45 protein-coding genes, 1 tRNA gene and 1 pseudogene (1 of these 47 running past the window's edge) are annotated in these 57671 nt (G+C 70.7%); 19 read left to right on the top strand and 28 right to left on the bottom strand.

What is annotated here, in order from left to right:
- From ABZ664_RS16150 to mfd, 6 genes are all read right to left on the bottom strand, one after another.
- Positions 1 to 471, bottom strand: partial view of a DUF501 domain-containing protein gene (locus ABZ664_RS16150; protein ID WP_362509405.1) — the 5' portion only. Its footprint begins 78 nt before the window's first position; the window shows 471 of its 549 coding nt (coding positions 1-471); its start codon is at positions 469 to 471; the stop codon falls past the left edge of the window.
- Positions 472 to 513: 42 nt separating this feature from the next.
- The gene (locus ABZ664_RS16145; protein WP_362509402.1) at positions 514 to 924 is read right to left on the bottom strand and encodes a septum formation initiator family protein; all 411 of its coding nucleotides are present in this window, start codon (positions 922 to 924) and stop codon (positions 514 to 516) included.
- An 87-nt stretch (positions 925 to 1011) separates the two neighbouring features.
- The gene (eno, locus tag ABZ664_RS16140) at positions 1012 to 2289 is read right to left on the bottom strand and encodes a phosphopyruvate hydratase (RefSeq protein WP_350950000.1); all 1278 of its coding nucleotides are present in this window, start codon (positions 2287 to 2289) and stop codon (positions 1012 to 1014) included.
- Between the two features lie 388 nt (positions 2290 to 2677).
- The gene (locus tag ABZ664_RS16135; RefSeq protein ID WP_362509398.1) at positions 2678 to 3616 is read right to left on the bottom strand and encodes a MazG family protein; all 939 of its coding nucleotides are present in this window, start codon (positions 3614 to 3616) and stop codon (positions 2678 to 2680) included.
- An 8-nt stretch (positions 3617 to 3624) separates the two neighbouring features.
- Positions 3625 to 4269 carry a SurA N-terminal domain-containing protein gene (locus ABZ664_RS16130; RefSeq protein WP_362509395.1) on the bottom strand — a complete coding sequence of 215 codons (645 nt, stop codon included), beginning with the start codon at positions 4267 to 4269 and terminating at the stop codon, positions 3625 to 3627.
- 27 nt (positions 4270 to 4296) lie between these two features.
- Positions 4297 to 7848, bottom strand: coding sequence for a transcription-repair coupling factor (mfd, locus tag ABZ664_RS16125; RefSeq protein ID WP_362509392.1), 3552 nt, complete (start codon positions 7846 to 7848; stop codon positions 4297 to 4299).
- Positions 7849 to 8312: 464 nt separating this feature from the next.
- Between mfd and ABZ664_RS16120 the strand changes: the two genes are divergently transcribed.
- The gene (locus ABZ664_RS16120) at positions 8313 to 9041 is read left to right on the top strand and encodes a methyltransferase domain-containing protein (protein WP_362509389.1); all 729 of its coding nucleotides are present in this window, start codon (positions 8313 to 8315) and stop codon (positions 9039 to 9041) included.
- A 121-nt stretch (positions 9042 to 9162) separates the two neighbouring features.
- A complete protein-coding gene (gene cysC, locus ABZ664_RS16115) occupies positions 9163 to 10392 on the top strand; it encodes an adenylyl-sulfate kinase (RefSeq protein WP_362509386.1) in 1230 nt (409 codons plus the stop codon).
- 22 nt (positions 10393 to 10414) lie between these two features.
- Here cysC and ABZ664_RS16110 read toward each other — a convergent pair whose 3' ends face one another.
- Entirely contained in the window at positions 10415 to 11551 is a 1137-nt protein-coding gene (locus ABZ664_RS16110; RefSeq protein ID WP_362509383.1) for a hypothetical protein, read from the bottom strand.
- A gap of 321 nt (positions 11552 to 11872) precedes the next feature.
- Between ABZ664_RS16110 and ABZ664_RS16105 the strand changes: the two genes are divergently transcribed.
- Genes ABZ664_RS16105 through ABZ664_RS16080 form a run of 6 tightly spaced genes read left to right on the top strand, consistent with a single transcriptional unit; the run spans position 11873 to position 18853 of the window.
- The gene (locus ABZ664_RS16105) at positions 11873 to 13324 is read left to right on the top strand and encodes a Wzz/FepE/Etk N-terminal domain-containing protein (protein WP_362509380.1); all 1452 of its coding nucleotides are present in this window, start codon (positions 11873 to 11875) and stop codon (positions 13322 to 13324) included.
- A 41-nt stretch (positions 13325 to 13365) separates the two neighbouring features.
- The gene (locus ABZ664_RS16100) at positions 13366 to 14613 is read left to right on the top strand and encodes a hypothetical protein (RefSeq protein ID WP_362509377.1); all 1248 of its coding nucleotides are present in this window, start codon (positions 13366 to 13368) and stop codon (positions 14611 to 14613) included.
- Positions 14610 to 15731, top strand: a complete 1122-nt coding sequence (locus ABZ664_RS16095) for a hypothetical protein (protein WP_362509374.1) — start codon at positions 14610 to 14612, stop codon at positions 15729 to 15731. The genes ABZ664_RS16100 and ABZ664_RS16095 overlap by 4 nt, the downstream gene beginning before the upstream one ends.
- Complete coding sequence (locus tag ABZ664_RS16090) at positions 15728 to 16603, top strand: sulfotransferase (RefSeq protein ID WP_362509371.1); 876 nt, start codon at positions 15728 to 15730, stop codon at positions 16601 to 16603. Before ABZ664_RS16095 ends, ABZ664_RS16090 begins: the two co-directional genes overlap by 4 nt.
- On the top strand, positions 16591 to 17889 hold the full coding sequence (locus tag ABZ664_RS16085) for a lipopolysaccharide biosynthesis protein (protein ID WP_362509368.1): 1299 nt from the start codon (positions 16591 to 16593) through the stop codon (positions 17887 to 17889). Before ABZ664_RS16090 ends, ABZ664_RS16085 begins: the two co-directional genes overlap by 13 nt.
- A 52-nt stretch (positions 17890 to 17941) precedes the next feature.
- Positions 17942 to 18853: a sulfotransferase gene (locus ABZ664_RS16080; protein ID WP_362509365.1), complete on the top strand. Its 912-nt coding sequence runs from the start codon at positions 17942 to 17944 to the stop codon at positions 18851 to 18853.
- A 49-nt stretch (positions 18854 to 18902) separates the two neighbouring features.
- Here the strand turns inward: ABZ664_RS16080 and ABZ664_RS16075 are convergent, their stop codons facing one another.
- The 7 genes from ABZ664_RS16075 to ABZ664_RS16045 form a co-directional block, all read right to left on the bottom strand.
- Positions 18903 to 19976, bottom strand: a complete 1074-nt coding sequence (locus ABZ664_RS16075; protein WP_362509362.1) for a WecB/TagA/CpsF family glycosyltransferase — start codon at positions 19974 to 19976, stop codon at positions 18903 to 18905.
- Positions 19976 to 20917, bottom strand: a complete 942-nt coding sequence (locus tag ABZ664_RS16070; RefSeq protein ID WP_362509359.1) for a glycosyltransferase — start codon at positions 20915 to 20917, stop codon at positions 19976 to 19978. Before ABZ664_RS16070 ends, ABZ664_RS16075 begins: the two co-directional genes overlap by 1 nt.
- The gene (locus tag ABZ664_RS16065) at positions 20914 to 21873 is read right to left on the bottom strand and encodes a sulfotransferase (RefSeq protein ID WP_362509356.1); all 960 of its coding nucleotides are present in this window, start codon (positions 21871 to 21873) and stop codon (positions 20914 to 20916) included. Before ABZ664_RS16065 ends, ABZ664_RS16070 begins: the two co-directional genes overlap by 4 nt.
- A 324-nt stretch (positions 21874 to 22197) precedes the next feature.
- On the bottom strand, positions 22198 to 23460 hold the full coding sequence (gene cysN, locus ABZ664_RS16060) for a sulfate adenylyltransferase subunit CysN (RefSeq protein WP_362509353.1): 1263 nt from the start codon (positions 23458 to 23460) through the stop codon (positions 22198 to 22200).
- A gap of 112 nt (positions 23461 to 23572) precedes the next feature.
- The gene (gene cysD / locus ABZ664_RS16055) at positions 23573 to 24487 is read right to left on the bottom strand and encodes a sulfate adenylyltransferase subunit CysD (RefSeq protein WP_362509350.1); all 915 of its coding nucleotides are present in this window, start codon (positions 24485 to 24487) and stop codon (positions 23573 to 23575) included.
- 19 nt (positions 24488 to 24506) lie between these two features.
- The gene (locus tag ABZ664_RS16050) at positions 24507 to 25274 is read right to left on the bottom strand and encodes a 3'(2'),5'-bisphosphate nucleotidase CysQ (RefSeq protein ID WP_362509347.1); all 768 of its coding nucleotides are present in this window, start codon (positions 25272 to 25274) and stop codon (positions 24507 to 24509) included.
- Positions 25274 to 26938: a sugar transferase gene (locus tag ABZ664_RS16045; RefSeq protein WP_362509344.1), complete on the bottom strand. Its 1665-nt coding sequence runs from the start codon at positions 26936 to 26938 to the stop codon at positions 25274 to 25276. The genes ABZ664_RS16050 and ABZ664_RS16045 overlap by 1 nt, the downstream gene beginning before the upstream one ends.
- A 156-nt stretch (positions 26939 to 27094) precedes the next feature.
- Here ABZ664_RS16045 and ABZ664_RS16040 point away from each other — a divergent pair, with 156 nt between their 5' ends.
- Positions 27095 to 27595 carry an exonuclease gene (locus ABZ664_RS16040; protein WP_362509341.1) on the top strand — a complete coding sequence of 167 codons (501 nt, stop codon included), beginning with the start codon at positions 27095 to 27097 and terminating at the stop codon, positions 27593 to 27595.
- A 167-nt stretch (positions 27596 to 27762) separates the two neighbouring features.
- On the opposite strand, the gene pth is transcribed toward ABZ664_RS16040, so the two are convergent.
- The 5 genes from pth to ABZ664_RS16015 all read right to left on the bottom strand — a co-directional run bounded on the left by pth (position 27763) and on the right by ABZ664_RS16015 (position 32053).
- Complete coding sequence (pth, locus tag ABZ664_RS16035) at positions 27763 to 28368, bottom strand: aminoacyl-tRNA hydrolase (RefSeq protein ID WP_362509339.1); 606 nt, start codon at positions 28366 to 28368, stop codon at positions 27763 to 27765.
- Positions 28369 to 28431: 63 nt separating this feature from the next.
- Positions 28432 to 29043, bottom strand: coding sequence for a 50S ribosomal protein L25/general stress protein Ctc (locus tag ABZ664_RS16030; RefSeq protein ID WP_362509336.1), 612 nt, complete (start codon positions 29041 to 29043; stop codon positions 28432 to 28434).
- Between the two features lie 243 nt (positions 29044 to 29286).
- Entirely contained in the window at positions 29287 to 30264 is a 978-nt protein-coding gene (locus ABZ664_RS16025; protein ID WP_362509333.1) for a ribose-phosphate diphosphokinase, read from the bottom strand.
- A gap of 100 nt (positions 30265 to 30364) precedes the next feature.
- On the bottom strand, positions 30365 to 31816 hold the full coding sequence (gene glmU / locus ABZ664_RS16020; protein ID WP_362509329.1) for a bifunctional UDP-N-acetylglucosamine diphosphorylase/glucosamine-1-phosphate N-acetyltransferase GlmU: 1452 nt from the start codon (positions 31814 to 31816) through the stop codon (positions 30365 to 30367).
- A 165-nt stretch (positions 31817 to 31981) separates the two neighbouring features.
- Positions 31982 to 32053: transfer RNA gene (locus ABZ664_RS16015), tRNA-Gln, on the bottom strand.
- A 402-nt stretch (positions 32054 to 32455) separates the two neighbouring features.
- Here ABZ664_RS16015 and ABZ664_RS16010 point away from each other — a divergent pair.
- From ABZ664_RS16010 to ABZ664_RS15995, 4 genes are all read left to right on the top strand, one after another.
- Positions 32456 to 33397 carry a fatty acid desaturase gene (locus ABZ664_RS16010; protein ID WP_362509326.1) on the top strand — a complete coding sequence of 314 codons (942 nt, stop codon included), beginning with the start codon at positions 32456 to 32458 and terminating at the stop codon, positions 33395 to 33397.
- Positions 33398 to 33447: 50 nt separating this feature from the next.
- Positions 33448 to 34572 carry a TetR family transcriptional regulator gene (locus ABZ664_RS16005; protein ID WP_362509323.1) on the top strand — a complete coding sequence of 375 codons (1125 nt, stop codon included), beginning with the start codon at positions 33448 to 33450 and terminating at the stop codon, positions 34570 to 34572.
- Positions 34573 to 34634: 62 nt separating this feature from the next.
- Positions 34635 to 36698: an RNA degradosome polyphosphate kinase gene (locus tag ABZ664_RS16000; protein ID WP_362509320.1), complete on the top strand. Its 2064-nt coding sequence runs from the start codon at positions 34635 to 34637 to the stop codon at positions 36696 to 36698.
- Positions 36691 to 37575 (top strand): NUDIX hydrolase, encoded by an 885-nt coding sequence (locus tag ABZ664_RS15995; RefSeq protein ID WP_362509317.1) that lies wholly within the window; start codon positions 36691 to 36693, stop codon positions 37573 to 37575. Before ABZ664_RS16000 ends, ABZ664_RS15995 begins: the two co-directional genes overlap by 8 nt.
- A gap of 118 nt (positions 37576 to 37693) precedes the next feature.
- Here the strand turns inward: ABZ664_RS15995 and ABZ664_RS15990 are convergent, their stop codons facing one another.
- Entirely contained in the window at positions 37694 to 39172 is a 1479-nt protein-coding gene (locus ABZ664_RS15990; RefSeq protein WP_362509314.1) for a CYTH and CHAD domain-containing protein, read from the bottom strand.
- A gap of 304 nt (positions 39173 to 39476) precedes the next feature.
- The gene (locus tag ABZ664_RS15985) at positions 39477 to 40241 is read right to left on the bottom strand and encodes a trans-aconitate 2-methyltransferase (protein WP_362509311.1); all 765 of its coding nucleotides are present in this window, start codon (positions 40239 to 40241) and stop codon (positions 39477 to 39479) included.
- Between the two features lie 317 nt (positions 40242 to 40558).
- Between ABZ664_RS15985 and ABZ664_RS15980 the strand changes: the two genes are divergently transcribed.
- From ABZ664_RS15980 to ABZ664_RS15970, 3 genes are all read left to right on the top strand, one after another.
- Positions 40559 to 41047, top strand: coding sequence for a MarR family transcriptional regulator (locus ABZ664_RS15980; RefSeq protein ID WP_362510038.1), 489 nt, complete (start codon positions 40559 to 40561; stop codon positions 41045 to 41047).
- Positions 41048 to 41147: 100 nt separating this feature from the next.
- A complete protein-coding gene (locus tag ABZ664_RS15975) occupies positions 41148 to 42032 on the top strand; it encodes a DUF2268 domain-containing putative Zn-dependent protease (RefSeq protein ID WP_362509308.1) in 885 nt (294 codons plus the stop codon).
- Positions 42033 to 42134: 102 nt separating this feature from the next.
- On the top strand, positions 42135 to 42893 hold the full coding sequence (locus ABZ664_RS15970) for a MerR family transcriptional regulator (protein WP_362509305.1): 759 nt from the start codon (positions 42135 to 42137) through the stop codon (positions 42891 to 42893).
- A gap of 71 nt (positions 42894 to 42964) precedes the next feature.
- Here the strand turns inward: ABZ664_RS15970 and ABZ664_RS15965 are convergent, their stop codons facing one another.
- The 3 genes from ABZ664_RS15965 to rsmA all read right to left on the bottom strand — a co-directional run bounded on the left by ABZ664_RS15965 (position 42965) and on the right by rsmA (position 46798).
- Entirely contained in the window at positions 42965 to 44776 is a 1812-nt protein-coding gene (locus tag ABZ664_RS15965) for an ABC-F family ATP-binding cassette domain-containing protein (protein ID WP_362509302.1), read from the bottom strand.
- A 156-nt stretch (positions 44777 to 44932) separates the two neighbouring features.
- Positions 44933 to 45835: a 4-(cytidine 5'-diphospho)-2-C-methyl-D-erythritol kinase gene (locus ABZ664_RS15960; RefSeq protein ID WP_362509298.1), complete on the bottom strand. Its 903-nt coding sequence runs from the start codon at positions 45833 to 45835 to the stop codon at positions 44933 to 44935.
- A gap of 90 nt (positions 45836 to 45925) precedes the next feature.
- Entirely contained in the window at positions 45926 to 46798 is an 873-nt protein-coding gene (gene rsmA, locus ABZ664_RS15955) for a 16S rRNA (adenine(1518)-N(6)/adenine(1519)-N(6))-dimethyltransferase RsmA (RefSeq protein ID WP_362509295.1), read from the bottom strand.
- A 225-nt stretch (positions 46799 to 47023) separates the two neighbouring features.
- Between rsmA and ABZ664_RS15950 the strand changes: the two genes are divergently transcribed.
- Both ABZ664_RS15950 and ABZ664_RS15945 read left to right on the top strand, forming a co-directional pair.
- Positions 47024 to 49072, top strand: coding sequence for a protein kinase (locus ABZ664_RS15950; protein ID WP_362509292.1), 2049 nt, complete (start codon positions 47024 to 47026; stop codon positions 49070 to 49072).
- Positions 49069 to 50487: an FG-GAP-like repeat-containing protein gene (locus ABZ664_RS15945; RefSeq protein WP_362509289.1), complete on the top strand. Its 1419-nt coding sequence runs from the start codon at positions 49069 to 49071 to the stop codon at positions 50485 to 50487. Before ABZ664_RS15950 ends, ABZ664_RS15945 begins: the two co-directional genes overlap by 4 nt.
- Before the next feature lie 197 nt (positions 50488 to 50684).
- Here the strand turns inward: ABZ664_RS15945 and ABZ664_RS15940 are convergent, their stop codons facing one another.
- The 3 genes from ABZ664_RS15940 to ABZ664_RS15930 all read right to left on the bottom strand — a co-directional run bounded on the left by ABZ664_RS15940 (position 50685) and on the right by ABZ664_RS15930 (position 55088).
- A complete protein-coding gene (locus ABZ664_RS15940) occupies positions 50685 to 51545 on the bottom strand; it encodes a TatD family hydrolase (RefSeq protein WP_362509286.1) in 861 nt (286 codons plus the stop codon).
- Positions 51546 to 51789: 244 nt separating this feature from the next.
- Positions 51790 to 53571: a methionine--tRNA ligase gene (metG, locus tag ABZ664_RS15935; RefSeq protein ID WP_362509283.1), complete on the bottom strand. Its 1782-nt coding sequence runs from the start codon at positions 53569 to 53571 to the stop codon at positions 51790 to 51792.
- A 248-nt stretch (positions 53572 to 53819) separates the two neighbouring features.
- Positions 53820 to 55088: a glycosyltransferase family 2 protein gene (locus ABZ664_RS15930; protein ID WP_362509280.1), complete on the bottom strand. Its 1269-nt coding sequence runs from the start codon at positions 55086 to 55088 to the stop codon at positions 53820 to 53822.
- Positions 55089 to 55189: 101 nt separating this feature from the next.
- Between ABZ664_RS15930 and ABZ664_RS15925 the strand changes: the two genes are divergently transcribed.
- Positions 55190 to 56794, top strand: a complete 1605-nt coding sequence (locus ABZ664_RS15925) for a hypothetical protein (RefSeq protein WP_362509277.1) — start codon at positions 55190 to 55192, stop codon at positions 56792 to 56794.
- Here ABZ664_RS15925 and ABZ664_RS15920 read toward each other — a convergent pair.
- Positions 56742 to 57671 (bottom strand): annotated as a pseudogene (locus ABZ664_RS15920) (phospholipid carrier-dependent glycosyltransferase); the annotation flags it as partial. The gene ABZ664_RS15925 and the pseudogene ABZ664_RS15920 sit on opposite strands and share 53 nt — an antisense overlap.

Below are 57671 nucleotides of genomic sequence, written 5' to 3'. Positions count from 1 at the left end.
CCACCAGTCGCCGAGCGCGTCGAGGGCCTCGCGGCCGAAGGGGTTGCCGCCCGGCACCGCGAGCTCGTGCCCGACCAGGGCGTGCAGGCACTTAACTCGGGTAGGCATGCCCCCGGTGCTCTGCATGTCACGGGGCAGCGGCTCCAGGCCATCCTCGGCGGCCGCCCTGTCGCGACGCGCCACATAGTCGTCGTGTGCCGCCCGGTACGCCTCGGCCAGCTCCGGATCCTCGGCGAGCCTGGCCTGCATGTCCCGCATCATCCCCGAGGTCTCCAGCCTGCCGATGGCCGAGGCGGCCCTGGGGCAGGTGAGGTAGAACAGGGTCGGGAAGGGCGATCCGTCGGGCAGCCTCGGGGCGGTCTCGACGACGTCGGGAAGCCCGCACGGGCAGCGGTGCGCCACCCTCCGCAGTCCTCGCGGCGTCCGGCCGAGCTGTCGCTCCACCGCCGCCACGTCGCGGTCGTCAACCATTCGTGGACACCCCCCTGAAAGACGACAACCAGGGTATCGGCGTCACCCGGCGGACTTGGCCGCCTTCTGCCCCCCGCCGCTGTCGGCGGCCTTGACCGAGTCCCACAGCGTCTCGTACCACGGCGGCCTGGCCACGGCCTTGCGCTCACCCGTCGTGCCCTTACCCGGCGAGGGTGAGCCCCCCATGACGACGTAGCACTTCTGCCCTGGATCGCAGTAGAAAAGACGCTCCCTGCCCTGCCGCTTGATGAAGCCGGGGTCGAGGAGCTGCTTGGAGCGGTCGTCAAGGGCCTTGATCGCGGCGATCTCCCTCGCCTTCTCCTGCTCCAGCTGGGCGATCTGGCGGCGCTGGGCGACGTACTCCCTGATGGGGTAGGCGAGGCTCATCGCGATCGCGCACACCACGATCGCGAGCACCGCGGCCCGTCCCGTCAACTGTGGTCGTGCCGCCATGCGTCCTCCTCCGTCTCCACGCTCCGTACCGACGCTCGTCCGCGGTGTGGCTCGCGCCCGGATCCGGGCGCGAGCCGCCAGAAGAAACTACCGCCGGAAGCGCGGGAACGCGGCGCGACCCGCGTAACGGGCCGCGTCGTCCAGAAGCTCCTCGATGCGGAGCAACTGGTTGTACTTGGCCACCCGGTCGGAGCGGGCCGGGGCGCCGGTCTTGATCTGGCCGCAGTTGGTGGCCACGGCGAGGTCGGCGATCGTGGTGTCCTCGGTCTCGCCCGAGCGGTGGCTCATCATGCAGCGGTAACCGCTGCGGTGGGCCAGGTCCACGGCGTCGAGGGTCTCGGTCAGGGTGCCGATCTGGTTCACCTTGACCAGCAGCGCGTTCGCGGTGCCCTCGGCGATGCCGCGGCCCAGACGCTCGGGGTTCGTCACGAACAGGTCGTCACCGACCAGCTGGACCTTGTCCCCCAGCGCGCGGGTGATGGCGTTCCAGCCCTCCCAGTCGCTCTCGTCCAGCGGGTCCTCGATGGAGACCAGCGGGTAGTTGGCGACCAGGTCCTCGTAGAAGGCGATCAGCTCGGTCGCCGACAGGCCCTTGCCGTCGATGGTGTAGACGCCGTCCGAGTGGAACTCGGAGGCGGCCACGTCCAGGGCGAGCCCGATGTCCTCGCCCGCGACGTATCCGGCCTTCTCGATGGCGACCAGGATCAGGTCGAGCGCGTCACGGTTGGAGGGCAGGCTCGGCGCGAAGCCGCCCTCGTCGCCGAGGCCGGTGGCGTACCCCTTCTCCTTGAGGACGGACTTGAGGGCGTGGTAGACCTCGGTGCCCATCCGCACGGCCTCGCGGAACGTCTCCGCCCCGATCGGGGCGATCATGAACTCCTGGATGTCGACGTTGCTGTCGGCGTGCGCGCCGCCGTTCAGGATGTTCATCATCGGCACCGGCAACACGTGCGCGTTCGGACCGCCGAGGTAGCGGAAGAGCGGCAGCTCGGCGCTCTCCGCGGCGGCCTTGGCCGCGGCGAGCGAGACACCCAGGATCGCGTTGGCGCCCAGACGGGCCTTGTTGGGCGTGCCGTCGAGGTCGATCATCACCTGGTCGATGCTGCGCTGCTCGGCGGCGTCGAACCCGAGGATCTCGTCGGCGATCTCGTCGGTCACACCGAGAACGGCCTTCTCGACACCCTTGCCGCCGTAGCGCTCGTCGCCGTCACGCAGCTCGACGGCCTCGAACTGGCCGGTGGACGCGCCGCTGGGAACCGCGGCACGCCCCTGGCTGCCGTCGTCCAGGAGGATGTCGACCTCAACCGTCGGGTTGCCCCGGGAGTCAAGGATCTCTCGGGCGGTAACGCCCTCGATGGAAGCCACGAAGCGCTCCTAAAGTCGCAGGACAGTTTGCCTCGGAAGCCTATCGAGATCCCCATACCGACACGGCGACCGGGCCACCGCCGAACAATGTTCGCGCAATTTCCATACAAACCTCCCACCATGCCCCACCGCCACCATGCCCCACCCCCATCAAGAACCGCCCCAAGAACATGCCTGCCTCAACCGGGGTAACCGCCACCAAATGGCTCACCGCCGCATCCCAACAAGCCCCGGGAACACCCCCCAAGGACCCCTGAGGACACGCCCAACCCGCCTTTCCTCGCGGGACTACCCCGTGAGGCCGCGCCGGCGACTGGACTGAGGAGAGGGAGGTCGTGAGGAACGAGCGACCTTCCTCGACGAGGGAAGGAGCCGGACAAGAGCGGCCTCACCGCGACGCGAAGCGTCGCTTATAGGCACGCGCGACGGCCCGCAGTTCGGCCTCCGGGTCGAGTCCCGCCGCCTGAGCCTGCCGTACGAGCTCGAAGAGCCTCGCGCCCACACCGTCGGCGGGGACCCCCTCGGGAAGGGCCACCGAGGCTCCGACGCCCTCGGTGCGGCGCAGGAGCTGCGCGACGAGGGAGAGCGCCGGCTGACCCATCGGGACGCCGTCGACGACCGAACCGGGGTCGCCACCGTTCTTGGCCGCGCGCTCGGCGGCCTTGATGGTCTCCCAGTTGGCGCTGACCTCCCCCGCGCCCTCGACCCGGGTGTCGGCGAAGACGTGCGGGTGGCGGCGGACGAGTTTGGCGACGATGCCCTCGGCCACGTCGTCGATGTCGAACCCTTCCGGCCCCTCCGCGGCGACCCGCGCGTGGAAGGCGACCTGCAGGAGCAGGTCGCCCAGCTCCTCGCGCAGCGCCGCGCGGTCGCCCTCCTCGATCGTCTCCAGGACCTCGTAGGCCTCCTCGATGAGGTACGGGGCGAGGGACTCGTGGGTCTGGCGGGCGTCCCACGGGCATTCGACCCGGAGCCGGTCCATCACCGAGACCAGGTCGAGCAGTCGCGCGCCCGGCAGGTCGTACGAGCCCGGCACGACCTCGATCACCGGCGGGTCGTCGAGCGCCACCGCGGCGTAGCCGATGGAGCGCATCAGCGCCTCGTCGGCCTCCAGCCACACGACGGTCCCCGAAACGGCCTCGCGGACCAGCGCGGCCGGGTCGCAGGCGACCACCTCGACCTCGACCCCCGCCTCCGCCAGGTACGGCAGGTGCGGGTGGTCGGCGGACCCGGTGCGCACCGGGCCCTCCTCAAGGACCTGCCACGCGCGGCGGCTGAGCAGTCCGGGAGCGACCCGGGGCGAGGTGGTGACGACGATCAGCGACATGCCGGAGGCTACTGCTGCGGCGGCGCGAGCGGCGCGTCGGCGGGGCCGGGAGCGCCGACGGTGCCGAAACGGCCGGCGTCGGCGAAGACGCCCGGCTGCTGCTCGCTCCGCTCCTCGTTCAGCTTGCCGTACCTGGGGTTCCAGGTGATCGGCGTCGCCTGGAGGTCCTTGATCGCCTGCTGCTGGCCTCGCTGGATGGCGGCCTCGTCCGTACCGCCGCCGTACTTGGCGACGAGCTTGCTGACCATCACCTGCGACTTCAGGAACTCACGTGCCTGCGAGGGCGCCACGGCCTGCTGGAGCATCTGCTGCTCGAACTTCTCCTGACCGCCCTGGCCCGCGATCACCTGGTCGACCTCGCCCTCGGTGACCGTGATGCCCTTGCTCGTCGCGACCTGCGCGTACTGCTTGGCGTTGGCCAGCTGGAAGAGCACGAGCTGCGGGACGCTGTCCTGGAACTGCAGCTGCGAGGAGGAGAGGCCGGCCTTGGCCAGCGCCGCCTCGTACTCCCGCACGTTCCTGTCCAGCTCGCCCGAGCTGATGCGTTCCCCGCCCACGATGGCCGCGGCACCGGCCTGGTTCGGAGAGCAGGCGGTCAGCGCGACACCGACGGCGGCGACCGCAAGGATGACGCGGATTCGAGTCGACTTCACATGCTTTCCTTTCACAACAAACGCCGCTTACTCTACCCGCACGGTTTCGAGGAACATCGCCTCGACAAGATCACCGCACCACTTGAGCAGATCCAGGTCGCGCAGCGGCTGGCCGCCGAGGGGCCTGGTCTTGGGCACCGGCACCAGCAACGTACCGGCCGCCTGCTTCAGCAGCGCCTTCGGGTAGAGCCTTTGCAGCCTGACCTGCTGGGAGTCCTTCAGGTCCACCGGCGCGAACCTGATGTTCTGCCCCTGCAGGGTGACGTCGGTGAGCCCGGCGCGGCGGGCACGGACGCGGAAGCGGGCGACCTCCAGCAGGTTCTCCACCTGCTGGGGCGGCCGTCCGTACCGGTCGACGAGCTCGTCGCGCACCGCGCCGATGTCGGAGTCCGAGCCGATCGCGGCGATCCGCTTGTACGCCTCCAGCCGCAGCCGCTCCGAGGTGACGTAGTCGTGCGGGATGTGGGCGTTGATCGGCAGCTCGACCTTGACGTCGGGCCGCTCCTCCTCCTGGTAGGTGCCCGCCAGCTTCGCCTTCTGCTCCTGCACCGCCTCGGCCATCATGCGCACGTACAGGTCGAAGCCGACGCCCGCGATGAAGCCCGACTGTTCGGCGCCCAGGATGTTGCCCGCGCCACGGATCTCCAGGTCCTTCATCGCCACGTACATGCCCGCGCCCATCTCGGTGTGCTGGGAGATCGTGGCGAGGCGTTCGTGGGCGGTCTCGGTGAGCGGCTTCTCCGGCGGGTAGAGGAAGTAGGCGTAGCCGCGCTCGCGGCCCCGGCCGACCCGGCCGCGCAGCTGGTGGAGCTGGGACAGGCCGTAGTTGTCGGCCCGGTCGACGATGAGGGTGTTGGCGTTGGGCACGTCCAGGCCCGACTCGACGATCGTGGTGCAGACGAGCACGTCGAAGTCACGCTCCCAGAAGCCCACCATGATCTTCTCCAGCTGGTGCTCCTGCATCTGGCCGTGCGCGACGGCGACCCTCGCCTCGGGTACGAGTTCGCGCAGCATGGCCGCGACCTTGTTGATGCTGGCCACGCGGTTGTGGACGAAGAAGACCTGGCCGTCGCGCATCAGCTCGCGCCGGATCGCGGCGCCGATCTGCTTCTCGTCGTACGGGCCGACGAAGGTGAGGATCGGGTGCCGTTCCTCGGGCGGGGTGAGGATCGTGGACATCTCCCTGATGCCGGTGAGGCCCATCTCCAGCGTGCGGGGGATCGGGGTGGCCGACATGGCCAGCACGTCGACCTGGGTGCGCAGGTGCTTCATCGCCTCCTTGTGCTCGACGCCGAACCGCTGCTCCTCGTCGATGATGATCAGGCCGAGCTGCTTGAACCTGACCTCGGGCGAGAACAACCGATGCGTGCCGATCACGACGTCGACCGAGCCCTCCCGCAGCCCCTCCATGGTCACGGAGACCTCGCCGTCGCTCTGGAACCGCGACAGCGGCCTGACGTTCAGCGGGAACCCGGAGAACCGCTCGGCGAAGGTCGACATGTGCTGCTGCACCAGCAGCGTGGTCGGCACCAGGACCGCCACCTGCTTGCCGTCCTGCACGGCCTTGAACGCCGCCCGCACCGCGATCTCCGTCTTGCCGTAGCCGACGTCGCCGCAGATCAGCCGGTCCATCGGGATCGGGCGCTCCATGTCGCGCTTGACCTCGTCGATCGCCTCCAGCTGGTCGCCCGTCTCGGCGTAGGGGAAGGCGTCCTCCATCTCCCGCTGCCAGGGGCTGTCGGGCGCGAAGGCGTGTCCCGGCGAGGCCATCCGGGCGGAGTACAGGCGGATCAGCTCTCCGGCGATCTCCTTGACCGCCTTCTTCGCCTTGGTCTTCGCCTTGGCCCAGTCGGCGCCGCCCATCCGGTTGAGCGTGGGCGACTCGCCGCCGACGTAGCGGGTGACCTCGTCGAGCTGGTCGGTCGGCACGTAGAGCCGGTCACCCTTGGCGTACTCGATCACCAGGTATTCGCGGGTGGCGCCCTGCACGGTCCGCTGCACCATCTCGATGTAGCGCCCCACGCCGTGCTGCTCGTGCACGACGTGGTCGCCGACCTTGAGCTGGAGCGGGTCGACCATGTTGCGGCGCCGGGAGGGCAGCCGCCGCATGTCCTTGGTCGACGCCTTCTGGCCCACCAGGTCCAGGTGGGTCAGCACAGCGAGCGTCGGGGTCACAAACCCGTGCTCGACCAGGCCCGTGGTGACGTGGACCACCTTCCTGTCCGGCACGGCGTCGAGGCCCGGCTCCAGGCGCGCGGGCAGGTCGACACCCTTGAGCAGCTCGACCATGCGCTCGGCGGGGCCGTGGCCCTCGCTCAGCAGGACGACGACCCGGTCGGAGTCGAGCCAGCCCTTGATGTCGGACAGCGCCCGCTGAGTGTCGCCACGGTAGGACTCGACCTCGTTCGCCCGCAGCGCCGTACCCCCGCCGGGTCCCTCGGCGGCGTCACCGTCGGCGTCGGCGCCGAACGGCGCGAGCGACCACCAGGGCCGGCCGAGCCGCCGCGCGTGGTCGCGGACCTCCTCCAGGTCGCGAAAGGCCGCCGCGCCCAGGTCGATCGGCGCCTCGCCGCCGGAGGCAGCGTTGATCCAGGACGCCTCCAGGAACTCCTGACTCGTCCGCACCAGCTCGTCGGCGCGCCCCCGGATCCGCTCCGGGTCGCACACGAAGATCGCCGACTGGCTCGGCAGGTGGTCGACGAGCAGGTCCATCTCCCCGGCGAGCACGGGCGCGAACGCCTCCATGCCCTCCACCGGCACACCCTCGGCCAGCTGCTCCAGGGTCTCCACCAGCGAGGGATGCGCCTCGGCGAGCTCCCTCGCCCTCTCCCTGACGTCGTCGGTCAGCAGCAACTCGCGGCAGGGGGCGGCGAACAGCCCGTCCTCGGCCACCTCCAGCGAGCGCTGGTCGGCGACCTTGAACCAGCGGATCTCCTCGACGGTGTCGCCCCAGAACTCCAGCCGGAGCGGGTGCTCCTCCGTGGGCGGGAAGACGTCGAGCAGGCCACCCCTCACCGCGACCTCGCCGCGCTTCTCCACCATGTCGACCCGGTGGTAGCCGTTCTCCACGAGACTGTGGACGACGCTGTCGAGGTCGGCGTCGTCCCCTGCGCGCAGCCGTACCGGCCGCAGGTCGCCCAGCCCTCGGACGATCGGCTGGAGCAGCGCCCTGATCGGCGCGACGACCACGTGCAGCGGCCCCGCCGAGTGGTCGCCCTCGACCGGATGGGCGAGCCTGCGCAGCACCGCCAGGCGCTGCCCCACGGTGTCGCTGCGCGGCGACAGGCGCTCGTGCGGAAGCGTCTCCCAGGCGGGGAAGACCGCGACGGTGCTCTCGTCCAGGAGGCTGGTGAGGGCCGAGGCGAGATCCTCGGCCTCGCGCCCGGTGGCGGTCACCGCCAGGACGGTCCTCGCCTCCCCCTTGGCGCCCTCCCTGGCCAGCGCCGCCACCGCGAAGGGGCGCAACGCCGGCGGCGCGACCAGCGATACGTCGGACGAGTCGCCCCCGCGCACGTCCTGAAGAAGGGAAGCCAGCTCAGGCTCCCCGGCGACAAGGTCCAGAAGTCCGGAAAGACTCATCAGATTCGCCCACAGCCCCACGACGGCAACACGACAACCCCGGGCCGAGAGAACACGGGGGGTACCCGCCCAAGGGTACCGAATCGTGGACCGGTGCTCCGGCCTTCGGATACGCGGGCCCGCCCACAGCCCCGGCGACCGGCCTGAGGAGCGACCTCACCTCGACGCGCCAACGTCTTCAACGTTAGGGACCACCCGTGAGGCCGCGCCGGCGACTGGACCGAGGAGCGACCTCACCTCGACGCGCCAACGTCTTCAACGTTAGGGACTACCCGTGAGGCCGCGCCGGCGACTGGACCGAGGAGAGGGAGGTCGCGAGGAACGAGCGATCTTCCTCGACGAGGGAAGGAGCCGGGTAAGAGCGGCCTCACCGCGACGCGTTAGCGTCGCCATGTAACAGCCGAACCGCGACGCGCAGCGTCGCCGTGTAGCCCAATCGTGCTGACTTGACTACTCTCGGTTACATGGCAGAGGTGAGGTCGGTCGTCGATCAGGACGACCTGTTGAGTCAGCGGGTCAGGGAGCAGTGGAGCAGCCAGCTGGGCCGGCGGCTCGACATCCTGATCGCCGGGTGCGGATGGCCTGAGCCGCTCGATCTCGCGCAGACGGAGTCCAGGGTCATCGGAATCGACGAGGACCTGCCCGTGTTGCGCACGAGCACGTCCGCGCGCAAGGACCTGGACTCCTGGGCGCTGGGCGACCTGCGCTCCGTGCCGGTGCCCCCGCGGGCGTTCGACGTCGTCTACGTACCGTTCCTGTTGGAGCGGATCGAGCACGCCGAGCTGGTGCTCGACCGGCTGCTCACCGGGTTGCGGCCCGGGGGGCTGCTGCTGGTGAGGATGCGCGACCGGGCTTCGGCGTACGGGGCGTGCGACCGGCTCACGCCGGCGGGACTGCGGCGCTGGCTGTGGCGCAGGTTCGTCCCCGCCGGGACCGTGGGCCCGCTGCCCGCCGTCTACGAGCAGATCGCCTCGCGCGAGGGGATGCACTCCTTCTGTCTCGTGCGTGGGCTGATGGTGACCGAGGACATCTCCACCGCCAGTGGTCCCGCGCTCCGCGGACCTCTCGGTAAGCTTGCCCGCGCCACCTGCTCGGTGGTGGAGGCCCTCTCCAGGGGGAGCCGGCCCGCGTCTCACGACGAGATAACTTTGGTGATCCGCAAGCCCCAGAGTCACTTCGCCCGGTTGATCTGAGATCCACCGGACCGAGGCACCTGGGATTCACCGGGCGGCCGGCTCCTGGATTCGCCGGACGGGGCCGTCCATCATGAGCGGGCGGAGCAGGAAAGTTCCGACGACCGCGATGGTGGAGCAGATGACGGCGCCTTTCGAGTGGACCCCAGACGCCCGTGAGCTGGCCGACCTTGAGCTGCTGCTCTCCGGCGCCTTCAGGCCGCTGGAGGGCTTCCTGAGCTCGGCCGACGCGCACGCCGTGGACGAGCACGGCACGCTCGCCGACGGCACCCGGTGGCCCGCGCCGGTCACCCTCACCCTTCCCGACGACCACCCGGCCGCCCCCGGCGACCGGATCACCCTGCGCGACCCCGAGGGCGCGGCGCTCGCCGTGCTCACCGTCACCGAGCGTGAGGACGGCTTCGTCGCCGGGCCTGTCGAGGCGCTGGACGCCCCCGAGCACGGGCCGTTCGCCCGGCTCCGCCTCACCCCGGCGCGGGTGCGCGAGCAGCTGAACGGGCAGGAGTCGGTCCTCGCCGTCACCATGCGCGGGCCGCTCGGCGACCTCGGCGAGATCACGGCGACCGCGCGGGAGCTGGAGGCGTCGATCCTGCTGCTCCCGCTCGCGTACGGCGAGGGCGGGCCGGCGGTGGTCCGCGCCGCGCTCAAGGCCCGCGATGGGCTGCCCGAGGGCACGCTCGTCGCGGTGGTCCCGCTCGCGCCCAGGGAGCCCGCCATCGACCTGGAGCTGCGCGAACGCGTGGCCGAGGCCTACGGCGCGACCGAGCACCTGGCGGGTCCCGAGCCTGTGACGCTTCCCGGCCCCCCGCATCGCCGGGGGCTGGTGGTCTTCTTCACCGGCCTGTCCGGTTCCGGCAAGTCGACCGTCGCCCGAGGGCTGCGTGACGCGCTGCTGGAGCGCGGCAGCCGCACGGTGACCTACCTCGACGGCGATGTGGTCCGTCACCTGCTCTCCGCGGGGCTCACCTTCTCCAAGGAGGATCGCGACCTCAACATCCGCCGCATCGGTTTCGTCGCCGCCGAGGCCGCCAGGCACGGCGGTCTGGCGATCTGCGCGCCCATCGCGCCGTATGCCGCCACCCGCGAGGAGGTACGGGAGATGGTCGAGGCCGTCGGCGCCGACTTCCTGCTCGTCCACGTCTCCACCCCCCTGGAGGAGTGCGAGCGCCGCGACCGCAAGGGCCTTTACGCCAAGGCCCGCGCGGGGATCATCCCCGAGTTCACCGGCGTCTCCGACCCGTACGAGGAGCCGGACGACGCCGACCTGGAGATCGACACCACCGGTATCAGCGTGGACCGGGCGGTGCACCAGGTGCTCGACCCGTTGATCCAGGGCGGCTGGATCCGCTGATCCCGACCTGGCTCCCAGGTCATCAGCGGGCGGGGACGACGGCGTCGAGGCGCGGGTCGCGGGCGAGCTCGCCGAAGGCCCTCCGGCCGCCGGGCGTGGTGTCGAAGCGGGTGTCGCCCCGGGGGGCGCGCGGCGAGTCGAAGTAGATCAGAGCCTTGATCCGCGGGTATTCGCCGATCTCCCCGCGTACCGAGTCGAAGAACGACTCCTTGAACCCCGGCCGGTCATGACGCTCGAAGACGCCCCACTCGGCGAGCATGACGGGCTTGTCGGGGAAGCGTTCCCCCATCCAGCGGTAGAACCCGGACCACCGGGGGAACTCGGGGCGGGTCTTGTTCACCAGCCCGTCGAAACTGTGGACCCTGTGGTCGACGTAGGGATCCATCGCCACCCAGTCGACCACGTCGTCACCGGGATAGAGCTTCTCGAACCAGGGTTTCGACGCCCAGTTGGGTGCTCCCATGTAGGTCATCACCGTGACCGCGTTGGTCACGCCCCCCTGCCGCAGGCGCTTCACCACGTGGCGGAACATCGCGGCGTAGTCGGCCGCCGTCATTCCTCTGCCGTGGGCCTCCCGCACGTCGTTCTCCGGCTCGTGGTGGACGGTGAGGAAGAACCGCTCGGGGAAGGTCCTCACGATGTGGGCGGCCAGCCGGTCGATCCGCTCGTCCAGCGCCCCACGGGCGATCTGCCCCCAGGTGTGGTCGAGGGACGGCTTCCAGTTGATCAGCAGGAGCCTGCGGCCGGCCGGGTCGCGGGCGATGGCGCGTTCCGCGGGGGTCGGGAAGAGCTCGTCGCCCCGGTGGTAGGCGTGCATGATGTCGGCCGGCCGGCCCATGCGCCTCTCGGCCCTCTCCATGGCCCGCTTCTGCGGCCGTCCCGTGAAGATCTCGGGTGCGATCCCCCACCAGGCGCCGCAGGAGGGCACGAGCTTGGCGCTGACCTCGCAGGCGGCCCGGGAGCCCCGGGAGCGCTGCCCCGCACGGGCTCCCGGGCCGCCGACGGCGCCCGCCGCGTCACGGGCCTCCCCCGTGTCGGCGGTACCCGGGGCGTCCGCGGCGTTCGAGGTCCTGCCGCCTCCGCTCAGCCCGGCGATTCCCAGTGCGAGGGTGCCCAGCCCCAGCGCCAGCACGAGGCCGGAACCGGCGATTCTTACCACTCGCGGAATTACGTCTATAGGAGCATTTGTCTGATGCACCGTTTCCTCACAGCCGTCGCGCGTACGCATTCGTGGGCCGTCCTCGACCGTCACGGGGGAACACCTTCCCATCGCCCGGACGTGCCTCGTCCCTGACTTTGCCGGTCCGTGCCACAGCTCCCTCGCGGACAATAGGAAATATCGGATAAACCGCTGTTATCTCCCTGTGATTGGCGCGGCCAACGCAAAGAAAATCTTGCGTATCGGTTCGGGGAAACGGAAAGCCGACCTATAGTTCCAAGGGTTCCCAGCGTCTGTTCGCCGGAGAGGCACCAGCGACACATGAGCCCGTCACCGGACGCCCCCGTCCGCCGCGGAGGCGAGGATCTGGCGGACTACGCGTCGCTTCTCCGCCGCCGGTGGCTGATCGTTCTCTCCCTGTTCCTCACCGGAGCCGGTGGCGGCATCGCCCTGATGTGGCTCACCCCGCCCTCCTACACCGCCTCCGGGCAGGTCCTGGTGACCGCGACCGGAGCGCAGGAACAGACCAACCAGGTCACCAGCCGCCAGCGCGAACCGCTCAACCTCGACACCGAGGCCCAGGTGGCCAGGTCCGCGGTGGTCGAGGCGAAGGCGAGGCGGCTGTTCGACGGCCTCTCCTGCCCCGCCGAGGTCTCGGTGCCGCCCAACACCTCGGTCCTGGAGATCTCCTGCAGCGCCGCCGACCCGGCGACCGCGGCCTCGGGAGCGAGCGCCTACGCCCTCGCCTACCTCGCCCAGCGCCGCGAGTCCTCCGCTCAGACGCTCGCGGCCCAGACCAAGGCCGTGCTGGTCAAGCTGAGGCAGACCAACGCGGGTCTCACCAGGGTCGCCACCGAGCTTCCCGGCCTCGGCAGGGGAACCACCGAGCGGACCCTCGCCCTCCAGCGGCAGAACGTCCTCGCCCGGCAGGTTCACAGCCTCACCTCCAAATACGACGCGCTCAAGACCGTCGCCGTCACCCCCGGTTCCGTGATCAGCCAGGCGACGGCACCGGCCGAACCCACCACCCCCCGCCCTCCCCTCTACCTGGGCAGCGGCCTCATGGCGGGGCTGATCTGCGGGGTCGGGGCCGCCTGGCTCCGCGACCGCCTCGACACCGCCCGGCGGACCCCCGCCGACGTCGGCCGCCTCACCGGTCTCGACACCCTCGACGGCGTCCAGGCGCACGGTCCGGCGGGCGCGGTGCTCGTGGTCGCGACATCCGGCACCTCCTCACGCGAGGTCAAGCACGCCGTACGGGCGCTGAACGATCGCGGGATCCCCGTGGTCGGCACGTTCGTCATCGGCGACGATCTCCCCTCGCTCCCCGCCGGGCGGGGCTCTCACGCGGCGCGCGATCCACAGGGGCCCTACGTGTCGCAGGGACCGACATCGCAGAGGGCGTACGTCCCGCAGGTCGCGTCCACACCGCGGGCCGGAGGAAAGCGGAGCCGCGAGGGCGCCCAGAGAAGAGCCGACCGGCCTCTGGCCGGCCTGGCGGGAGGTCCCGCGATCCCCGAACCGATCGGTGAGAGCCCGAAGGCACCCGCCGGGCAGGGAGCGTACGGAGGATCACCCCGCGTGCCGGAGGCACCGCTCGTCCCCTGGGCGAACGGAGACAGAGCACGCGCGGCGAACGCGGGAGCGGAGACACCGCCCAGAACGTACGGCGGGGCGGTCGGAAGACCTGAGGCGGTGCTCGCTCCCGAGGCCGACGGGAACGTTCCAAACGCCGGGCAGGCGGCCGGCGGCCGGAGGGGGCGCAGGCTGTGAGGGGTCCGCGTCCGGCCGTCTGGCCGATCGCCTCCCTTTTGGTGGGATATCCCATCTGGTGGGCGCTCGGTTTCGGAGGCCTGTCGGTGATCGTGGTGGCCCCGGCGATGGCGCTGATCCTGTGGCGGAGACGGCCGATCAGGGCGCCGCGCGGTTTCGGGCTCTGGCTGCTGCTCCTCGCGGGTTACCTGATCAGCGCGCTCATGCTCGCCGAGATGCCTCCGGGCACCTACGGCGAGTTCGGCGCCGGGCGGCTCATCGGCTATCTGATGCGCCTGTTCCTGTACGTCTCGCTGCTGGTCATGGTGCTCTATCTGGGCAACCTGACGGAGGAGGAGCTGCCGCAGCTCACCCTCGTGCGGATGCTCGGCGCGTTGTTCCTCACGACCGTCGCGGGCGGCCTGCTGGGCGTGTTCGCCCCGCGCGTGGAGTTCACCTCACCGGTCGAGATGGTCCTCCCCGACTGGATCAGCGGCAACCCCTTCGTCCACAACCTGATCCACCCCACCGCCGCCCAGATGCAGAGGGTCCTCGGCCACGCCTCGCCGCGCCCCGAGGCGCCGTTCGAGTGGGCCAACGCCTGGGGGGGCAACCTCTCGGTGCTGCTCGTCTGGTTCGTGGTCGGCTGGTGGGTGTACGGCGGGCCGCGCAGGCGCCTCGCCGTCGTCCCTCTCGTCGCGCTCGCCGCGATCCCCGTCGTCTACTCGCTCAACCGGGGGCTGTGGATCGGGCTCGGCGTCGCCGCCGCGTACGTCCTGCTGCGGCTGGGTACGCGGGCCCGCATCGCGACCTGCACGGCCCTGACCGCGGGGGCCCTGGTGTTCGCCCTCAGCCCCCTGCACGCGATGGTGGCTCAGCGGCTCGACAACCCGCACAGCAACGGCATCCGCGCCTTCACCGTCTCGGCGACCCTCGCCGCCGCGAGCACCGCGCCGCTCATCGGGTACGGCAACACCCGCAACGCCACGGGCAACCACCGGACGATCACCACCGGCAAGAGCGGCTGGTGCCCCACCTGCGGCCATCCGCCCCTGGGCGGGGACGGCCAGCTCTGGCACCTGATGATCACGCAGGGTTTCACCGGGGCCGCGCTCTACGTGGCGTTCTTCGCCGGGGCCGTCCGCCGCCACTGGCGTGACCGGAGCCCGATCGGCATGGCGGGGGTCCTCGTGATGATCCTCACCCTCCTCTACATGTTCGTCTACGACGGGCTGGTCACACCGCTCAGCCTGTACCTCGTCTCGTTCGCACTGCTCTGGAGAAACTCGATGGCGAGCACGGCCTCATGAACGACGCCCGCGCCCGTCTGCGCTACCTGGACCAGACCCTCGACCTGCTGTTCCCCGGCCCCGGCGACCCGAGCCCCTACACCCTGCTCCCCCACCGGCTGCTCCCCCGCAGGTTGGTCCCCCGCGCCTGGTGGCACCCCGGCGGGAGGGTCACGGTGGCCTCGGGCCGGGACGGCATCGAGAGCCACCTGAGCGAGGTGTTCGGCACCGCCGTCCGTGTCACGCTGCGGGTGCGCCCGGCCCGCCGGGCCAACCGCAAGCCGATCCTGGAGGCGCGCGCCGCCGACGGGCCGATCGCCTTCGTGAAGATCGGCGACACCGACCTGACCCGGGAGCTCGTCTCCCACGAGGCGCGGACTCTCGGCCTGCTCGCCGGCGTGCCGCTCAAGACCGTCGTCCCGCCCGCCGTGCTGCACCACGGATCCTGGCGCGGCCTGTCCGTGCTGGCGCTCACCCCGCTTCCCGTACGACGAGGGCGGATACCGGGTGACATCCTCATCGACGCGATCGACGAGATCGCCCGCATCCCCGGGGGCGACGTCCCAGATCGCGCCCCCGCCGCTTCAGGCCCGGCTTCGGGAGGTCCGCTTCCCGGGAAAACCGCCGGCGCGGCCCGGCCCTCCCTCGGCAACCCCGTCGCAGGAGCCCCGGCTTCGGGAGGCCCGCTTCCCGGAAAACCCGCCCGTGCCGGCCAAGCCCTCCTCGGCGCCCCTGCCGGAGGAAACCCGGCTCCTGAAAGCGGAGGGCTCGAAGAGCGGCCGTTCTGCTGGCACGGTGACCTGACGCCGTGGAACATCTCGCGCGGCCCCGACGGACGGTTGCTGGTCTGGGACTGGGAACGGTTCGGCACCGGGGTCCCGCTGGGCTTCGACGCCGTCCACCACTTCTTCCAGCGGGCCCTGCGCCGCGCCGATCCGGCCACCGCGGCGAGGGCCTGCGTGGCTCGGTCCCTGCGAATCCTGGCCCCGTTCGGGCTCTCGGCCGCCGAGTCCCGGCTCACCGCGCTCCGCTACCTGATCGCCCTCGCCGACCGCCACGCCGCCGACGGCCACGCGCCCCTCGGACCACCGGAGCTCTGGCTCACCCCCCTCGCCGACTCCCAGGAGACCCTGCTGTGAAGGCTGTAAAGGTTGTGAGACCCGCGCTGAAGCGTTCGGTCCACACGGCCTCGTGGGCGATAGGGCGCCTCACCTCCCGCAGCCGGATGCTGCCCTCCTTCCTCATCGTCGGGGCACAGCGCTGCGGCACCACCTCGCTATACCGCGTCCTGTCCCAGCACCCGCTCATCCTGAAGCCCGTCCTGCGCAAGGGCGTTCACTACTTCGACATGGCCTACGACCGGGACCTGTCCTGGTATCGGGCGCACTTCCCGCTGCGGGTGTCGGCCTCCCGGCCGGCCCGCAGGTACGGCTTCCCCGCCCAGGCCTTCGAGTCGTCGCCCTACTACCTGTTCCACCCGCTGGCCGGTCCCAGGATCGCCCGCGACCTGCCGGGTGCCAAGCTGATCGTGCTGGTCCGCGACCCCGTCGAGCGGGCCTTCTCCGCGCACGCCCACGAGCTGGCGAGGGGCTTCGAGACGGAGCGCTCCTTCGCCAGGGCCGTGAGGCTGGAGGAGGAGCGGCTCGCCGGGGCGGAGGAGCGGCTGCGCGCCTCGCCGTACTCGACGAACCTCGCCCACCGTCACCACGCCTATCTCGCGAGGGGCCGATACGCCGAGCAACTCGCCCGGCTGGAGCCACTGGTCGGCCGCGACCGGCTGCTCGTCATCGACAGCGGCCGGTTCTTCGCCGAACCCGATCTCGCCTACGACCGCGTGCTGGCGTTCCTCGGGCTGCCGCACCTCGGTGACCCGGTGTTCGAACGGCACAACGGCCGGGCCAGGCCAGGTCCCATGCCCCGCAAGCTCCGTCGCGAATTGAGGGCCCACTTCGAGGAGCAGGACACCCTGCTGACCTCGTGGCTGGGCGCGGAGCCCTCGTGGCGCCGCTGATCCCCACCCGCCTGGCGGGCCTGACCGGGGCCGCGCGGGGCGGGGTGGCGGGGCTCGCGGGAGCGGGGGCGGGGGCCGTCGCGCAGTTCCTCACGGTCGTGCTGGTCACCAGGGGGGTGGAGCAGGAGGCGGCCGGTCTCTTCTTCTCGGCGACCGCCCTGTGCCTCACGGTCGCCACGGTCCTGCGGCTGGACGCGGGGAACGGGCTGGTCTACTTCATCGCCAGGTCCCGGTCCTTCGACCACCGCCACACCTCCGGCTACGTCCGCGCGGCACTCGTCCCGGTCGCGGCGCTCTCGCTGGCGACCGGCGCGGCGGTCGTCCTCACCGTCTCCGACCCGGCGCTGCGGGTGCTCGCGGTCGCCCTGCCCGCGGTGACGTGCTCGGGCGTCGTGGTGAGCGCGACCCGCGGGTTCGGCTCGATGCGGCCGACCGTGCTGCTGGACGGGGTGCTGCAGCCGGTGTCCCAGTCGCTCCTGGTCGGGGCGGTGGTGCTCGCGGGCCACGACTCCGTGCCCTTGCTCGCCGCGGCCTGGGCGCTGCCGTACCTGCCGGTCCTGCTGCTCGCCTCGATCTGGCTGCGGCGGCGGCTGCCCGGGACGCCCCGGCTGCCGGGTGCCGCGCACGACCTGTGGCGTCACACCTGGCCACGGTCGCTGGCTGCCGGGATCCAGGCGGTGTTCCAGCGGCTGGACGTCGTGATCGTGGCGCTGCTCGCCGGGCCGTCCGAGGCCGCCGTCTACACCGCCGCCACCCGTTTCAGGATCGTGGGTCAGCTGGCCGGTCAGGGGCTCGCGCAGGCCACGCAGCCGAGGCTGGTTCGGGCCCTCGCCGAGGGCGACCTTCCGCGCGCCAGGGAGCTGTACCAGTCGGCCACCCTCTGGCTGGTCCTGCTCACCTGGCCGGTCTGGCTGGGGTACGCCGCGCTCGCGCCGTGGCTGCTCGGCGCCGTCTTCGGTGACGGCTACACCGGCGGCGCGCCGGTGGCGTTCGTGCTGGCCGCGACGATGATGCTCGCCACGGCGTGCGGTATGGCCGACGTGGTGCTGACCTCCGCCGGGCACACCGGCTCCAGCCTGGCCGACCTGGTCGCCGCCGTCGCGACGGTGGTGGCGCTGGACCTGTTGCTCATCCCGTCGCTGGGCTCGCTCGGTGCCGCCCTCGGCTGGGCGGGGGGCACGGTGGTCAAGAACCTGCTGCCGCTCTGGCACATCCACCGCCTGTACGGCCTGCGGCCCTTCGGTACCCACAGCCTGGCCGCCCTGACCACCCGGCGGACGGCATGACCCCCCTTCCTTCCCCGCCTCCCCCCACGGCCCCGAACGCGGGATGGACACCGTGACACCCGTGCTGGTCACCGGGCTGCCCAGGACCGGGACGAGCTGGACCGGCAGGATGCTCGCGGCGAGCGGGAAGCTGGTCTACGTCAACGAGCCGCTCAACCCCGAGCACCCGCCGGGCCACTCCCCCGGTGTCCTCGACGCCGTGGTCGGCCACCGCTTCCAGTACATCTGCCCGGACAACGAGCGGGCCTGGCTGCCCGCCTTCACCCGTACGGTCGCGCTGCGCTACGGGTTCCTCGCCGAACTGCGCCGCAACCGGTCACCGTACGACCTGGCGAGGATGGTCCGGTACGGCACCGCGTTCACGCTGGGGCGGCTGGGCGGGCGCCGGGCGCTGCTGGACGACCCGTTCGCGCTGTTCTCCGCCGGGTGGTTCGCCGAGCGGCTCGACTGCCGGGTGATCATTCTGCTGCGCGATCCGGTGGCGTTCGTCGGTAGCTGGCAGCGGCTCGGCTGGACGGTCTACTTTCACGAGTTGCTCGAACAGCCGCTGCTGATGCGCGACCAGCCCCACCTGGAGGCGTTGCGCCCGCTGGTCGGCTCCCAGGACCGTCTCGCCAAGGCCGTGGCCCTGTGGCGGGCGGCCGGGATCACCGCCGCCGACCTGGCAGAACGACACCCGGGGATCATGCTCGCCCGCTACGAGGACCTGGCCCGCGAGCCCCTGGCGGGCTTTCGCCGCCTGTACGAGTGGGCAGGTCTGACCTGGACGGCCCGCGCCGACGCCCGTGTCCGCCGCGCGTGCACGGGCGCGGCGGACACGGGCGTCGGTGGCTTCGCCTGGAGCGGCCTGTCCCGCACGGCCTACCGGCCGATGGACTCGCGCCGCGCACTCGCCGAGGCCGACGCCCGGCTGAGCCCGAAGGAGGCCCTCCGGGTCAGGAGACTGGTCTCGGCGGAACACTGAGGTCCGCGCGGGAAACACCGCGGCCCCACGGCTTCGAGGGAAGACGGCTTCAGGAGAAGAGGCCGCGTACGAGGGAGACCGTGAGAAGCCGAAGCGCGTACGGCAGGTCGTCGACCAGATAGCGGCGGGCGAGCCTGCCCGGCTCCCGCGTCAGCCGGAAGACCCACTCCAGGCCGACGCGGCGCATCCACGCCGGTGCCCGCCGCACGGTGCCCGCGGTGAAGGCGATCGCCGAGCCGCAGCCGACGAACCAGGTGCCCGGCAGGTCACGGCGGAGCGAGGCGATGAGGCGCTCCTGTCGGGGGAAGCCGAGCCCGACGAAGACCAGCCGGGGTGCGGCGGCGATCACGTCGTCGCGCACCCGGGCGTAGCTCTCCGGATCGTCCTCGAACCCGTAGGGCGGGGCGCCGACCCCGGCTATCACCAGCTCCGGATGGCGGCCCACCAGCTCGCGGGCCGCCTGCGCGGCCGTGCCCCGGGGACCGCCCAGGAGATACACGGGGTGGCGGTAGAAGGCGGCGGCCTCCGACAGGGACCAGATCAGGTCGGCGCCGGTGACCCGCCCGGGAAGAGGAGTGCCGAGCAGTCTCGCCGCCCACACCAGCGGCATGCCGTCCGCCACCGCGAGATCGGCGCGCTCGACGAGTCGGCGGGCCCGGGGATCACGGGCGACGGTCCGGCTGATGTCGACGTTCGGGGTGACGAGGTGGCCGCCCTCTCCGCGTTTCAGAGCCGCGATCACGTGCTCGACCACCTCGCCCTCGGTCATCGGGTCGATCGCGACCCCCGCCACGCGCACGCGCCTGCGCAGACGCCTGCGGGTGGCCTTGTCCGGTCGGGGCCTCCGGCGGGAGACGGCCGGGGAAGCCTCCCGCCCGGTGACCGGCGTCCCGGCCTGCCCTGCGACGGCGGGCAGGCCGGGCGCCGAGTCGTGACCGGTGGTCGCGGACCGGTGGTCGGTGCGGAGCGGGGAGGGAGACACCGTCGGGCGCTCGACGGTCTTCACCGTCAGGAACGGGGCGAACGGTGAGTCGCGGCGCTCGGCGGCCTGGCTCGTCGCGGGTGGAACGATCAGGGCTCCGTGGCGGAGGGCGACCCGCGGATGCCGGGTGATGGGCGCCATCAGATGCCGTGTCCCCGGTGGTGCAGGACGCTGAGCAGGGTCCGCGCGGGGATCAGGCCCGTCGCCACCGCGAGCGCGATGGGCGCCCGGGGCTCGCCGTGGCGGGCGGTGAAGGCCCGCCAGGCCCAGCGGCCCGCCTCCCTGCGCTGGCCGAGGGCCGCGTGGTGGAAGGCGAGCTGACCGTAGACCCGCGCCGCGCCGCGCGGATCCACGGCCAGATCAGGGTGCCGGGCGAGCATCCACTGCAGCCCGGCGATCCGGTCGGCCCAGCGGGCCACGTACGAGGAACCACCCCAGCGCACCCGGACCAGGGGCCGGTCGACGTGCACGATGGGGTGCTGGGCCGCGGCGCGCAGCGCCAGGTCCCAGTCCTCGTTCTGTCCCCTGGGGGCGCTCTCGTCCGCCCAGAGGCCGCCGCGCCGGAACAGGAATGTCGAGGAGTGCACCATCACCATCCGCGAGCGCACCAGGTGGCGGTAGGTGACGCGACTGGTCCCGGCCAGCCGGGCGATGCGGCGCGATCCGTACTCGACCTCGATGGCACAGCTGGAGAAACGCGCCTTCGGCTCCGCCTCCAGCGCGGCGACCTGGGCCTCGATCTTTCCGGGCAGCCACTGGTCGTCGTCGTCGCAGAAGGCGACCAGGTCGGTGCCGAGCGCCGCGATGCCGGTGTTGCGGGCGCCGGGCAGGCCGGGGGTGAGCCGGTTGGCCATCACCCGCACGCCGCGCGAGGACGGCCCGTGCCGGCCGGGTGTCACCGCCCGGCTGGCGAGGAGGTCGGCCACCTGGTCGGCGACCCAGGCGGGATCGCCACCGTCCACGACGACGACGACCTCGACGGGGCCGGGATGGTCCTGGCCGAGCACGGCGAGCGTGGCCGCGCGCAGCTGGTCGGGCCGGTGTCCCCGGGTGGGGATGACGACACCCACCGATGCGTTCACGCGATTCTCCCGTAATAGCCATATTTGATCATGAGGGGCCAGGTCAGCGCGGTGACCAGGCGCGACTGCCGGGACGACGCGACGTCACGCCAGCCGTCGTCCCTGGTCAGCTCCGTGCGGCCGACCGCGAAGCGCACCGGGTTGCCCGAGGCCGTGTGCGCCGTCGAGAGCTCCGCCCACCTGCCCGAGAGGAAGTCGAGACGGCAGGGGAGCCCGATCCTGGCGACCACCCGCCTGAGCGTGTCGGCGGGGGTGTCGAGCAGGTCCTCGTAGCGGACCCGGGTGACCGGGACGCCCCTGCGGGCGAGGAGTTCGAGGCCGAGGTTCTCGCTCAGCCAGTGCAGCGAGGTGCGGGAGGGCGACCAGTGGGTCATCGGGCGCCCGTCCTCCGGACGGGCGACCCTCCTTCGCCAGGAGTGGGCGACCGCTCGGGGGTCGCGGACCATGTGGACGACCTGGACGTCGACACCGGCCGCCGCGAGGCAGAAGGCGAGCGAGGCGTGCTTGCTGGAGTCGATCACGACCGGGCAGTCGGCGACCTCGCCCGCCGCGTCGTACAGGTCACGGTGGATCGCGACGTACTCGTCCAGCTCCGCGGTGCCGGGCGTCGGCCATCGGCCGGTGCCCGTCTGCTCCTCGGCGAGGAGCCTCGCCAGCGTGGGGATGCGCCGGGTGCGGTCGACGCGGGACCTGAGCGCGATCATCCGGTGGGCGAGGCCCTCTGACCAGCCGCCGAACGCGCGCTCGCCGACCTTCTCCCAGAAGGGGCACGATCCGAAGGGCTCGCCGCACCCGCAGGCCTCGTCCGCGAGCGCGCTCCTCGCCCAGAGGTGGACGACCTCGCCGAGCGGGACGATGCCGGGGATCTCCCCCAGCAGGCGCTCCAGCAGTGTGGTCCCGCTACGGCCGAGGCCGCCCAGGAATACCACCCGAGCAGGTGACGGACTATCAGACACAGGCACGAATCCTTACCCGACGGATACGGAACGTGTCGAGGCTAGCGCGGAGCGTAACAGAGGGGTCGGAGAACGGACAAAGGATCTACCCAACGGGTGTGACGCCGCCCGTCCCCTGAATCTCCTCCACCGAACGGGGAGTGGCCACGACGTCGCGACCGGACAGGGAGATCGAACAGGGAAGGGGTCGCGACCTCGCGATCCGACGCCGGGCGGATCCACGACCGGCCCCTGGAACGGCGAACCGCCCGCGGCCCCGCGCCACGGCCCCTCCCTTCACGTGCGGGAGGGGTCCACGGGGCGGGCCGCGGGCGGCGGGGTGTCCTACTTGGCGTCGACGATCATCCCGGCGCCGACGGTGTTGTTGGTGGACTCGTCCACGAGGATGAAACCGCCGGTGAGGCGGTTGCGGGCGTAGTCGTCCACGAACAGCGGCCGGGTGACGCGGAGCGAGACCCGGCCGATCTCGTTGAGGCCGAGCGACTGGGCCGTCTCGTCCCGGTGCAGGGTGTTGACGTCCAGCCGGTAGTGCAGGTCCTTGACCAGGGCACGGGCCGTGCGGGTGGTGTGCTTGATGGTCAGCTTGGCGCGCGGTGCCAGCTTGGCCGTGTCGGCCATCCAGCAGATCATCGCCTCCAGCTCCTGGGAGACGTGCGGCTGGTTGTTCGGACGGCAGATCATGTCACCGCGCGAGATGTCGATGTCGTCCTCCAGCCGCAGGGTGACCGACATCGGCGGGAACGCCTCGTCGAGCGGCCCGTCGAAGGTGTCGATCGACGCGATGCGCGTGGCCAGCCCCGAGGGCAGGTGCATGACCTCGTCACCCGGCTTCAGCACCCCTCCGGCGACCTGGCCCGCGTAGCCGCGGTAGTCGTGGAGTGAGGGGTCGGTGGCCCGCTGCGGGCGGATGACGTACTGCACGGGGAAGCGCACGTCGACCAGGTTGCGGTCGGAGGCGATGTGCACGTGCTCCAGGTGGTGGAGCAGGGAGGACCCGTTGTACCAGGGCGTGTTCTCCGAACGGGACACCACGTTGTCGCCGTGCAGCGCCGAGATCGGGATGAACGTGAGGTCCGGCGCGTTCAGCTTGGAGGCGAACGCGGTGAACTCCTCACGGATCTCCTCGAACCGCTCCTGGGAGTAGTCGACCAGGTCCATCTTGTTGACGGCGAGGACCAGGTGCGGCACCCGCAGCAGGGTGGTGAGGAAGGCGTGCCGCCGCGACTGCTCAAGCACGCCCTTACGGGCGTCGATCAGGACGATCGCGAGGTCCGCGGTGGACGCTCCGGTGACCATGTTCCGGGTGTACTGAATGTGCCCGGGGGTGTCGGCGATGATGAACTTGCGCTTGGGAGTGGCGAAGTAGCGGTAGGCGACGTCGATCGTGATGCCCTGCTCCCGCTCGGCCCGCAGGCCGTCGGTGAGGAGCGACAGGTCGGTGTACTCGGTGCCGCGGTCACGGGAGGTGCGCTCGACGGCCTCCAGCTGGTCCTCGAAGATCGCCTTGGAGTCGAAGAGCAGCCGCCCGATGAGGGTCGACTTTCCGTCGTCGACACTTCCCGCCGTGGCGAAGCGAAGAATGTCCATTAGCGCTGCTCTCCAGAGGTCGTACGGCGTGCGCGGCCGGACCGCGCGGGAAGGGACTCGCGGTGGGCCGGGTGGACCGGGTCACACGGGGCGTCGAAGATTCGGACTCTCACTAGAAGTAGCCCTCCTTCTTGCGGTCCTCCATGGACGCCTCGGAGGCACGGTCGTCGGCGCGGGTGGCACCGCGCTCGGTGATCCGGGTCACCGCGATCTCCTCGATGATCTCCTCGACCGTCGCGGCACTCGACTGGACGGCGCCGGTGCAGGTCACGTCACCGACCGTCCGGTAGCGGACCGTCATCTCCAGGAGCGACTCGTCCTCGTCGCGGGTGATGAACTCGCTGTCGGCGAGCAGCATGCCGTCGCGTTCGAACACCTTGCGGGTGTGGGCGAAGTAGATCGAGGGAATCTCGATCCCCTCGCGCCGGATGTAGTCCCAGATGTCGAGCTCGGTCCAGTTGGACAGCGGGAACACGCGGATGTGCTCGCCCTTGCGGATCCTCGCGTTGTAGAGGTTCCACAGCTCGGGACGCTGGTTCTTGGGGTCCCACTGGCCGAAGTCGTCGCGGAAGGAGAACACGCGCTCCTTGGCACGGGCCTTCTCCTCGTCGCGGCGGGCGCCGCCGAACACCGCGTCGTACTCGTTCTCCTCGATCGCGTCCAGCAGCGTCGTGGTCTGGAGCCGGTTGCGTGAGGCTCTGCGGCCGGTCTCCTCGACGACGCGTCCGGCGTCGATGGAGTCCTGGACGCTGGCGACGACGAGGCGTGCGCCCAGCTCGGCGGCGCGGCGGTCGCGGAACTCGATGACCTCGGTGAAGTTGTGCCCGGTGTCGACGTGCATCAGAGGGAAGGGAATCGGCGCGGGCCAGAACGCCTTCTCCGCGATGCGGAGCATGACGATGGAGTCCTTGCCCCCGGAGAAGAGCAGACAGGGGCGCTCGAACTCCGCCGCGACCTCACGCATGATGTGAATAGCCTCTGCCTCGAGGACATCGAGCTGCGACGTGGTGTAGTCGCGCTGAAGCATCAGACTCTCCTAGCGGGGATTAGCGGTGCAGATCCCGGATTCCAGCGAGCAACGTTGACGCCAGTCCCGGTAGGGAAACAAGGATATCCGGCAGTGAGGGGTCGGGCCGGTTGTAGACCAGCGGCGAGCCGTCGATACGGCTCGCGTGGACCCCGGAGGCGAGGGCCACCGCGACGGGCGCGGCGGAGTCCCACTCGTACTGGCCGCCGGCGTGCACGTAGGCCTCGACCTCGCCGGTGAGCACGGCGGAGATCTTGGCACCCGCCGAACCGATCGGCACCAGGTCGGCGCCGGCGAGGCGGGCCAGGTTCTGGACGAACTCCGGCGGGCGGGTCCTGCTGACCGCGATCCTGGGCCTCGCGCCCGCGTCGGGGGTGGGCGGCACGGGGGGTTCGAGGGTGGAGAGCGTACGGCCCTGGGCGGGCAGCGCGACGGCTCCGGCCGTCAGTGTGCCGCGCTCCCAGAGCGCCACGTGGACCGCCCAGTCAGAGCGGCCCTCCTCGGCGAACTCACGGGTGCCGTCCAGCGGATCGATGATCCAGACCCGCTCGGCGCGCAGCCTGCGCGAGTCGAGACGCTCCTCGCTGGTCGCCTCCTCGGACAGCACACTGTCACCCGGACGCAACCGTGACAGGGCCTCCATGAGAAACACGTGGGAGGAGGCGTCGCCTTCCTTGCGAAGCTCGGACGGGTCGCCGAAGCCGCGCTCCGCGCGCAGCGCCGCCAGCTTCTCGCCGGCCGTTGTCGCCAGCTCGGCGGCGAGCTCGTGATCGTCGCGAACGGTCATCAGTATGCTCCAGCTCCTCGCGCGACAGCCGACCAAGTCTTCCACAGGATCTGCAGGTCCAGCATGAGGGACCAGCTCTCCACGTAACGCAGGTCCAATCGTACGGATTCCTCCCAAGAGAGGTCAGAACGGCCACTCACCTGCCAGAGGCCGGTCATGCCCGGCTTGACCAGTAATCGACGGCGGACGTCGTCACCGTACCTTGTGACCTCCTCGGGCAGTGGCGGCCGGGGGCCGACCAGCGACATATGCCCCAGAACCACGTTAATCAATTGAGGCAGTTCGTCCAGTGAGTGGCGGCGCAGCCGGGCGCCCAGCGGCGTCACCCTCGGATCATTACGGATCTTGAAAAGTGGGCCGGGGCCGTCGCTGGACAGGGCGATCTTCCTGCGCTCGGCGTCGGCGCGCATCGTCCGGAACTTGTAGATCGTGAACTCGGCACCGTCGCGCCCCACCCTCGTCTGCCGGAAGAACACCGGTCCCGGCCCCGAGGCCCGTACGGCCATCGCCACCCCCGCCAGCAGGGGCAGCAGCGCCGTCAGCAGCAGCCCGGCCCCCACCCGGTCGAACAGGTTCTTGAGCACCTGACGCAGGCCGGAGATCTCGGGGTGGTCCACGTGCAGCAACGGCAGTCCCGCCGCCGGGCGGATGGTGATCCGCGGCCCGGCCACCTCCATGAGGGCGGGGGCGACGATCAGGTCCGTGTCGGTCTTCTCCAGCCGCCAGGCCAGCCGCCGCAGCGCCACCCCGTCCATCTCCGGGCAGGCGAGCACGGCCACGGTGTCGGCCGAGACCCGCCCGACCGCGAGCGCGACCTCGGAGAGGTCGCCCAGGACGGGCACGCCCTCCACGTCGCCCATCCCGCCGCGCGGGATGCACGCCGCCACGACCTCCATGCCGTGGTAGCGCTCCCGGCGGAACCTGCGGACCAGCTCGGTGATCGCCGCCCGGTGACCCACCGCCACGACCCGCCGCATGCACCCGCCCCGCGCCCGCCTGCGGTGCAGGGAACGGCGCAGGGCGTACCTGGCGAGGAGGGTGAGCAGCGTCGTCAGCGGGAGCGCCAGCACCACGTAACCCCGGGCCACCTCGATCTTGGTGAGGTAGGCGCAGACTGCGAGGGCGGCGGTGAGCATGAAGCCGCACTGCAGGATCCGCTGGAACTCCTCCGAACCCAGGCCGATGAGCCGGGGCTCGTAGGCGCGGTTCAGCGCGACCACGCAGACCCAGACGACGGGCAGGGCCGCACTCAGCACGACGTACGGGAAGACGTAGGCGGTAACCTCGCCGAATCGAACGAACAGCGCGAGGGCTCCGGCCAGGGCGGCGCAGACGGTGTCGGCGGCGACGGCCGTCGCGCGGTGCTTCCGCACCCAGCCCGGTGTGCGCCGCCGCGCGACCGGAACCGCCCCGGCCTCCCGCACGGCCCCGGACCCGGCCTCCCGCACGGCCCCGGACCCGGCCTCCCGCACGGCCCCGGACCCGGCCTCCCGCACGACCGGGGCGGCCCCGGCCTCTCGCACGGCTCCGGACCCGCCTTCCTGCATGTCCGGGACGGCTTTCGCCTCGCCTTCCCGCACGACCGGCACGGCCTTCCCGTCGGCTTCCCGCGCGGCCTGGACGGCTCCCGACCCGCTCTCCTGTGCGGCCTGGAATGCGGTCACGTCGCGCACGCGCTCCCCCTGCGTAACCGTTCACGGACAGACAGTCATGGAATGCTAGCGGTGGCGGGAGAGACCAGAAGGTTGAAGACCGAAACGTATATCTCTGTGGATGTCGAGGCTGATGGTCCCATTCCGGGGCCGTATTCAATGATCAGCATGGGTATGACCGTGGCCGGGCGGATGACCGGAAAGGTCTTCGAGCCGGTGGATCCGCAGACCCTCACGCTCTACGCGGAGCTGCGGCCGATCAGCGACGACCATGTGCCCGAGGCGCTCGCCGTGAGCGGGCTCGACCGGGAGACGCTGATCCGCGAGGGCCGCGACCCGGCCGAGGCGATGCGGGGGGCCGCCGCGTGGATCCGCGAGGTGTGCGGGAACAGCTCGCCGGTGCTGGCGGCCTATCCGCTCTCCTACGACTGGATGTGGATTTACTGGTATTTCATGCGCTTCACCGGCGCCTCGCCGTTCGGGCATTCGCGGTGCATCGACCTCAAGACGCTGTACGCGGCCAAGGCAGGCGTACCGATCGGCTGGGCGACCAAGCGGCAGATGCCCGAGCACCTGCGGTCCCGGCGTCCGCACACCCACAACGCGCTTGACGACGCGATCGAGCAGGCCGAGCTGCTGCAGAATCTGATGGCGTTCGACCGCCGCTGACATCGGCCACGGGGAGCACGGCGCGAACACCCGGGCCTCCCTGGCGGGCCGCCCGTCCGGACGGACCGGCTCCCCGGACGGACCGGCTCTCCGGGCCGGCCGACCGTCCGAGTGCTCCGAGCGTCCGGGCGGGCCAACCGTCTGGGGGTCAACCGTCCGAGAGCCGGCTATCTGGGCGGGCCGGAGATGTTCAGGTCGCCGGCGTGGAAGGCGTTCTGGGTCGGCTCCAGGCCGACCTTGATCAGCGACTCCACCACGTCGGAGGCGCGGTCGACGAGGAAGGCGAGATCCTTGCGTTCGGCGGTGGCGAAGTCGCGCAGGACGTAGGCCGCGGCGTCCATCCGCCCTGGTGGGCGGCCGATGCCGAACCTCACCCGCAGGTAGTCCTTGGTCGCCAGCGACTTGGTGATCGACTTCAGCCCGTTGTGGCCGTTGTCGCCGCCGCCCAGCTTCGCCCTCAGCGCGCCGTAGGGGATGTCCAGCTCGTCGTGGACCACGACCACCCTGGCCGGGTCGACCTTGTAGAAGTCGGCCAGGGCCTTGACCGGCCCGCCGGAGAGGTTCATGAAGGACAGCGGCTTGGCCAGCACGGCGGGGACACCCGCCAGGCGGCCCTCCAGGACCTCCGCCCGCGACCTGTGCGCCTTGAACCGTCCCCCGGCTCGCGCGGCGAGCTCGTCCAGGACCATGAACCCCGCGTTGTGCCGGTTCCCGGCGTACTCCGGCCCGGGGTTTCCCAGGCCCACGACCAACCAGCGGTCCACGATCGACATCCCTTCACACGCGCGTCAGGGCGGCCCGGTCCCGGGCCGCCCTGACAGATCTAGCAGAGAAAACTACTCGGCGCTCCCGGAGCTCTCGCCCTCGGCGGCCGGAGCGGCCTCGGCCGTCTCGGCGGCCTCGCCCGCCGGCTCGGCGACCGGGGTCGGGGCGACGATGAGGACGAGCGCCTCGGGGTCTGCGGCGAGGGTCGTGCCCTTGGGCAGCTTCAGGTCGGCGGCGGTGATCTGGGTGCCGACCTCCAGGCCCTCGACGTCGACCTCGACGCCCTCGGGGATGTGGGTGGCCTCGGTCTCGACGGAGACGGAGACGAGCTGCTGGTCGAGGATGCCGTCGGCGACGTCGCCCACCACGGTGACGGGGATGTCGACGGTGACCTTCTCGCCGCGACGGACGAGGATGAGGTCGACGTGCTCCAGGAAGCCCTTGATCGGGTCGCGCTGGACCCCCTTGGGCAGGGCCAGCTCGGCCACGGCGCCCTCAAGGCGGATCAGCACGTTCGGCGTACGCAGGGCGAGCAGCAGCTCGTGACCCGGCAGGGACAGGTGCTGGGGCTCGGTGCCGTGCCCGTAGAGGACGACGGGGACCTTGTCCTCGCGACGGATCTTGCGGGCTGCGCCCTTGCCGAACTTGTCACGGAGTTCGGTGGTGATGACCACTTCGGACATGGCTGATCTCCTAGGGATCTCGGGAATCGGAAAGGTGCGCTCCCCCTCACCCGCCCTAGCGGAAGGCGTTACGAGCGCACGCAATCCCACAACCCTACCGTGTCAACGGTGACGCCAAACGCGTCGCGGTCCCGAACGCCCTCGGATGCCTCCGGAAAGGGCCTCACCGCGCTCCGGGAACGGGAAGGAGGACCGTCCCCGGGAACGCGCGCACGGCGGTTTCCCGGGGGACGGGACGGGGTGTCAGCTGTCGCCCTCGAAGAGGCTCGTCACCGAGCCGTCGCTGAAGACCTCGTTGATGGCGCGGGCGATCAGGGGGGCGATCGACAGCACGGTGAGCTTGTCGAACCTCTTCTCCTCGGGCAGCGGCACCGTGTCGGTGACGATGACCTCGGAGATTCCGGAGTTCTTCAGCCGGTCGACCGCGGGGTCGGAGAACACCGCGTGGGTGGCGGCCACGACCACGTTGGTCGCGCCCTGCTCGTACAGCGCGTCGGCCGCCTTGCAGATCGTCCCCGCGGTGTCGATCATGTCGTCGATCAGCACACAGGTCCGGCCCCGCACCCGGCCGACGACCTCGTTCACCTTCACCTGGTTGGCCACGTCGAGGTCGCGGCGCTTGTGGATGAAGGCGAGCGGGGTGCCCAGCGTGTCGGCCCAGCGCTCCGAGAGCCGCACCCGGCCGGTGTCGGGCGAGACGACCGTGGTGGTGGCGAGGTCGAGCTTGTCCTTGAGGTAGTTGACCAGGACGGGCATCGCGAACAGGTGGTCCACCGGGCCGTCGAAGAAACCTTGGATCTGGGAGGTGTGCAGGTCGATCGACATCAGCCGGTCGGCCCCGGCCGTCTTGAACATGTCGGCCATGAGGCGGGCGGTGATGGGCTCGCGGCCCCGGCCCTTCTTGTCCTGGCGGGCGTAGCCGTAGAACGGCATGATCACGGTGATCCGTTTGGCGGAGGCGCGCTTGAGTGCGTCCACCATGATCAGCTGTTCCATGATCCACTGGTTGATCGGCCAGGTGTGGCTCTGCATGACGAACGCGTCGCAGCCGCGGACCGACTCCTGGTAGCGGGCGTAGATCTCCCCGTTGGCGAAGTCGCGCAGCGTGGTCGGCGCCGCGTCGACCCCGAGGTGGCTCGCCACCGCGTCCGCCAGCTCCGGGTGCGCGCGTCCGGAGAAGAACATCAGGTTCTTCTCACCGGTCTTCTTGATGCCGCTCATGCCGTCCCCCTCGACTGAGAGCCCGCCGATGCCCGCGCGACGCCGCCGTGCCCACCGGACTGCCCACCGGGCCGCCCACCGGGCCGCTCGCTTCGCTCACTCACGTCTGGCTCCCCTGCTGTTCCCCGGCCTCGGCGGCCCGTAGCGCCGCCTCGGCCGATCTGGTGCCCGCGCGCCTGCGCGCGACCCACCCTTCGATGTTGCGCTGCCGCGCGCGCGCCACCCCGATCGCTCCCGGGGGGACGTCTCCGTCGATGACCGAGCCCGCGGCCGTGTACGCGCCGTCGCCGATCGTGACCGGCGCGACGAGCATGGTGTCGCACCCGACGAAGGCGTTCTCTCCCACCGTCGTGTGGTGCTTGTTGACCCCGTCGTAGTTGACGAAGATCGCCGAAGCACCGATGTTGGCGCCCGCACCGATCGTGGCGTCGCCCACGTAGCTCAGGTGTGGCACCTTGGCACCCTCACCGACCTGCGCGTTCTTCATCTCAACGTACGTCCCCGCCTTCGCCTTTCGAGCCAGGACCGTGCCGGGGCGCAGGTAGGCGTACGGCCCGACCAGGGCCTCGGGGCCGATCACGGCGTCGACGCAGACGGCGTTGCGCACCAGCGCGCCCTCTCCGACGATCGTGTCGGTCAGGGTGCTGGCGGGGCCGATCTCCGCGCCCCCGGCGACCGTCGTGCAGCCGTGCAGCTGGGTCCCGGGATGGATCACCACGTCCGCTTCGAGGATGACGTCGGCGTCGACCCATGTGGTGGCCGGGTCGATCACGGTCACCCCGGCCCGCATGTGGGCCTCCAGCAGGCGCGCGTTGAGCACCTTTCGGGCGAACGCCAGCTGCACGCGGTCGTTGACGCCCTCCACCTCCACGTAGTCGGCCGCGATGTGCGCGCCGACCCTGTGGCCGTCCTCCCGCAGGATCGCGAGGACGTCGGTGAGGTACTCCTCGCCCTGGGCGTTGGAGGTGGACACCCGCTTGACCGCGTCGGCGAGCAGGAGGCCGTCGAAGGCGTAGACGCCGGAGTTCATCTCCTTGATCGCCCGCTGCGCGGGGTTCGCGTCCTTCTCCTCGACGATCTCCAGGACCGCTCCCGAGGCGTCGCGGACGATCCGGCCGTAGCCGCGCGGATCGGGGACCTCGGCCGTCAGCACGGTGACGGCGTTGCCGTCCTCCCCGTGCCGTTCGAGCAGGGCGGCGAGGGTCTCGGCGCGCAGCAGCGGCGTGTCGCCGTACGTCACCAGGACGGTGCCGTCGATGGTGCCGGTCGCCTCCAGTGCGGTCCTGACGGCGTGGCCGGTGCCCTTCTGCTCGGTCTGGACGACGGTCCGCGCCTCGGGATCGGCCCCGGTCAGGTGCGCCTGGACCCGCTCCCTCTCGTGGCCGATGACGACGACGAGCCGCTCGGGTTCGAGGTCCCTGGCGGCGGCGAGCACATGGTCGACCAGGGCGCGGCCGCACAGCTCATGGAGGATCTTCGGTGTTCTCGACTTCATCCGGGTGCCCTCGCCTGCGGCGAGGACGATGACGGCTGCCGGGCGCGGCACACTCACGGACGAGGCTCCCTCGGCGTCGCGACTGAGACATGGCGAAGCGTGGTGACGGACGGCTACCCCGGGGGGCGGCGTCCTCACCTGCTCGACACCGTGAGGATACATTCCCCCCCGGGAAGCCAGTCAGCCGACCAGCCGAGGAATAAAACAGACAGAAATGGATTGCTCCGGCACCAGGACTCGAACCTGGACAACAAGGACCAAAACCTTGCGGGCTGCCAATTACCCAATGCCGGACCGGTCGGGCGATCGGGACGGAACCCGTACGCCCGGCACCCCTACGATACAGAGCCCGCACCGCCGAACGCGCCCCGTTTTGGCACCCGCTTCCGCGACCCGCCCCCGCGGCCCGCACAACCGGGCACGCGCTCGGTCGCCCGATCCCCCCGGGCATCCCGGACGCCTCAGGGGACACGAACCCCCCGGGCGTCACCGGCTTCACGGGCGGGCGCACGCGGCATCCTCGTTTAGCAGGTCAGCCGAGGGTAGAACAAGTGATGGACCCGCTACGGAGTGAATCCCAGAGAGTCATGTTCCTGACATTAGGCGCTTAGGTGTTCCTAACTTACGATTGCGTAGGTTACGGTTGCGTAGCCGGACATGAGTCCTTGCCTTTTCCGAGCCACCGCGAGGTAGCGCATGACCCTCATCGAAGAGCGCCCTGCTCAGGGCCCAAAACCTGACATCGACCCCGAGCGGAAGACCCTGCCCGAGATCATCACCTTCGGGGTGGTGGTCGGCGCCCCGCTGATCGCGCTGGTCGTGGCCATCCCGTTCGCCTGGGGGTGGGGGCTCGGCTGGTCCGACGTCATCATCGCGAGCGTCTTCTACGTGGTCACCGGACTGGGCGTCACCGTCGGCCTGCACCGCCACTTCACGCACGGTTCGTTCAAGGCCAAGCGCCCGCTGAAGATCGCGTTGGGCATCGCCGGCAGCCTCTCCATGGAGATGTCGGTGCTCGACTGGGTGGCCACCCACCGCAAGCACCACAAGTTCTCCGACAAGGAGGGCGACCCGCACTCGCCGTGGCGCTTCGGCACGGGCTTCGTGGCCGTGGCCAAGGGTCTGCTCTGGGCACACATGGGCTGGCTGTTCGAGGCCGACAGGGCCAACCGCGAGAAGTACGCGCCCGACCTGGTCAAGGACCCGGACATCATCAAGCTGCACAAGCTCTTCCCCGTGCTGGCGATCACCACGATGGTGATGCCCGCCCTGCTGGGCGGCCTGCTGACCTGGTCGTGGTGGGGCATGGCGACCGGCTTCTTCTGGGGCACGCTGGTCAGGATCGGCCTGCTGCACCACGTGACCTGGTCGATCAACTCCATCTGCCACGTCTTCGGCGAGGAGGCCTTCGAGTCGCGTGACAAGTCGCGCAACGTGTGGTGGCTCGCCATCCCCTCCTTCGGCGAGTCCTGGCACAACCTGCACCACTCCGACCCGACCTGCGCCCGGCACGGCGTGTTGAAGGGGCAGATCGACCTCAGCGCGGGCGTCATCCGCTGGTTCGAGAAGGCCGGATGGGCCTACGACGTGCGCTGGCCGACGCCCGAGCGCCTCGCCGCCAAGCGCATCGCCGCCTGACCCGGGGTTCGGGTCCCGTCCGGGAGCGGGGGAACGCCATTATTAGAGACGTGAGCGAACCCCGACGGCGCATGTCAGGTAAGGAACGCCGGGAACAGCTGATCCAGATCAGCAGGACCCTGTTCGCGGAGAAAGGGTTCGACGGCACATCGGTCGAGGAGATCGCGGCGACCGCGAACGTCTCCAAACCGGTGGTCTACGAGCACTTCGGCGGTAAGGAGGGCGTGTACGCGGTCGTCATCGACCGGGAGATGCAGAAGTTACTGAGCCTGGTGACCGAGGCGCTGTCCGCCTCGCACTCGCTGATCAAGCTGGAGAGGGCGGCTCTCGCCCTGCTGGCCTACGTGGAGGAGAACAGCGAGGGTTTCCGCATCCTCGTCCGTGACTCGCACGCCGCCTCGGGGACCGGCACGTTCGCCAGCCTGATCAACGACATCGCCAGCCAGGTCGAGGACGTCATGGTCGACGAGTTCGTCGAGCGAGGCTACGACCCCCAACTGGCTCCCATGTACGCCCAGATGCTGGTCGGCATGGTGGCGCTGACCGGCCAGTGGTGGCTGGACGTGCGCAGACCGGCGCGCGAGGAGGTCGCCGCCCACCTGGTCAACCTGGCCTGGAACGGTCTGACCGGCCTGGATCCCAACCCCCGGCTGACCGCGGCCTCGCGCGGCCTGGAGCACCGGCTCGCCCATCCCCAGCCGCGCCCGTCCGAACCCCACCCGTCCGGCCCCCGGCCGCGCGCCACCGGGCCGGAGCCGAAAGAGCCGGAGCCGAAAGAGCCGGAGCCTCCCCCGGAAGAGTCGCCGCCCCTGACGGAAAAGGAGATCCGGGAGCTGGAGAAGGCCCGCGAGCGGGAGCTGAAGAACCAGGAGAAGCTGCGCGAGCGCGAGCTCAAGGAGCAGGAGAAGGCCCGCGAGCGCGAGCGGCGCGAGGCCGAGAAGCTCGCCAAAGACCTGGAGAAGATCCGGCTCCGCGAGCAGCGGGAGCTGGAGAAGGTGCGCGAGCGGGAGTATCGGGAGCAGCAGCGGCTGCTCAGGGAGCAGGAGAAGGCCCGCGAGCGGGAGCTGCGAGATCTGGAGAAGGCGCAGCTCAAGGAGGCCAGGGCCGCCGGCGACGGCCGCAGGCACGCGAGCTCCGTCGATGCGGGGCGGGAAAAGCTTGAACCAAGTGAGTAAGCAACAGCGCTCGTTGAGACGAAGTTAACGTTCCGTTCAACCAAAGCGGGCATTCTGGTCATATGTCCGCTGAACTCGTTCGCCCGGCCCCCGATGGGCTCTCTCTACCCCAGGAACGCTTCCTCAACCGGGAGGAGAGCTGGCTCCAGTTCAACCAGCGAGTCCTGGAGCTGGCGGAAGATCCGTCACTGCCCCTGCTCGAACGGGTTCGGTTCCTCGCCATCTTCGCCAGCAACCTCGACGAGTTCTTCCGCGTGCGGGTGGCCGGGTTGAAACGACGGATGGCCACCGGCCTGCTGCTCCGCACGAAGAGCGGGCTGAAACCGCGTGAAGAGCTGGCGAGGATCGCGGCCATCGCCAACGACCTCGCGCAGCGGCAGTCGGCCTGCTTCCACGAGCGGATCTGCCCGCAGCTGGGCGCCGAGGGCATCGAGATCGTGCGCTGGGACGATCTGGGCCGCGACGAGCGCAGCGAGATGCGCAAGCTCTTCAGGGAGCGGATCAGGCCGGTGCTGACGCCCCTCGCCGTCGACCCCGCCCATCCCTTTCCGTACATCTCGGGCCTGTCCCTGAACCTGGCCGTCACCGTCCGCAACCCCTCGACGGGCAACACGGTCTTCGCCAGGGTGAAGGTGCCCAGCCAGCTCCCCCGCTTCGTCACCGCCTCCAGGGACCGCTTCGTCCCGCTGGAGGACGTGATCGCCGCCCACCTCGGACAGCTGTTCAAGGGCATGGAGATCGTCGAGCACCACGTCTTCCGGGTGACCCGCAACGAGGACCTCGACGTCGACGAGGACGTCACGGAGAACCTCATGCAGGCGCTGGAGCGCGAGCTGCTCAAGCGCCGCTTCGGCCCCCCGGTCCGGCTGGAGGTCGAGGACACCATCACGCCCGAGGTGCTCGACCTGCTGGTGGACGAGCTGGGGGTCGCCGAGCACGAGATCTACCGGCTGCCGGGGCCGCTGGACCTGACCGGGCTGCACGCGATCGCCGACCTGGACCGGGGCGAGCTGAGCTTCCGCCCGTTCGTGCCCGCGGAGGTCGTGCACGTCGAGGACGACATCTTCGCGGTGTTGCGCGAGCGGGACGTGCTGCTGCACCACCCGTACGACTCGTTCTCCACGAGCGTGCAGCGGTTCATCGAGCAGGCCGCGGCCGACCCTGCCGTGCTCGCCATCAAGCAGACGCTCTACCGCACCAGCGGCGACTCGCCGATCGTGGACGCGCTGATCGACGCCGCCGAAGCGGGCAAGCAGGTCGTCGTGGTGGTGGAGATCAAGGCCAGGTTCGACGAGCACGCCAACATCACCTGGGCGCGCAAGCTGGAGCGGGCCGGATGCCACGTGGTCTACGGCGTCGTGGGCCTGAAGACCCACTGCAAGCTCGCCCTGGTCGTGCGCCAGGAGCCCTCGGGCGAACTGCGCAGCTACTGCCACATCGGCACGGGGAACTACAACCCCAAGACCGCCAGGCTGTACGAGGACCTCGGCCTGCTCACCGCCGACCGGCTGGTCGGCGAGGACGTCACGGACCTGTTCATCCACCTCACCGGCTACTCCAACCACTCGGCCTACCGGCGGCTGCTCGTCGCCCCGCACTCCATGCGCGGCGGTCTGCTGGCCAGGATCGAGCGGGAGATCTCCCACCAGGAGGCGGGACGGCCGGCCAGGATCAGGATGAAGACGAACTCCCTGGTGGACGAGCCCATCATCGACGCCCTCTACCGGGCGTCACAGGCCGGCGTACCGGTGGACCTGTGGGTGCGCGGGGTCTGCACGCTCCGCCCCGGTGTCCCCGAGCTGTCGGAGAACATCAGGGTGAGGAGCGTCCTGGGCCGGTTCCTCGAACACTCGCGGATCTACGAGTTCGGCCACGGCCGGCGCCCGGAGATCTGGATCGGCAGCGGTGACATGATGCGCCGCAACATCGAACGCAGGGTGGAGACGCTGGTCAAGGTCTCCAGCCAGCAGCAGCGCAACTATCTCAGCGACCTGCTGGACCGGGCCATGTCGGACGACACCGCGACCTGGTGGCTCAACTCCGACGGCACCTGGACCCGGCACCCCGGCGACGACCTGCAGACCTATCTGATCGGCACCCGCAGGTGGAGAGCGATCGATGACTGAGCACGGCCCCCACCCGGACGACATGATCCACGCGGCCGGGGCGGTCATCTGGCGCGGCTCCCCCGACGCGCCGGAGGTCGCACTCGTCCACCGGCCCAAGTACGACGACTGGTCGTTTCCCAAGGGGAAGCTGAAGCGCGGTGAGCACCCCGTCGCCGGCGCGCTGCGGGAGGTGGCCGAGGAGACGGGCCTCACCGTGGAGTTCGGCCGGTCGCTGCCGTCGAGCCACTATTTCAAGGGCGGGCGGCCCAAGCGGGTCGACTACTGGCTGGCCAGGATGGTCTCCGAGGGCGGTCGCACCGACACCCGCGAGGTCGACGGCGTGGCCTGGCTACCGGTGGAGGAGGCCGCACGGCGCCTGACCTACGAGTGGGACGCCGGACTGCTCCGCGCACTCGGCGAGGCGCAGGCGCCCCTCGCGACCACCCCGCTCGTGCTGGTACGGCACGCCCTGGCGGGAAACCGGCAGGACTGGAAGGGCGACGACGACGACCGGCCGCTCGACGGGCGCGGGCGCGGGCAGTCCGAGGTGCTGGCGAGCGTGCTGGGCGCCTTCCGCCCCGCGGAGCTGGTCAGCTCACCCAGCAGGCGGTGCGTACAGACCCTGGAGCCGTACGCCGAGCGGGCCGGCCTGCCGATCCGGCTCGAATCCGTCCTGTCGGAGAACGGTTACGACTGCCGGGCCTCCCTGTGCCTGGCCACGGAGGCGATGGCCTCGAACCGGCCCGTCGCGCTCTGCAGCCACGGCAAGGTCCTGCCCGAGTTGATCGCCGGACTCGACGAACGGGCGGGTGGCACGCGGCTGGCCAAGGGCGCGTTCATGGTGCTGCACCACACCGGCGGCGACGTCGTGGCCGTGGACGCCTACGACGTCTGACGGCACGCCGGAGGCGTCGGCCGTCCCTCCATGAGGGACCTCGTGCCGCCGGAGCTCACCGTGGCCGAGACGCCGGGTGGGGACGGCCGGGTGAGGTCGTCCCCACCCGGCCGTCCCGTCAGAGGATTTTCGCGACGGCGGCCCTCGTCTCCTCCCAGATCCGGGGGAACTCCTCCCACGCGCGCGCGGCCGCGGCCCGCTCCACGCCGGTCAGCACGCCGTAGGTGAACGTGTCCTCCCCGACGAGGCGGGCGTTTCCGGCCTCGGCCGCGAGCCGCTCCTGCGCGACGACGCCGTCCATGTGACTGCCCAGCACCTCCTGGACGTCCTCCGCCCACTTGGCCAGCTTCTTCATGCCGATCACCTCGGCGGTGTAGCGGGCCTGCTTTGCCGCCTTGCGCACGTCGTGCATCGCGATCTCGCGCTCGGACTCGTCCTCGACGGCCTGGGCGGTGTCGTAGATCCTGGTGACCCGGCGCCAGCTCTTGGCGGCGACGACCTCCAGGGTCTCGGCGGGCTTCTTCGCGGCCTTGGTGAGCACCGGAGTGCCGGTCAGGTCGTCGAGGGCGTCGAGCAGGGCGAAGTAGCGTTCCCCGCCCATGAGGTCCCTGATCCGGTCGAGGGCCTCGTGTTCGTCGTCCAGCAGGTCGGAGCTGAGCCTCGCCCTCACCGGGCCCACGATCAGCGCGTCGTCCAGGCTGTCGAGCCTGCGCGCGAACCGCTCACGGATGACCTCCAGGTCACGTGCCTCACCGAGGACCGCGCCGAGCCACTTGAGCTCCTTCCTGAGGTCGTCGGTCCCCTCGACGACCGCCTTGAACGACTTCAGCGCGCTGCGGAGCCGCCGGGCGGCGACGCGCATCTGGTGCACGGCGTCCTCCTCCGCCTTCCTGACCCGGGGGTCCTGGGCGAGCAGCACGCCGACCTGGGAGGTGAGGTAGTCGAGGACGACCTCGCCCGCCGACCCCGGAGCGGTCTCGGCGCGCGGATGCTCCGAGACCGCTCCGGCGCCGCCGAGCAGGCGCGCGAGCTTGCTCGCCGAGTCGGCGGGGACGGCACCCGCCTTGCCCAGCCGCTTGCCGACCTTCTTCAGGAGCTTCTCCTCACCCTGGAGCAACTCCGCCTCCACCTCGCGCCAGCGCTCGACGTGGGGTTCGTCACCGAGCACGGTGCCCTTGACCCGGTCGTCGGCGATCTCGACCAGCCCCACCCCGGCGCCGTTGACCAGGGTGGTGACGGAGCGGCGGGTGTCCAGCTCGGCGATGGGCGCGAGCGGGGCGCCCCGGGTGTAGGCGAGCACCAGGTCCGCCAGCTCGACAGGGACGATCTTGGCGCTCCGGGTCAGCGGGTGGGTGATCTCCTGCCGGACGCCCTTGGCCTTGGGAAGTTTGAGGTGCCAGCCCGGATCGGTGCCGCCCCTGCGCCTGCGCAGGGTGATCCCCCGCGCGGCGAGCCTCAGATCGGGCGTGTCGAAGTAGAGGGCGACCAGCTGGTGGGTTTTCGGCCCCACCACTCCGGTCGAACCCGGCAGGCCCGTAAGGTCCGGCAGCCGGTAGTCCACCGGCACGTCGAACTTGTCCTCGATCTCTATTCCCACAGGTCATCCCCAGATTTGCCCAGATATCTACCATGTCTTCGCAGTATTTATTGATGCCCTGTCATCCGTCCAGGAACCCCAACCATCGCCGTAACCAGGACGCCACCGCTGTCCGGGCTACCGGGGTGCCTCATGGTGCTCCCGTACCGTGAGGGGGCCTGGCTTCTCGAAGTGGAACTCCAGAAGTTCGCCACGAAGTTCGCACGATCGCCTCCCTACGCCGAGAACCGCTGGTCTACCGGCGGCATGGCCTCGGATGCAGGTACGGATCAAGGGCGTACGTTCGCGAATCGCATCCCAACGGTCATTTCCCGGCGACCGCGAAGATCCGGCGGAAGGGGAAGACCGTGCCGTACGGCTCGGGCGGGTAGGCCTCGCGGAGTACGGCGGCGCAGTCGGCGAGGAAGGCGGTGGCCTCGGCGGGATACAGGCGGTCGAGCATGGGGCGCAGGGCGGTGCCGGTGATCCAGGTGAGCACGGCGTCGTCACCGGGCAGGACGTGCAGGTAGGTGGTCTCCCAGGCGTCCACCCGGCAGCCGAGGCCGGCGAGCAGGCCGAGGTACGCGGCCGGGGCGTCGACCGGGGAGGGCCCGACCAGGTCGCCCAGCCGGTCGCGCCACGTGGTGCGGCACAGCTCGCGGATCAGGGTGTGGCTGGGGGCGTCGAAGTTGCCGGGCACCTGGAAGGCGAGCCGGCCGCCGGGGGCGAGGGCCTCCACCCAGCGCGGCAGCAGCTCGCGGTGCTCAGGCACCCACTGCAGGACGGCGTTGGACACGATCACGTCGACCGGGCGCTCGGGGCGCCACGTCGTGACGTCGTCGACGGAGAAGCTCAGCGAACCGCCTGCGGGGGCTTTCTCGATCATGGCGGGCGAGGAGTCGAACCCGTGGACCCGGGCGTCCGGCCACCGCCTCGCGAGCTCGGCGGTGAGCTCACCGGTGCCGCAGCCCGCGTCGACCACGTAACCGGGGCGCTCCGCGGCTATCCTGGAAACAAGATCGAAGAACGGTCGCGAGCGCTCGTCGGCGTAGCGACCGTAGATCCGGGGATCCCACATATCTCTTGACATCAAGACAAGTGATATCCGGCAAGATATCTCGATGTCAAGACAGATAGACTCGCGCCATGACCCAGCACCACTCGGAGCACGGCTCCGGGCGTCCCTCCGCCGCGAAGGACGAGACCGTCGCGGCCGATGCGGCCGACGCGGCCGCCGGGGATCCCGACCAGGACCCCGACAGGAACCTCGCCCGGGATCCTGACAAGGACCTCGGCCAGGATCCCGCCCCGGACTCCGGCCGAAACCTTGACCGGGGCTCCGACAAGCACCTCGATCGAGACCTCGGCCAGGATCCCGAGAAGGACCTCGACAAGGACGAGGTCGACCTGCTGGTCGCCGCCTGGCGCCAGGAGCGCCCCGACCTCGACGTGGAGCCGCTCCAGGTGCTCAGCCGGGTCTCCCGGCTCGCCCGCCACCTCGACCGCGCCCGCCGGGCCTCCTTCGCGGAGCACGACCTGGAGACCTGGGAGTTCGACGTGCTCACCGCCCTGCGCCGGGCCGGGGAGCCGTACGAGATGAGCCCGGGAGCCCTGCTCCGCGCGACGCTGGTGACCTCGGGGACGATGACCAACCGGATCGACCGCCTGGCCGCGGCCGGGCTGGTCAAGCGGCGCCCCGACCCCGAGGACCGGCGCGGTGTCCTGGTCTCCCTGACCGACGCCGGGCGGACGCGGGTGGACGGAGCCTTCGCCGACCTGCTGCGCCGCGAGCGCGATCTCCTGTCGAGCCTGGGAAAACGCGAACAGCAGGCCCTCGCGGACCTGCTGCGCACGCTGCTCGTCCCTTTTGACGCCACCGACACCGGAGTACGTTGATCGTTCATGCCCTCCGGTGAAGATCCAAACCTGAGGTCTTCCACATGGTGAGCGCCGCTGGTTTGACCTTGACGCTGCGTCAACTTCTAGCATCGGGGCCATGTCGATCACTGTTCTTGACACCTACTCCGCCATGCGGCGGATTCTGCTGGCCCCGGTCGCGGACCGCGTTGGCCTGCTGCACTCGATGCTGGAGCCCAACAAGGGTATGTACCGCTACAACCCCGGCGAGGTCGACCTGGTTGCCGTACACCGCGAAACGTCCGGATTCCCCATCGACCGCGACGAGGAGCGTTGCCTCGACGCGCTTGAAACCCTGGCGGCGGCCGGGGCCTGGGAGCGGATGGAACGCGCGCTCGACGACGCTCTCGCCGTACTGCTGGAGGCGACGCCGGGGCTGGAGACCCCGGACATCACCGTGCTGTTCGTCCTCGGCGATCCGGGTGACGAACACTTCATGGGTCCCTGCAAAGGATTGACCGGGTTCGGCGGCATCTCGGGCCACATCGCCATCACGTTCTGGCCCTTCCCCGAGAACGTGGAGCGGCTGGAGGCCACCGCCGTACACGAGCTGCACCACAACCTGCGGTGGAGCCCGGGCGGGGTCGTGTGGGACCCGATGACCGTCACGGTCGGCGAGCACATCGTCGGCGAGGGCCTGGCCGACGCCTTCGCCCGTCAGCTCTACGGCGACGAGCTCGGCCCCGCCCGCATCGGCGTGCCACACCTGCACGACGACGAGGTCTTCGGCAAGGTGCTCACCGGGCTCGACGTGACAGGCATGCAGAACTTCACCGCATGGGTGCACGGCGACCCCAGCGCCGAGCGCTTCGGCCTCACCCCGGTGGGACTGCCGATGGGCGCGGGGTACGCCGCGGGCAACCGGCTGGTCGACACCTACCTGGCGGCGACCGGGCAGACGGCGGCGCAGGCCCTGCACGCCGACGCCTCGGAGATCATCGCAACCACGCTGCGCCACGGGTAACACTGGAACCGTGACTCCTCCGCTACACGCTCGGGCCTGGGCGGCCCTCCCGCTCCCGATTCCCCCGTCGCCCGAAGACGACGGTCCCCTCGGGAGGAACTGATGGAGTGGACGATCCAGGAACTCGCGGCGAGGGCCGGCATCACCAGCCGCACCCTGCGGCACTACGACCGCGTCGGACTCCTGGCCCCGTCCCGGGTCGGCACGAACGGGTACCGCTACTACAACCCCACCGCGGTCGCCCGGCTACAGCGGATCCTGCTCATGCGCCGGCTCGGCATGGGCTTGCCGGCCATCGCCGAGGTCCTGGCCGAGGAGGTGGACACGCGCGACGGGCTCCGCGCCCACATCGCCGCGCTGGAAGAGGAACGAGACCGCGTCGAACGGCAGATCCGGTCTGTGCGTCACACGCTCGAAGCCCTGCTGGCGGGGGCGGAACCGCAGATGGACGTCATGCTGGCGGGGTTCAACGACCACTACAAGGACGAGGTGATCTCACGCTGGGGCGAGCGCGCCTTCCAGGTGAGCAACGACTGGTGGCACGGCAAGACCCTTGACCAGCAGCGGGCCTGGAAGCAGGCCGCAGAAGACCTCGTCGCCGCATGGGTCGCCGCAGTGAGGACCGGGGTTTCTCCGACGTCGGAACACGCTCAGTCGCTGGCCGCCCGGCACGTCCGGTGGCTGAGTCAGATCCCGGGCACCCCCACCGCCGAGGGCGACCAGGAGCGCTCGATCGAGATGGTGAACGGCATCGGGGACATGTTCGTCGACGACCCCCGCTTCGCCACCATGTACGACGACGAGGCGGGGGCGACGTTCGTCCGCGACGCACTGCAGGCGTACGCGCGGACCCGGATGTAGCTCGGGTGGCTCGCGGAAACGACCGATCGGGCGATCCGACCGCCCCCGTCTCCTCGGAGCGGCAGCCATGCCTAGTCACCCAGGCGGTCGGCCAGCTCCAGCCACTCGCCCTCGATCGACTCCTTCTCCGCGAGGATCTCCTTCAGCTGCGCGTCGAGCGAGGCGAGCCGCTCGTAGTCGGCGGCGGCGTCGGCCATGGACGCGTGCAGCTTCGCCTCGCGGCCACTCAGCTTGTCGAGCTGGCGCTCCATCCTGGAGAGCTCCTTGCGGAGGTCGCGCTCGTCCTTCGCGGACAGGCCGGGAGCCGTCTCCTTCGCGCCGGTGGACGAGGTCGCCGACGCCGTGCCCGACACCGCGCCGGACGCCGCCCGCGCGGACAGGGCCGCCCCCGAGGCCCGGCGGGCCAGGTATTCGTCCACGCCGCCGGGAAGCATCGACAGCTTGTGGTCGCCGAGCAGGGCGACGGTCCTGTCGGTGACCCGCTCCAGGAAGTAGCGGTCGTGGCTGACCAGGATCAGCGTGCCCGGCCAGCCGTCGAGCAGGTCCTCAAGCTCATTGAGCGTCTCGATGTCGAGGTCGTTGGTCGGCTCGTCGAGCAGCAGCACGTTGGGGTCGTCCATGAGGAGGCGGAGCAGTTGCAGGCGGCGCCGCTCGCCACCGGACAGGTCGCCGACGACCTTCCACTGCGCGTCACCCTTGAAGCCGAGGCGCTCAAGCAGCTGGGAGGCGGTCCACTCCTTCTTGCCGACCTGGATGAACTTGCGGACCTCCTCGACGGTCTCCAGCACCCTGCGCTCGGGGTCGAGCTCGCCCAGCTCCTGCGACAGGTGCGCCAGACGGACCGTCTTGCCGCGTACGAGCCTGCCCGAGTCGGGGTGCACGGTGCCGGCGAGCAGGCGGAGCAGCGACGACTTGCCCGACCCGTTCACGCCGATCAGGCCGATCCGGTCGCCGGGACCGAACTGCCAGGTCGTGTGGTCGAGGACCATCGGGCCCTGGCCGGGGCCTCCGGCGTGCAGGGTCACGTCCTCAAGGTCGTAGACCGTACGGCCCAGCCGGGCGGCGGCGAACTTGACCAGCTCGACGCTCTCCCTGGCGGGAGGCTCGTCGGCGATCAGCGCCTGGGCGGCGTCGATGCGGAACTTCGGCTTGGAGGTGCGCGCGGGCGGGCCCCGGCGGAGCCAGGCGATCTCCTTGCGCATCAGGTTCTGGCGGCGGGCCTCCGCGGAGGCGGCGATCCGGGCGCGCTCGGCCTTGGCCAGCACGTACGCGGCGTACCCGCCCTCGTAGCGCTCGACCGCGCCGTCCACGACCTCCCACGTCCTGGTGGAGACCGCGTCCAGGAACCACCGGTCGTGAGTCACGACCACCAGCGCGGTCCTGCGGCCCGCCAGGTGCCTGGCGAGCCAGTCGATCGCCTCGATGTCGAGGTGGTTGGTGGGCTCGTCCAGGATGATCAGGTCGTGCTCGTCGATGAGCAGCTTGGCCAGGGCCGTGCGGCGCCGCTCACCGCCCGACAGGCTCCCCGCGGGCGCCGTCAGGTCGATGTCGCCGAGCAGGTTGGCGAGGATCTCGCGGATGCCCGCGTCACTTGCCCATTCGTGCTCGGACCTGTCGCCGAGGACGATCTCGCTCACCGAGCGCACCGGGTCGAGGTCGTCGCCCTGCGACAGCGACCCCACCTGGAGCCCTCGGTTGTGGGTGACCCGTCCGCTGTTCGGCTTGAGATCACCGGCTATCACCGAGATCAGGGTGGTCTTGCCGCCGCCGTTGCGGCCGACCACGCCGATGCGATCACCCGCCTCGATGCCGAGGGAGACGTCGCTGAGCAGGGGCTTGGGACCGTAGGAGTGGGAGACCGACTCAAGATTGACCAGATTCATCGCCACACAAGCGTATCCGCTCCCAGCCGGCGCGACCCCCGCGGGGAGAACGGCTCCCGCCCGCGCGACCGTCGCCGAGAGGCGGGCCCCGTCTTCGGCTGTCTTCGGCTGTCTTCGGCTGCCCTCGGCGGTCACGCCTCCTGTGACCACGAGCGGTTACACGATCACTGGACCGGGGACGGGGCCGTGGGCGGTGATGACGTCGCGTGCCACCCCGGCGTCCTTCAGGGAGGCGGCCAGCTCACCCGCGTGGGACTCGGAACGGGCCAGGAAGGCGCAGGTGGGACCTGAACCGGAGACCAGCGAGCCGAGAGCCCCGTGCTCACGGCCGGCCTCCAGGGTGCGGGCCAGGGATCCGCGCAGCATCACGGCGGCGGGCTGCAGGTCGTTGCGGAGCTCGGCGCCGAGGGTTTCCGCGTCCCCCTCGCGGAGCGCGGCGAGCAGCGGCTCGGCGGCCCGAGGCCAGGCGACCCGCTCGCCGGTCGCCTGGCGGAGGCGGTCGCACTCGGCGTAGACCGTGGCCGTGGACAGGCCGCCGTCGGCGAGCGCGAACACCCAGTGGAAGTCTCCCTCGACCTTCAGCGGGGTGAGCCGCTCGCCCCTGCCGGTGCCGACGGCCGTACCGCCGAGCAGCGCGAACGGGACGTCGCTGCCGATGTCGGCGGCGATCTCCATCAGGTCCTCAAGCGGCAGGCCGAGGCCCCACAGCTCGTTGCAGGCGACCAGGGCCGCGGCGGCGTCGGCGCTGCCGCCCGCCATGCCGCCCGCCACCGGGATCGACTTGCGGATGAGCAGGTTCACGCCGTACGAGCGGCCCGCGTGCCCGGCGAGCGCGAGGGCGGCCTTGATCGCGAGGTTCTCGCGGTCCTCGGGCACCTGGTCGGCGGACTCGCCCTCCACCCGGACACTCATCCCCACCTTCGCGGTGGCCGTGACCTCGTCGAAGATCGAGACGGCGTGGAAGACGTTGACGAGGTCGTGGTAGCCGTCATCCCGCAGCGGCCCCACGGCGAGCTGCAGGTTGACCTTCGCGGGCACGCGGACGGTCACGGAGTCCATGCGTCCCCCATAAGAGCTCGCTCACTGGTCACGACGTCAGATGGTAACGGGATCCCTGCGCGGTGCACACGAACGGACCGGCGAATCACATCACGCACCGCTCTCCGCCCCGCTTTCCTTCGTACCATGCTCGGCGATCCGCGCGAAGTCCTCGACGGTGAGCTGCTCGCCGCGTTCCGAGGGGTCGATCCCCGCGGCCCGCAGCGCCCGCTCGGCGGCGGAGGCCGTACCCGCCCAGGAGGCGAGGGCGGCGCGGAGGGTCTTGCGGCGCTGGGCGAAGGCGGCGTCCACCACCGCGAAGACCTCCTCGCGGGTCGCCACGGTCGTGGGCGGCTCCCGCCTGACCATCGCGACCAGGCCGGAGTCGACGTTGGGGACCGGCCAGAAGACCGTGCGGCCGACGGGACCCGCCCGGCGGACGTCGGCGTACCAGGCGGCCTTGACCGAGGGGATGCCGTACACCTTGGAACCGGGGGCGGCGGCGAGCCGGTCGGCGACCTCGGCCTGCACCATGATCAGGACCTTGCTCAGCGACGGCTGCGTCTCCAGCAGGTGCAGCACCACCGGAACGGACACGTTGTAGGGGAGGTTCGCGACCAGCGCGGTCGGCCTCTCCTCGGGCAGGTCCGCAGGCAGGACGCGCATGGCGTCGGCGAGCACCACGGTGAGGCGGTCGGCGAGCTCGGGGGCGTGGTCGGCGACGGTGAGCGGCAGCTGGGCGGCGAGGACGGGGTCGATCTCCACGGCGATCACGCGGCGGACCTCGGGAAGCAGCGCGAGCGTGAGCGATCCCAGCCCCGGACCGACCTCGATGACGACGTCGTCCGGCTCAAGCCCGGCCACCCGCACGATCTTGCGGACCGTGCCCCCGTCGATCACGAAGTTCTGGCCGAGCTTCTTCGTGGGACGAATATTGAGCTTGTTCGCCAAAATACGTATTTCCGCTGGACCGAGAAGGTTCATGCTGGTTCCCCGCACGCCCGCTCACGGCCGGCACCCATCGGCCCGCTGGGGTCTTTGGCTCGTTCGCCGCGATTACTCAAGGTTGTTCTCCCATGCCATCCGACCAGTTTCCCGCACAGAAGGCGATGCGAGGACTTTCGATGAAGCGTGAGAGGTTCCGTTGTGGATAACGTTGCCGTACGGGGGCCCGACGGTGAGAAAGGGAATCTTCCCGGTGAAGAGGACGTGAACCAGCCCGGTGTCGAAGGGCTGCGCCCCGCCGACCCTGAGCGGATCGGGAGTTACCGCCTGCTCGGACGTCTCGGCGAGGGCGGGATGGGAACCGTATATCTGGCGCTGGCGCCGACGGGACGGCCGGTCGCGCTCAAGGTGGTGAAGGCGGAGTTCGCGATCGAGGACGGCTTCGCGGCGAGGTTTCACACGGAGGTCGAGAACGCCCGCAGGGTGGCCTCGTTCTGCACCGCGCAGGTGCTGGACAACGGCAACGACGACGACGGCCGCCCCTACATGGTCACCGAGTACATCGCGGGCACGCCGCTGTCCCGCCAGATCATCGAGCACGGCGCCCTGGAACAGGGAACCCTGCACGGCGTGGCCCTGGGGGTGGCGGCCGCTCTGGCCGCGATCCACGTCGCCGGTCTGGTGCACCGGGATCTCAAGCCCGCCAACGTGATCCTGTCCATGTCGGGACCCCGCGTGATCGACTTCGGCATCGCCAGAGCCCTCGACTCCACGCACAGTTTCACCCGCTCGGGCGAGGTGCTCGGCAGCCCCGGCTGGTGGGCCCCCGAGCAGGTGCGCGGTCTGGAGATCACCCCGGCCGCCGACGTCTTCGCCTGGGGCTGCATGGTCGCGTACGCGGGCAACGGCCGCCACCCCTACGGGCGGGGCGACATGATGACCATGGCGACCCGGCTGCTCACCACCCCACCCGACCTGGGCGCGCTTCCCGCCCCGCTGAACGACCTGGTCCGCCGCGCGACCGAGATGGACCCCTACCAGCGGCCCAGCGCCCAGGACCTGCTGATCGCCCTGGTCGGCGGCGGGATCGCGGCACCGGCCGCTCCCGCGCCCGTGCGGGCCGACCCGCCCACGCTGATCGCGACCGACCTGCTGAACGAGTCGTGGGAGCCGCCTTCCAATGTGGAACCCGACTCCACCCAGACCCTCAGCGCACTGAACCTGGGGACGGGGTTCGCCGACCCGGCGACCGCACCGACTCCCATCCCCGGCCCGATCCCCGCCCGGCGTCCTGCGGACCCACCCTCAGGGCCGGCCCCGTCCGCCCCCGGCGCGGCTTTCACCTCGGCGCCCCCGGAGGCACCGGGATCCTCGGCACCCGGTCCATTCACCGCAGCCGGTCCGTCCACGACACCGATGGACCCCGCGTCCCGGACGACACCGGCGCCCCTCCCAGCGGCGACCGCGTCACCGGACTCCCGGACGGCAGCGGAGCCGACCCCGCCGCCGAATCCGCTCCCGTACCCCATGCGGACCGAGTCCACGACATCACCGTCGCCCCCGTTCACGAGCCCGCTGCAGGCCAGGCCGTCCGGGCAGGAACCGGGCGCAGCACCGGGCCGGACGCCGGGGCAGGCACCCGCCGCCCTGCCCTCGTCGCCACCGTCGCCACCGTCGCCCTCGTCGCCCTCGTCGCCCTCGTCGCCCTCGACCGGCCTCCAGACCCCGTCCGGATCGGGCGAGCCGGACCCCGCGCGGTCCGCCCCCCGGCGGCGCTGGTTGTTCGCCGGACTGGCCGTGCTCGCGGCGCTCGCCGTCACGGTCGTCGTCCTGCTGAACACCGGTGGGGGAAACGCGACCAACGGCGCGGGGCAGGCGTCGCAGGACGCCACCGGCGAGACCGGCAACACCGGTGACCTCGCCGGCACCGGCGACACCGACGTGGGCCGCATGATCACAACCGGCTCCCTCATCGAGGACCCGCGGCTGATCATCCCGCGGACCCCGAGCTGCGGGCTCACCTCGTACCAGGGCACCGCCCCGGCGCGCGGCCGGTTCTGCACGATCCCGTTCACGCTGATCAACACCGGCGGGGAGTCGGTCCCGCTCGACGGCACTCCGGTCACGCTGATCGACGATCGCGGCGCGACGCACACCTCCGAGGAGACGTCGACGGCCATGCCCGCCGCCCTGGCCCCGGGGGCGAAAGTCGACGGCGTCCTCGTCTTCGACCTGCCACCGGCCCGCAAGCCCGCGAAGCTGACCGGTGTGGTCATCAAGGGAGGCAGGAACATCGAGGTGAGGTTGTCATGAGGCTGCTGCTCCCCCTCGCGGCGACGGCCGCGATCGCGTTCGCCTCCACCGGGTCCGCCGAGGCGCTCACCGCACCCGGTGGGATCCTCGCGGCCGGAACCGCCGCCTCGCCCGCCGACTGCACCGGGGCGGGCATGAGCGACTTCAACGGCGACGGCCTGGAGGACGTGGCGGTCGGCGACCCGTTCGCCAACCCCGGCGGGCTGGCCGGGGCGGGGGCCGCCCACATGCTCTTCGGCAGGGGAGAGAGCGGGAAGGCCGTGACCGTCCCCGAGACGAAGGCGGGAGACGGCTTCGGGTGGTCGGTGCGGCTGGCCAAGATCGACGGTGACGGCTGCGCGGACCTGCTCGTCGGCGCCCCGTACGCGGACGTGGCGGGCGTCGAGGACGCGGGCGCGGTCTACGTGGTGTACGGCGGCCCAGGGGGCAGGACGGTCCGCCTGGTCGCCCCCGAACCCGAGGCCGACGCCCACTTCGGCTGGTCCCTCACCTCCGGCGGGACGATGGTGGCGGTCGGGGCCCCGCACGAGGACGCCGACGGTACGGCCGACTCCGGCGCGGTCTACCTCTTCGACACCGCGACGCTCGGCACGGGCCGGCGGATCTCCCAGGAGACCGAGGGGGTGACCGGCAACGGCGAGGTCGGCGACATGTTCGGCTGGTCACTCGCGATCGGCAGGCTCGGCGGCGCCGCGGACGAGCCGGATCTGGCGGTCGGGGTGCCGTACGAGAACGACGACGGGGCGGGCCGCCAGGTCGACGCGGGCAAACGCGACTCGGGGTCGATCGCGGTGATCTACGACGTGCGGGAGCCCAAGGAGGAGTACGGGAGCAGGAAGTGGGACCTTCGTGAGGTGGCCAGGTCCGAGACGGGCGACCGGTTCGGCTACGCGATGGCCTACGCCGAGCGGGACGACGTCGGCTACCTCGCGGTGAGCGCACCGCTCGGCGACGGCGGGGCGGTGAAGAACTCCGGCCTCGTCCAGCTGTTCCAGTCCTCGGGCACCCAGGCGATCACCCCTCTCGCCACCCTCCACCAGGGTTCGGAAGGGGCTCCGGGCGAGGGCTACGGATTCTCGCTCGCGTTCACCGGCGAGGGAGGCGGAGGGGAGGTCAGGCTCGCGGTGGGCGTACCCTTCGACGCCGACGGCCAGGGCGGCGTGCGTCTGATCACGATGGGCGAACAGGGGCCGGGCGGGCTGATCACCCAGAACGGGGCGGGTGACCACTTCGGCTGGTCGGTCGGGTTCAGCGGCAACCGGCTGGTCGCGGGGGCGCCCGACAGGGGAGGCGCGGGAGCGGTCGTCCTGCTGGGCCGCAACGACACCGAGGGAGTCCCGCTCTCGCCGGGCGCAGGCGGGATTCCCGCCCTCGAAGGTGCCGCCTCCGCCGACTTCGGTGCCTCCGTGGGCTGAGACTCCCGGCCCGGACGCCCCGTGAGCCGGGAGCAGGCGGGCTCGGGCCCGTCTCCGGCCGGGATGGACGGCTCGGGACCCGGGAGGACCGAGAGCACAAGGGTTACGGGCCCGCCCCTGGTCTGGAACGGACGGGTTCCACGAGGACCCGGCGCGGATGGGTTCGGGACCCGCTGTCGGCGGGGTCCGAGCCTTGGTCACCAGGAGCCGAAGACGGTCTCCCCGTTGGCGCTGACGGCGGTGGCGAGCTCGGTGAGGTCGGCCCCCTTCACCTCGGCGAGGCAGCGCAGCGTGAGCGGTATGAGGTAGGGCGCGTTGGGTTTGCCCCGGTGGGGGGTGGGCGGCAGATAGGGTGCGTCGGTCTCGACGAGGATCAGCTCTCGCGGCGCGACCCGCGCGGCCTCACGGAGGTAGGCCGCGTTCTTGTAGGTCACCGGACCGGAAAAAGACATGAAATATCCGGCATCGACGCACTGCTTCGCCATCCCGGCGTCACCGGAGAAGCTGTGGAACACCACGACCTCGGGAGCGCCCTCCTCGGCCAGCACGCGCAGCACGTCGTCGTGGGCCTCGCGATCGTGGATCACCAGGGCCTTGCCGGTCCGCTTGGCGATCTCGATGTGCGCGCGGAAGCTGGCGTGCTGGTCGTCCTTTGACGCCCAGTCTCGGTAGTAGTCGAGCCCGGTCTCCCCCACCGCCCTGACATGCGGCAGGCGGGCCAGTCGCTCGATCTCGGCGAGGGTCTCCGGCGTCGAGGCGTGCGCCTCGTTGGGGTGGATGGCCACCCCGGCGTAGACGTCCGCGTGGAGGGCGGCCGTCTCGGCGTTCCAGCGCGAGGACGGCAGGTCGTAGCCGATGGTGACGAGCCGCGTCACGCCGACGGCGCGGGCCTCGTCGAGGATGCCCTCGACGCTCGCCCGAGCCGCCTGCGCGGCCTGGGCCACCGGGTCACCGGAGGACGCCTGGCGGTTGCCCACCATGATGTCCAGGTGGCAGTGGCTGTCGAACACCTCTGCTGGCAGGGGCTTGGGCGCGGCGGGAAGGTTCGGCGTGCTCACGGCGTCCAACCTACCGAGAAGCGGGCACGGCCCGCGCCCACCGAGCGGCCCCTACGGCCCTCGTCCACCGAGAGACGACGGCCCGCGCCCGGAACCGGGCGCGGGCCGTGGACGTCCTGCGAACCACACGCTTCAACGCCCTAAGGGTCACATGCTTCACAGCGGGTCACAGAACGTCCTGACAGGCCACAGACCGCAGGACGTCCTGCGAACCACACGCTTCTCGGGGACCGCGAGACTCGCCCTACTCGGCCAGGCGGGCCAGCTCCTCCTCGACGATCTTCGGGTCGAGCTTGACGAAGAGCGGGGTCGGCGGGGCGAGCGGGGAGCCCACCCGGATCGGGGACGACTCCCAGCGCGCGGCGCCCTCGTAGGAGCCGGTGATGATCGGGTAGGTTCGGCCGTCGTCGTCGGTGACCTCGTGGATCTCCGGCATTCCCGTCCAGACCCCGGTGCCGCCGAGCATCGCGTAGATCTTGTTGGAGGAGTTGGGCAGGACCGGGGTGAGCAGCGTCTTGGCGTCGTCCACGACCTGCAGGGCGACGTGCAGGATGGTCTTCACCCGCTCGGGGTTGTCCTTGATCTTCCAGGGCTCCTGCTCGGCCAGGTATCGGTTGGCCTCGCGGATGACCTCGAACGCCTCGTTCGTCGCGTTCTTGAAACGGCAGTGCTGGAACTCGACGGCGACCTTCGGGAAGGCCTCGCGGCTGCGCTCCAGCATGGCGCGGTCGGCGTCGGTGAGGTCGCCCGCCTCGGGGATGACCCCGAAGTTCTTGGCGGCCATCGAGATCGAGCGGTTCACCAGGTTGCCCCAGGCCGCCACCAGCTCGCCGTTGTTGCGGTTGAGGAACTCCGACCAGGTGAAGTCGGTGTCCTGGTTCTCCGGGCCCGCCACGGCGATGTAGTAGCGCAGCGCGTCGGCGTCGTAGCGCTCCAGGAAGTCGCGCACGTAGATGACCACCTGACGGGAGGAGGAGAACTTGCGCCCCTCCATCGTGAGGAACTCACTGGAGACGACCTCGGAGGGCAGGTTCAGCGCGCCGAGCGCGCCCGGCTCGCCGTCGCGGGCACCCCGGCCGTTGTAGCCGAGCAGCATCGCCGGCCAGATCTCCGCGTGGAAGACGATGTTGTCCTTGCCCATGAAGTAGTAACTCAGGGCCTCGGGGTCCTGCCACCACTGGCGCCAGGCGTCGGGGTCACCGGATCGGCGGGCCCACTCGATGGACGCGCTGAGATAGCCGATCACCGCGTCGAACCAGACGTAGAGCCGCTTGTTGGTCTGGTCGCTCCACCCCTCCAGCGGGATCGGCACGCCCCAGTCGAGGTCGCGGCTGATCGCGCGGGGCTGCATGTCGCCGAGCATGTTGAGGGCGAACTTCAGCACGTTGGGCCGCCAGTCGCCCTCCTTGGAGCGCAACCACGACGCCAGGACCTCGGCGAACGCGGGAAGGTCGAGCATGAAGTGCTCGGTCTCCACGAAGTCCGGCGTCTCACCGTTGACCTTGCTCACCGGGTTGATCAGCTGGATCGGGTCGAGCTGGTTGCCGCAGTTGTCGCACTGGTCGCCACGGGCGCTCTCGTAACCGCAGATCGGGCAGGTGCCCTCGATGTAGCGGTCGGGCAGGGTGCGCCCGGTGGAGGGCGAGATGGCGCCCATCGTGGTCTGGGGGAAGATATAGCCGTTGTCGTGGAGTCCCTTGAAGATCTGCTGGGTGACCGCGTAGTGGTTTTCCGTGGTGGTCCGGGTGAACAGGTCGTAGGAGAGCCCCAGCGCCTGGAGGTCCTCGACGATCACCCTGTTGTAGCGGTCGGCGAGCTCGCGGGCGGTGAGGCCCTCCTTGTCGGCCTGAACCTGGATCGGGGTGCCGTGCTCGTCGGTCCCGCTCACCATGAGGACCTTGTTGCCCGCCATCCGCTGGTAGCGGCTGAAGACGTCGGACGGCACGCCGAATCCGGAGACGTGCCCGATGTGGCGGGGGCCGTTGGCATAGGGCCAGGCGACCGCGGTCAGGATGTGCTGGGACATGATGTAAGCCTAAGGGACGCGGCCGTGGTCCTTGATGTCGTCATGCCTCTTGGAGGCCTCCGCTTTCCCAAAGTCGCCGCCTCCGCGGAGCCCTCGCTCCCTCGAACCGCCATGACGACTCGGGACGGCCACTCCCCCGAACCGCCATGACGACTCGGGACAGCCGTTCTCCCGGGGTCGCCGTGGCGTTCAGGACGGCCTCTGCGAACCCGGCGCGGCCTCTCGCCGGAGGTGTCGACCGGTTCGGCTCAGGGCAGCCGCGGCGACACCGGGGTGGCACTCTCAGCCGGGGTGGCCGGTTCGCCCGCGGCGGCGCGGCTGACGGCCTCGGCGGCCTCCTCGGCGGCGGAGGCGGCCACGTCGATGGGCGTCTCCTTCGTACGGCGGATGCCCAGGATGCTGATGAACAGCGACGCGAAGATCGTCTGGAAGCTCACGATCAGCGCGGTGGCCGAGGGCACGACGATACGCAGCGACTCCGAGGGGATCAGCGGGCCGAAGCTGCGCGTCTGCCAGTGGACCAGTGAGGCGACCAGGCCGCCCAGGCCGCCCAGGGCGAGCAGGCCGCCGACGATCAGGCCCTTCTCCAGGCTCACGATGTCGACGAGCTTGCGCACTCTCCTGTCTTCGGGGAGGAAGCCCTCCTCGGCCGCGTACACCTTGGTGAACAGGGCGAACAGGGACGCCTGGAAGCCGATCACCACCATCGCCGAGGCGCCGACCAGGGTGTCGACGTCGAAGGCGAGCTTGCCGATGTAGACGGGGCCGAAGGTGAGGGCGGTGCCCGCGACCAGGCCGATCGTCATCATGACCAGGCCGGGGATGAAGAACAGCCAGCGCGGGCTGTAGAGCATCAGGAAGCGCAGGTGGCGCCAGCCGTCACGCCAGGAACGCAGGTGCGGCGGGCGGGAGCGGCCGTCGGGCGACAGCGTGGTGGGCACCTCGCGCACGTCCAGCCCGGACAGCGTCGAGCGGACCACCATCTCGCTGGCGAACTCCATGCCGCCGGTCTGCAGGCCGAGCTTGAGGATGGAGTCGCGCCGGAAGCCGCGCAGACCGCAGTGGAAGTCGCCGATCGCGCTGGGGAAGAACAGGCGGCCGATGAAGGAGAGCACCGGGTTGCCCAGGTAGCGGTGGAGCGGAGGCATGGCGCCCGGCGCGATGCCGCCCTTGAAGCGGTTGCCCATCACCAGGTCGGCACCGTCACGGAGCTGCTCGACGAACGGCAGCAGGGCGGTGAAGTCGTAGGAGTCGTCGGCGTCGCCCATGATGACGTAGCGACCGCGCGCCGCGCGGATCCCCCCCATCAGCGCGTTGCCGTATCCCTTCGCGTCGACGTGCACGACGCGTGCTCCGGCCTCCCGGGCGAGCTGCTGCGAGCCGTCCGTGCTGCCGTTGTCGGCGATCAGGACTTCCCCGTCGATACCGTGCTCCCGCATGCAGGCGAGCGCCTTGCGTACGCAGGTCTCCACGGTCTCCGCCTCGTTCAAGCAAGGCATGACCACGGTCAGTTCCACGTCTCAACCCTTCACTTACGGCACAGGCCAATCTCACCATGATGCCCTCTACAGTCCCCTGCCCGGGTCAACTCCCTGAAACGACTGGCATCCTGTAGTGCATGGTGACCGTCGCCGACCGCCCTAGCCCGGACGTGCCTCCGCCCGACCGGGTCGGTCGCCTATGGGCGTTTCTCTATCGGCATCGGATCTTCGTGGCCGCCCTGGTGCTGGCGTTCGTGCTGCGTGTGGTCACCATGCTCGGGTACGGCCCTGCCCAGTGGTTCAACGACTCCTACGAGTATGTCTCCGGGGCGGTGAACCCCGACCGTCCCAGTGCCCTGAGACCGAACGGTTACTCCTTTCTGCTCCTGCTGATGCGGCCGCTGCAGAGCTTCGCGCTGGTGGCCTTCGTCCAGCACCTGATGGGCCTGGGCGTCGCGGTGCTGATCTACTCCCTGCTGCGTGTGAGGTTCGGGCTGCCCGGCTGGGGGGCGACGCTCGCCGCGGTGCCGGTGCTGTTCGACGCGTACCAGATCCAGCTCGAACACCTGATCATGTCCGACGCGATGTTCATGCTGCTCGTCGTGGGCGTGATCACGCTGGTGCTCTGGCACCGGCGGATGTCCTGGCGGCTCGGTGCGGTGGTCGGGCTGTTGCTCGCCCTCACCGCGCTCACCCGGTCGATCGGCCTGCCGATTCTCGTGCTGGTCGTGATCTACCTGATGGTGAAGCGCACGGCCTGGAAGACGATCGCGGCCATGGTGGTCGCGTGCGCGCTCCCCGTGACCGGATACATGGCCTGGTTCGCGTCCGCGCACGGCAACTTCGCGATGACCAACAGCGACGGCGCGATCCTCTACATGCGGACGGCGCTGTTCGCCGACTGCCGGAAGATGAAGGTCGACCCTCGCGAGGAGCTGGAGCTGGCGCTGCTGTGCATCAGCGCGCCGCCGGGCCAGCGCGGCTTCTCCGGCCAGAAATATCTCTGGTGGGCGCAGAACGGCCAGCGCTTCCACGCCTTCGGGGTGGGCAGCACGTTCACCCCCGAGACGAACAAGACCGCGGGTGCGTTCGCCCAGCGGGCCATCCTGTCCCAGCCGCTCGACTATCTCAGCCTCGTGGCCGGCGACTTCTTCCGCGCCTTCCACTGGGGCCGGCCGCGCTTCCCCGACTTCAACACCTACCGGCAGTACGAGTTCCTGCCGGAGAACAAGATCCTTCCCGCCTGGTCGTCGTACCGGGGCAACACCGACACCGACGCGCAGAAGTACGATCCGGGCCTGCGGACCGCGCAGATCCAGGGCAAGCTGCGCGTGATCGGCACCGATGTCACCGACCCGTGGGCCGGCTTCCTGCAGGCGTACCAGCGGGTCGTCCGGCTGCCGGGCATCGTGCTCGGCGGGCTGCTCCTGGTCGGGCTGGCCGGGGTGGCGGTGCGCTGGCGGAAGCTGGGCGGGCCGGTGCTGCTGCCGTGGCTCGCCTCGCTCGGCCTCATCCTGGCACCGGCGGCGACGGCCGAGTTCGACTACCGCTACCTGCTGCCCGCGGTGCCGCTGGCGTGCATGGCGGCGGCGATCTCGCTGCGCCACGGGTTCTCGGGACCCGTCACCGCCGCGCCCGCCGCCGTCGCCCCCGACAGCGTCACACCCGATCCCGTCATACCCGAGCCCGTCACACCCAGCTCCGGAACAGCATCCGCGCCCACCACTGGGAGTGCGGGATGAGCTCGGCGCTGAGCACCGGGTAGAGCCATCCGAAATTGATCAGCGCGAGGAGCGTGAAGGCCCCGACGACCGCGGCCCCCACCGCCCTGCGGTTGGGCACGGCGTCCGCCTTTCCGATGATCAGCCCGGCGGCCAGGGTGAGCGCGAGGATCATGAAGGGGACCATGGGGATCATGTAGAAGAGATACATGGTCCGGCCGTCGGCGATCGCGTAGTAGAACCAGGGGAGCCAGCCGGCGGCGTAGCCGACGAGCACGGCTCCGGCCCGCCAGTCGCGGGTGGCGACGTACCAGGCGACCATGGCGATGAGAGCGACCAGGCCCCCGTACCAGATGACCGGGGTGCCGACCCCGAGCACCGCCTCGGCGCAGCTGTCGGCGCCGCATCCGGTCTTGTCCGGCGGATAGTGGAACGCCACGGGGCGTAGCAGCAGCGGCCAGGTCCAGGGGTCGGATTCGTAGTTGTGCGGGGTCGCCAGGCCGGTGTGGAAGCCGAGCACCTGGAAGTGGTAGCTCAGCCATGATCGCAGCGAGTCGAAGACGAAGAACGCCGGCCCGTGCGAGGTCGCCTGGACCCAGTTGCGGCCCCAGCCCAGGGGGGAGGCGAACCAGCCCGCCCACGAGACGACGTAGGTGACCGCGGGCAGCAGGCCCATCACCAGCACGACGCCGGTCAGATCCCGGTTCAGCGCTCCGGCGTACGGTCTGCGCAGGCCGATGGCTCTGCGGGCTCCGGCGTCCCACAGCAGTGACATCACCGCGAAGGCGACGAGGAAGAAGACGCCCGACCATTTGACGGCGCAGGCCGCGCCCAGGCACAGGCCGGCCGCGATGCGCCAGGGCCTGGCTCCCAGGCCGGGGCCGTGGTCGCTGAGGGG

It is taken from the genome of Streptosporangium sp. NPDC006930 (assembly GCF_040635605.1).
Classification (GTDB): Bacteria; Actinomycetota; Actinomycetes; order Streptosporangiales; family Streptosporangiaceae; genus Streptosporangium.
This window is presented reverse-complemented; position numbering and strand designations above follow the sequence as displayed.

What these genes read in the sequence shown, in the direction of transcription:
- ABZ664_RS16145 (WP_362509402.1), bottom strand. Translation starts at nt 924, where the DNA reads ATGGCGGCACGACCACAGTTGACGGGACGGGCCGCGGTGCTCGCGATC.
- ABZ664_RS16135 (WP_362509398.1), bottom strand. Translation starts at nt 3,616, where the DNA reads ATGTCGCTGATCGTCGTCACCACCTCGCCCCGGGTCGCTCCCGGACTG.
- mfd (WP_362509392.1), bottom strand. Translation starts at nt 7,848, where the DNA reads ATGAGTCTTTCCGGACTTCTGGACCTTGTCGCCGGGGAGCCTGAGCTG.
- ABZ664_RS16120 (WP_362509389.1), top strand. Translation starts at nt 8,313, where the DNA reads ATGGCAGAGGTGAGGTCGGTCGTCGATCAGGACGACCTGTTGAGTCAG.
- cysC (WP_362509386.1), top strand. Translation starts at nt 9,163, where the DNA reads ATGACGGCGCCTTTCGAGTGGACCCCAGACGCCCGTGAGCTGGCCGAC.
- ABZ664_RS16105 (WP_362509380.1), top strand. Translation starts at nt 11,873, where the DNA reads ATGAGCCCGTCACCGGACGCCCCCGTCCGCCGCGGAGGCGAGGATCTG.
- ABZ664_RS16095 (WP_362509374.1), top strand. Translation starts at nt 14,610, where the DNA reads ATGAACGACGCCCGCGCCCGTCTGCGCTACCTGGACCAGACCCTCGAC.
- ABZ664_RS16075 (WP_362509362.1), bottom strand. Translation starts at nt 19,976, where the DNA reads ATGGCGCCCATCACCCGGCATCCGCGGGTCGCCCTCCGCCACGGAGCC.
- cysN (WP_362509353.1), bottom strand. Translation starts at nt 23,460, where the DNA reads ATGGACATTCTTCGCTTCGCCACGGCGGGAAGTGTCGACGACGGAAAG.
- cysD (WP_362509350.1), bottom strand. Translation starts at nt 24,487, where the DNA reads ATGCTTCAGCGCGACTACACCACGTCGCAGCTCGATGTCCTCGAGGCA.
- ABZ664_RS16050 (WP_362509347.1), bottom strand. Translation starts at nt 25,274, where the DNA reads ATGACCGTTCGCGACGATCACGAGCTCGCCGCCGAGCTGGCGACAACG.
- ABZ664_RS16040 (WP_362509341.1), top strand. Translation starts at nt 27,095, where the DNA reads ATGGGTATGACCGTGGCCGGGCGGATGACCGGAAAGGTCTTCGAGCCG.
- pth (WP_362509339.1), bottom strand. Translation starts at nt 28,368, where the DNA reads ATGTCGATCGTGGACCGCTGGTTGGTCGTGGGCCTGGGAAACCCCGGG.
- ABZ664_RS16030 (WP_362509336.1), bottom strand. Translation starts at nt 29,043, where the DNA reads ATGTCCGAAGTGGTCATCACCACCGAACTCCGTGACAAGTTCGGCAAG.
- ABZ664_RS16025 (WP_362509333.1), bottom strand. Translation starts at nt 30,264, where the DNA reads ATGAGCGGCATCAAGAAGACCGGTGAGAAGAACCTGATGTTCTTCTCC.
- ABZ664_RS16010 (WP_362509326.1), top strand. Translation starts at nt 32,456, where the DNA reads ATGACCCTCATCGAAGAGCGCCCTGCTCAGGGCCCAAAACCTGACATC.
- ABZ664_RS16000 (WP_362509320.1), top strand. Translation starts at nt 34,635, where the DNA reads ATGTCCGCTGAACTCGTTCGCCCGGCCCCCGATGGGCTCTCTCTACCC.
- ABZ664_RS15995 (WP_362509317.1), top strand. Translation starts at nt 36,691, where the DNA reads ATGACTGAGCACGGCCCCCACCCGGACGACATGATCCACGCGGCCGGG.
- ABZ664_RS15985 (WP_362509311.1), bottom strand. Translation starts at nt 40,241, where the DNA reads ATGTCAAGAGATATGTGGGATCCCCGGATCTACGGTCGCTACGCCGAC.
- ABZ664_RS15975 (WP_362509308.1), top strand. Translation starts at nt 41,148, where the DNA reads ATGTCGATCACTGTTCTTGACACCTACTCCGCCATGCGGCGGATTCTG.
- ABZ664_RS15970 (WP_362509305.1), top strand. Translation starts at nt 42,135, where the DNA reads ATGGAGTGGACGATCCAGGAACTCGCGGCGAGGGCCGGCATCACCAGC.
- ABZ664_RS15965 (WP_362509302.1), bottom strand. Translation starts at nt 44,776, where the DNA reads ATGAATCTGGTCAATCTTGAGTCGGTCTCCCACTCCTACGGTCCCAAG.
- ABZ664_RS15960 (WP_362509298.1), bottom strand. Translation starts at nt 45,835, where the DNA reads ATGGACTCCGTGACCGTCCGCGTGCCCGCGAAGGTCAACCTGCAGCTC.
- rsmA (WP_362509295.1), bottom strand. Translation starts at nt 46,798, where the DNA reads ATGAACCTTCTCGGTCCAGCGGAAATACGTATTTTGGCGAACAAGCTC.
- ABZ664_RS15945 (WP_362509289.1), top strand. Translation starts at nt 49,069, where the DNA reads ATGAGGCTGCTGCTCCCCCTCGCGGCGACGGCCGCGATCGCGTTCGCC.
- metG (WP_362509283.1), bottom strand. Translation starts at nt 53,571, where the DNA reads ATGTCCCAGCACATCCTGACCGCGGTCGCCTGGCCCTATGCCAACGGC.
- ABZ664_RS15925 (WP_362509277.1), top strand. Translation starts at nt 55,190, where the DNA reads ATGGTGACCGTCGCCGACCGCCCTAGCCCGGACGTGCCTCCGCCCGAC.